Below are 57,330 nucleotides of genomic sequence, written 5' to 3' on the forward strand. Positions count from 1 at the left end.
GTCCACCAGATGCTCGGCCAGGAACCAGGTCTGCAATTCCCCGGTCCTGATCACCTGTGAGACCAGGAGATCGTTGGTGCCGTCGTCACCCAACTCGCCGGTCCGGGTCGCGGCGTCGTGGGCCTCGACGAGAATGGTCTCGTGGGCTTCCAGCAGCCGTGACAGCATCGCCGGAACTTCCTCCACGCCGTTCGGAGGCCGCCGGATCGATGTGATCTCCGCGACGTGCCTGGGGTCGCCCACCGCGACGCCGCCCAGGGACTGGACGCGTTCGGCGATGGTATCGACGATCTCCAGCTGCTCCCCCGCGTGCTTGTCGAGGACGAGGTGCAGTTGGTAGAAGGTCGCACCGCGCATCAGCCAATGATGCTTCTTGTAGAGGCCGTAAAGGATCTGTGTGTCCGCCAGGACCTTGTTCAGCCGCTGGCAGGAGTACATCCGCGCCTCGTAGGACAGGCCGATCGGGAATTGCTTGACGGTGCCGAACTCCTGGATCACCTCGCCCCTCTGGTGCAGCCACGGCTGGCTGCTGGCTATGGGCTTGGCATTAGTGGTCATGGTTCGCCTCCGGTGGTGCCGTGCGGTGCTTACCCGATTGACACTAGGCAGCCCGACGCAGGGCGAATTGCCGGGGAGCGCATGCGGTGGTGTCCGCCAGCGCACAGTGCGCGGTGCCTCGTTCCAAGCGTTCGCCCTCGGGCAAGGACCCGTGCGCTGGCAGGCACGGGCCTTCGGCAGGCCGATCTAGCCTCAGCAGGCCGGCGCACGTCCGTGGAGCCCGGGGAACGAGGAGAAGCAGGCATGAGCGCGAACGAGCAGGCGGATGTGGTGGTCGTCGGGCTGGGGCCGGGTGGTGAGTACGTCGCGGGCACGCTGGCCGAAGCTGGGCTGGACGTGGTGGGGGTCGAGGCGGAACTCGTCGGGGGCGAGTGTCCGTACTGGGGGTGCGTGCCCAGCAAGATGATGATCCGGGCCGGGAATCTGCTCGCCGAGGCGGGCCGGGTGCCGGCCCTCGCCGGTGAAGCGGTCGTGACTCCGGATTGGGGCAGCGTCGCCGGGCGCATTCGCGGCGAGGCGACTGACGACTGGAACGATGCGGCCGCCGCCGACCGCCTCGCGGCCAAGGGCGGCCGGCTCGTCCGGGGCGTGGGCCGTCTCTCCGGCCCACGCCGGGTGACGGTCGGCGACCGCACGTTCGAAGCCCGGCGCGGCGTCGTGCTGGCTACCGGCTCGCGGCCCCGGATCCCCCCGGTGCCGGGCCTCGAAGGAACGCCGTACTGGACCAACAGGGATGCCATGGTGGCCAAGGAGCTGCCGGAGTCGCTGGTCGTGCTCGGCGGGGGCGCCATCGGTGTCGAACTCGCCCAGGTCTTCGCCCGCTTCACGTGCGTGGTCACAGTGATCGAAGGACAGGACCGGCTGCTGTCGCAGGAGGAACCGGAAGCCGGGGAGCTGGCCGCCGAGGCGCTGCGGGCGGACGGAGTCACCGTACTCACGGGAGCTCGGGCACGGCAGGTCAGCCATGACGGCACCGAGTTCACCGTCCGACTTGAGGGTGACGGGGAACCGCTGCGAGCCGAACGGCTGCTGGTCGCCACCGGGCGTCGCACCGAGCTGGCCGCGCTGGCGGTCGACACGGTGGGGCTGGATCCCACGGCCAGAGCCGTGAACACGGACGGGCAGATGCGGGCTGGGGAAGGGGCTGTGGGCGGTCGGCGACATCACCGGCCGCGGCGCCTTCACTCATGTGTCGATGTACCAGGCACAGATCGCCGTCCGAGACATCCTCGGGCAGCCCGGTCCCGACGCCGACTACCGGGCGCTGCCCCGCGTCACATTCACCGATCCGGAGATCGGCGCCGTCGGGTTGACGGAACGGCAGGCACGTGAGCGAGGGCTACGGGTACGCACCAGTGTGCTGCCTATCGCCTCCTCCACGCGAGGCTGGATCCACGGACCGGGCAACGAGGGACTCATCAAGCTCGTCGAGGACGCGGACCGGGGTGTGCTGATCGGCGCGACGTCGGCGGGGCCGGCGGGAGGCGAGGTGCTCTACGGACTGAACGTGGCCGTCCACGCCGAGATACCCATCGACCGGCTCAAGCACATGATTTACACGTACCCCACCTTCCACCGGACGGTTGAGACCGCGCTCGGAGCCCTCCGCTGAGCCGCTCCCGGATCGCCCACGCGGCCCCGGCGCCCAGGCGATGGCGCACCATGCCGGGCCGTGACCCCAGTGAGCCACACAGGGCCGCCACCTCGCTGGAGCTCCTCTTCGACCTGTGCTTCGTCATCGCGGTCGCGCAGGCGTCCAGGAGCCTGCACGAGGCGCTGACCGACGGGGAGTACGCCACCGGTGTCCTGCGCTTCGCGCTGGTCTTCTTCACCATCTGGTGGGCGTGGATGAACTTCACCTGGTTCGCCTCCGCCTACGACCCGGACGATATCCCGTACCGGTTGACGGTGTTGGTCCAGATCACAGGGTCGCTCGTGCTCGCCGCAGGCGTTCCCCGGGCGTTCGAGGAGGGTGACCTGCGGGTCATCACCATCGGATACGTCGTGTTGCGCACGGCGCTGGCCGCCCTGTGGCTGCGCGCCGCGTGGTCCGACCCCGCTCGGCGGACGACCACCCTGCGCTTCGCCGTTGGAGTGACGGCATGTCAGATTGGGTGGGTCGGGCTGCTCGGTCTCCCGGCATCGGCGAGCCTGCCGGGCATCGTGGTGCTGATCATCGCCGAGGTCTCCGTCCCGGTGTGGGCGCAGTCCGCCGGGATGACCCCATGGCATCCGCGTCACATTGCCGAGCGCTACGAACTTTTCACCCTCATCGTCCTCGGAGAGTCCGTCGCGGCGGCCACCGTCGCCGTGCGGAGCGCCTTCGACCGGCATCACGGCACCGGCTCGCTGTACGCGGTGGCGGCCGGTGGCCTGTTCGTGGCCTACGCCATGTGGTGGCTGTACTTCTCCAGATCCGCGCACACCCTGCTGGCCACGACGCACCGAGCCCACCGCAGGAGATTCACCTGGGCCTACGGCCACTACCTGATCTTCGCTTCGGCGACCGCCGAGGGAGCCGGCCTGGCCGCTTACGCGGATCACGTCACGCGTGGTACGGACGCCTCGGCGTTGGCTGCGGGCGCGGCGGTCACCGTCCCCGCGGCCGTCTTCCTGATCACCGTCTGGGCCGTACACCTCCGGCCCCATCAAAGAAGCGTTGCCGACGGGATTCCGTATCCCGTCGCGGCGGTCGGCCTCCTGCTGGCCGCCTTCTTCCCGGCACCCGCCCTCGCCGCTGGAGCGCTGCTGGCGGTCCTGGCTGTGGTGGTCACGGTGGAGCGCCGGTGACGAAGCTGCCAACGAGATCTCACCCTGGGCCGGGACCGGAGGCCGCGGCGGCGGCACTAACCGTGCCGTAAGGGGGCGTCGCTCGTGGTGATGGTCGCGGCTGCCTGCCGACTCCCGGCCTCCGACCACAGGTGCGAACTCGGCGCCGACCCCGCGGGAGGGGGCGGTGCCCTCGTCAGTGAGCCGCAGGGCCACAGATGCTGCATTCCAGCCGACGAGCCCCCCGCGACCGTTCTCCCCGCCCTCAACGGCCGCACCCGCACGGCACTCGGGACACCGCCGGAAGCATCGTGTTCCAGCCCATACCTAGGAACCCACGTGAATACCACGCTGTCACCGAAAGACTCCCCAGTGTCCGATTCGCCCTGGGCTCCGCTCGCGGCGCGTGTCTTCCGGGCGCTATGGATCGCACAACTGGTTTCCAACATCGGCAGTTGGATGCAGACCGTGGGCGCCCAGTGGTTGCTCATCGGCCACGACGCCGCCCTGGTGACGCTCGTACAGACCGCGTCCAGTCTTCCCGTCGTGCTGTTGGCTCTGCCTTCTGGCGTGCTGGCCGACCGTTTCAACCGTCGCACGGTGCTGCTGACCGCTCAGTTCGCCATGCTCGCCGCCTCCGCCACGCTGTCGGTTCTGGCGTTCGCGGACGCGCTCACTCCGGCGCGGCTGCTCGGTCTCACCTTCCTGCTGGGATGCGGCACCGCTCTGATGGGCCCGGCCTGGCAGGCCATACAGCCGGAACTTGTGGAACGCCGCCAGTTGGGGCAGGCGGTCGCGCTCGGCGCCGTGAACATGAACCTCGCTCGCGCCCTCGGGCCGGCACTCGGGGGAGTAGTGGTCGCGACAGCAGGCGCGGGTTGGGTCTTCGCCTTCAACGCCGCCTCCTACCTCGGCACCGCGGCCGTCCTCGCACGATGGAAGCGGCACGGGGCGGAACAGCCGACTACGCAGGGCGGGACGCTCCTGACGGCTCTGCGCACCGGCCGCCGCTACGTGTGGAACGCGCCCGGTGTCCGCCGAGTGCTGCTGCGCACCATGTTGTTCATCCCCGGCGGGGCCGCGCTGTGGTCGCTGCTGCCACTGGTCGCGAGCCGCTCCCTCGGCCTGGGCTCGGGCGGGTACGGGGTGCTGCTCGGTGCGGTCGGAGCCGGCGCTGTGAGCGGGGCCTTCGCGCTGCCCGCCATCCGCCGCACTCTGGGCGCTAACGGCACTCTGGCCGCAGGGGCCTTCGTCTTCGCCGGAGTCCTGGCGGTACTGGCCACAGTCCGGGTCCCATGGCTCGCGGCGGTCGTGCTGCTGCCCGCCGGACTGGCCTGGATCGGCGTGCTGTCCACCCTCAACGCGGCTGTCCAGGCCCGGCTGCCCGGCTGGGTCAGGGCTCGGGGACTCGCCGTCTATCTCTTGGTCTTCCAGGGCGGGCAGGCGCTCGCGGCACCCCTGTGGGGTGCGCTGGCCGACAGGCTGGGGCTGACCGTCTCCCTTCTTACCGGCAGCGGCCTGCTGCTGCTCGGCGCGGCGTGTGCGCGACGCCTGCCGCTGCACGGCATGGACGGCATTGACCCGTCCCCCTCCGACCACTGGCCCGTTCCGCCCCTGGTGTTCGATCCCGGACCGGCCGACGGTCCCGTACTGGTCTCCGTCGTGTACCGGATCGCAGCCGCGAACAGGTCCGACTTCATCGACTGCATGGACCGTGTGGCCCGTTCTCGTCGGCGCACGGGGGCCCTCACCTGGGGCCTTTACCAGGACGGTAGCGATCCCGGCCGCTTCGTCGAGAACTACCTGGTCGCGTCCTGGTCGGAGCACCTCGCCCAGCACCACGACCGGCTCACGGCCACCGATCGCCGTCACGAGGAGAGGGCTCGCCGGCTGCTCGTCGAGGGCACCGAGCCGGAGGTGACCCATGCCTTCGACGCCGCCTCGGGACCCGTGGTTCCCGAGGCGGCGAAACAAGGACTGTTCTACGGTGTGTCACGTTGAGGCAGGGGCGTCCGTCAGGGTGCGGCTGGGAGCTCGGAGGACTTCGCCGATGCGTAGGTCCTCGAAGGTTCTGGCCGGGACGACGAGGAGCCTGTCGGGGTCGAATGCGTGCGATGTGGCGTCTGTAGCCGGCCGCCTGCCCTGCTGATGCGCCAACGCTGTCCTCTCGGCCGGTGTTGGGTGCTGCTGCATGCATCGCCCGTACCGCCGCATCGGGCACATGCGGCGGTACGGGCACGGGGTCAGTTCATCGGCCGGGGTTGATCCGTGCGGCCAGGAGGTTGGGGTCGGTGTTGGTGAAGTAGGCGCCACTGGCGATGTAGGCCTTGTTGCCGCGTACGGCGAGCGAGGTCGGATTCTCCAGCCCGTCGGTGCCGGTCAGCACGACTGTGTGGCTGCCGTCCGGCCTGACCACGGCCACCTCGTTGTCCGCGTTGATCGCGGCCAGGAGGGTGTCGCCGCGGCCGATGAAGGCGAAGTCGTCGATGTCGACCAGGCCGGTGGCCCGGGTCTCGACGGGGCCGGCGGTGCCGTGCCGGGTGACCGGGATGCGCAGCACGGTGCCCTTGTCCAGGTTGGACACCCAGACCGCGCCGTTGTGGATCTTGATTCCGTTGGCTCCGAGGAATCCGGCTGCTGCCAGTGCGGGGGCGGTGGCCCACTCCGTAGGCGTGCCACCGGCGAGGGGCACCCGCCAGACCGTGCCGAGGACCGAGTCGGCGATGTACAGCCAGCGTTCGTGCCGGTCGAGGGCCAGGCCGTTGGGCAGGCCGTCGGCCGGGAGCACGGCGATACGCTGCGGGGTGCCGCCGGGGCGCAGACGCCACAGGCCGGTCAGGTCGCTGCTGCCGGTGGCGTACAGGAAGTACAGGGCCCCGTCGTGAGCACGGACGATTCCGCCGAGGAAGGGCGAGGAGAGAGCTGGGGTATTGGCGTCGACCGGAGGCTGGGGCAGGGTGGCGAGGATGTGAACCCGGCCGTCGGGAGAGATTCGGGCTACTTGACGGCTGTAGGCGAAGGTGACGACGGCGCTACCGCCGGGCTCCAGGGTGATGTTCTCCGGTCGCTGCCCGTCGGTGATGTCCAGGTGCGCCATGAAACGCACGTTCGGTTTCGGGGTGGCATTGGCCGTCGTCATGGGGGCTGCTGCCGTCGCGGCGAGGGCCACCGCGACGACCGAGGCCAGGATGCCGGTGCGCGCTCCTGTCAGGAATCTGGGCATGTGGGTTCTCTTCTCTCTTACTCTGATTGCAGGGTATGGGGGCAGCGGATCTCGGCCGGTGCCCCGGGCGCGTGGGGGCAACCGGGCGTGCTTTGCGGACCTTGTAGCAGGTCCGGCGACGCATCGTTGTCGCGGTTCGCCGAAGCCCTGGACGGAGCTGACGAACGGGTCGTCGACGGCCGGCCGGCGCTGAGGTGTGCGTTCGACAGCGAAGAGTTGGCGAGGGGCCGGCGCGGGAGCACTGAGGTCCGCCGGGTCGAAGGGGGCCGGTCGCCGAGGTCGGCGCCGGCGGCCCAGGCGCTGAATTCGTCCCGCCGGGAACAGACCGTCCAGGTATTCGGTCGGCAGCACGTGCGGTGCTTCGCTGGGTTGGGCCGGTCATGAGGAGGTGGGGGACCGCGACCGGACGGCCACGGTCCCGGCGCCATGTCCTCTTGTGGGATGTCGCTGATGCGGGCGAGGAACGCGTCTGGTCAGTGGTCCGAGCGGACCGAACGGACCGCCCGCAGGATCAGGCCGGTGACCGGGCCGGGATCGCTTACGGCGGCTGCGTGCGGGGCACGGACAATGACCGTGCGGGCGCGGGCGCGCTCGGCCATCCAGTGCTCGGCGGCCGGCGGGATGTTGCGGTCCTCGGTGGCCACGAGGTACCAGCTGGGGATCCACTTCCACGCGGCCGCGGTAGCGGGCTCCAGGAGCGCCGCCAGGGTGATCGGACGCTGTCCTGCGGCCATGACCTGGGCGGTCGGTCGAGGGACTCCGGCCGCGAACTGCTTGTGGAACAGATCCTTCTTGATGACCAGTTCCTCCCCCTGCCCGCCGTTGGGCAGCGGGTAGTACTGGCTGGTGGTGGCCTGTCCCAGGGTGCTGCCGGGGAACTTGTCGGTGAGCTGGAGCGCGCTCTCCCCGATGTCGGGAACGAAGGCGGCTACGTAGACCAGTGCCTTGACCTGCGGGGTGTCGGCCGCGGCCTGGCTGATGACCGCTCCGCCGTAGGAGTGCCCCACCAGCACGACCGGTCCGGTGACGCTGTTCAGAACGCCGCGAATGTAGGAGGAGTCGCTTGCCAGCCCACGCAGTGGCAGGGCCGGTGCGAGTACACGGTGGCCCTGTCGCTGCAGGCGTTCGACGACCGAGCTCCAACTGGAGGCGTCGGCGAACGCGCCGTGGATCAGGACGATGGTGGGTGCGGCACGGTGCCCGTGCCGTACGGCCGCCGCCGTCTGCGCGGCCTGCGCGGCGCGGCCGGTCCCCAGGGCAGCTGCGCCGGCCAGGAGGGACACGGCGACGGTGCGGCGTGAGATCGGTGAGTTCATCGTTCGCTCTCTGGGAAGGGCGGGAGGCAGACGTGGTTCGGCGGCCGGCGGCCGGCGTGAGGAGGTGCGCGTGGGTCAGTCGGAGGTGGCCTGTACGGCTTCCTCGATCAGATCGACGACGCGCCCGGGGTGGGCGAGCATCACCAGGTGAGAGGAGTCGACCTCGACGGTGGTCATGCCGGCTCGCTGGTAGCCGTAGCGCTCCACGTCGGGGTTGATGGTGTGGTCGGACGAGGCGACCAGGCCCCATGAGGGCTTGGTCTTCCAGGCTGCGGCCGGGGCCGCTTCCGCGAAGGCCTGAGCGGCCAGCGGGCGCTGGGATACGGCGAGTACGGCGGCGAGCTGCGGGTCGACGTCGGCGGCGAAGATGGCCGGGAACTTGTCTGTCTGGACCGACACATCGGTGCCGGGCGCGGCCGAGCCCTCGATCGGGAAGGGGGTATAGACGAGTGCGGCGGCGAGGTCGCTGTCCGGGAAGCGGCCCTGCAGTTCGCCGAGGCTCTCGCCCTTCTCCAAGGCGTAACCGGCCAGATATACCAGCGCCTTGACGTTGTCCTCGGTGCCGGCGACGGTGATGACCGCGCCACCGTAGGAGTGGCCCACCAGGACGACCGGGCCGGGTATTTGCCGGACAATGGCGGCGACGTAGGCGGCGTCCCCTATCAGGCTGCGGTTGGGCACGGCCGGTGCGACCACGTCCAGGCCGCGGGCGACCAGCCGGGGGATGACCTGGGCGTAGCTGGAGGCGTCAGCGAAGGCGCCGTGCACGAGGACGACGGTCGGCTTGTCGGAACTGGGCATGGTGAAACTCCCTCATCAGTGGAATGGTTGCTGTCGCATGGTCTGTGTCGGAGGCATCGGGGCTGCCGTGGTGGCCCCTTTGCCGTGAGATGCCGCAGGCCGGCCTCGGGGTCGGTTGGTGTGCGTGTGCACTAACGGGACGGCCGTGGACTCGGCCGAAGGGCTCCCGAAGGACGCCACATTGGGAGCCTTGCCGAGCGGGAAATCACCGACACGTGAGCAACCTATGGGGCCGTCGAGCGGCATGTTTGTCTGTCCGCGTCCCGGTGATGGCCTGTGCGCGCCCACATTGTCGGGTGGTGCCGGCGGGCCGGCGTTGCCCTGGCACGCAAGTGGGCCGGGGGCCCGCGATCGGGCCGGTGCGGGGTGAGGTGGTCCCCGCCGAGGGTCTGTTCGGGTATGCGGAGACCGAGGCGGCATAACGGAACGGCTGAGTTCGGCGAGGAGCTTGGTGCGGTCGGCCGACCTGAAAGTGGTGGAAGAAAGCCGTCGCTGTGGTGCCCGGCCTACTCGGCGATCTCCGGAGGGACCGTGCCAGACGAACGGTGGTACGCCATCCATCGGGCAAGACCTGCAGCGAACTCCTGAAGTGCGTCTGATACTTGTCTCGTCTTTTGCTTCACCCAGCGCAGGACGTCAACTGGTTGCGCGGACGGCGTCGCGGATCAGGTCCGCCACCGCCGACGGCCGGGAGACGGTGACCGCGTGGGAGGCGCCTTCCAGTTCGATGGTCGTCGCACCGGCCCGTCTGGCACCGAAGCGCTCCACATCGGGGTTGATCGCCTGATCCGCGTCGGCCACGAGGGCCCAGCAAGGCTTTGTCCGCCAGGCCGCTGCAGAGGCCTCCTCGGTGAACGCCGCCGAAGCCAGCGGACGTTGGGAAGCTGCAAGCACCCTGACGAGGGACGGGGAGACGTCGGCAGCGAAGACTGAGGGGAATGCCTCCGGAGCAATGCTGACCTCGGTGGCCATCTTCCCTCCGTCAGCCGGGTAGGTCCACTGCTTCAGACTGCGAGCGAGCCGAGGAGCGGGAAAGCGGTCCTGCAACTGACTGAGGCTCTCGCCTTCTTCGAGTGCGTAGGCGGCGATGTAGACGAGTCCGACCACGTTGTCCGCAGTGCCCGCCACAGTGATTAGTGCACCGCCGTAGGAGTGGCCGACCAGGACGACCGGACCGTCGATCTGGGAGACCACGGAAGCCAGGTAGGCGGCGTCGCAGGTCAGGCCGCGCAGTGGATTGGCCACTGCGAGAACCGCGACGTCGTCGCGCTGGAGTTCATCGATGACGCCGAGCCAGCCCGCCGCGTCGGTGAAGGCACCGTGCACGAGGACGACTGTGGGAGGAGTAGGGGACATGTGGGGACTCTTTCTTCTCACACCGCGACCGGTGCGGTGTGCAGGGCGGTGAGGGGTCTGGCCGATGGCCGCTCGGGCGGCATGGGTCTCGCATCCAGCATCACGACATCGTGGATGATTCCTTGGAAGCGGACGGCAACCGCGCGCGACGGCGCTTCTCACGGCCCCGGGTGCCACGTTACGACGCCGTGGCTCCCACAGATGATGTGCGCGCGCCGATGCTGGCGCTCGTAGCGCACTTAAGTGGCCCGTCGGCGGTGCCGGCCGCACGTGTCAGACATTTCGCGCCTGTCCAGAAGCCGAGATCTGCCATTCGCTCGGCGACTCGCCATAGGCCTGGCGGAAGAGACGGCTGAAGTGGGAGGGGCTGGGGAAGCCCCAGCTCTGCGCGACCGCAGCCACGGAGCGCCTGCGGTTCGGCAGCCGGCCGAGGTCGAGGCGACAGGCGGCGAGCCTGCGCTGCCGTACATGCGTACTCACCGTCGTACCGTCACCCTGGAACAGCTTGTGCAGGTAGCGGACGGATATGTGGTGGGCGCGCGCAATCGACTCCGGCGACAGGTCCGGGTCCATCAGGTTCTCTTCGATGTACGACCGTATGCGGGCCAACATCTCGCTGCCGCTTTCGGTGGACTTGGACCGGTAGGGAGCGAGGAGTTCGGCAACGAGCAGAGCGATGAGGTCCACGGCGTTGAGGGCGAGCCGTTTGCCGTTCATCGAGTTCCACAGCCCGTCCTCGTCGATCAGCACGGTCAGGACCTTCGACACCAGTGCCGCGACGCCGTCGGCTCCGCTGACCCGGAGGCCCGTCAGGTGCAGCACCTCGTCCTGCGTGATCCCCAGATAGGAGCAGGGGACGCGGAAGAACACGAATTCATCGCCGCATGCGAGGTGCTCGGGGCGCAGGGCGTCGAGGAGGACGAGGTCACCGGCCGCCGATGAGGGCTGGGCTCTCCGACTCGGAAGCGTCTCCGGTGAGGGACGTTCGAGTCCCAGGTACAAGGATGCGTCATCTCCCTTCCGCGAGGCCCAGGGAAGTGTTCTGCAGTGTCCGAAATTAGCCTTCTGGGATATCTGGGAAGTATATTCTGCGTTTTTTGGCATGCGTGAAATGACCGACCTGGTCACCATGAGCTCCAGTCGTGCCGTCGTTCGTCAAAGGGATGTGAAGTGCCCGCGTATCGTCCGGGATTTACGCGTCCGCGGCGGAAGGGGCCGCGTCCGCCACTTCGGAGAGGAAGGTCTCGACTACCGCGTTGAAGGCAGGCGGGTTTTCGAGGAAGGGGAAGTGGGAGTTCGCCACGTTGGACGGGAAGACGTGGAGCCGCGCGCCTGGGATCCGGCCGGCGATGAACTGCTGCGAGGCTGGGCTCACATGGCTTCCCTCGCAGCCGATCACCAAGGTCGGCACGTCCACTCGGGGAAGGACGTCGCGCCAGTCCTGCGCGCAGTGGTCGTAGAGCAGGGGCACCCCGGCGTGGGGCGGGGTCGACTTGATCTGTTCGGCGACGAACGCGATGAGATCGCGGTCGGGGGCACCGGAGAACATGCCGCGGACGAAGTCCTCACGCACTTGCTCGCCGTCCGGGCCCGCCAGCGCGGCGCCGAGTTCCAGCAGCCCGGCCACGTCGAAGATGGCTCCGGAGTCCCGCTGCTCCTCGGTGGTCAGCCAGGGAACGGCCGCCACGGCCGCAGGCTGGTCCACGGCGACGAACCGGCGGATCCGGCTGGTGCCGTACTGGTCGATGAAGCTCCACCACACCGAGGCGCCCATCGACCAGCCGAGTGCGTCGAAACGATCGAGATTCAGGTGATCGACGAGGTCGAGGACGTCACGGGACAACCGTGCGATGCGATAGCCGTGCCGCGGTTTCTCTGAGAGCCCGTGACCCCTGAGGTCCAGTGTGATGACGCGGCGGGCAGGAGCGAGACCATCCATCTGATGGCGGAACATCTCCTGGGTCTGCCCCCAGCCGTGCAGCATGACCAGGGGAACGCCATCGCCCCCGCTGTCCCGGTAGGTCAGCCGCACGCGGTCGTTCGTCTTCAGCTCGCCCATGGCCCTGCCTCATTCTCCTGCCAAGCCTTCACGGCGTACCTTGCTCCGCTGTGTCGGCAATCCACGTGATGGCCGGCCGACGTCGTGACGGCCGCGCCTGTACTCATTGTCGTTCGATCAGACTTGTCGCCACCACCGCGTTCCGTAGGGATTGGTCGACGAGAACCACGTCACTTCGTAGCGACGGAGCCGAAGGGCTCGTCAGGAGGACGGCGGTCGGCCCGTTCAGACGGTGGTGGTCGACCCGTCCAGTTGCAGCAGATCCCGGATACGCAGGCCGAGGTGCAGGACCAACCGGTCCGCGCCGCTGTCCAGGTCCAGCGCGGTGATCTCCTGGATCTGCCGCAACCGGTAGTACAAAGAGGTGCGATGGATCTGCAGCGCTTCCGCGGTCTTCGGGACCGAGCCGGCGTGTTCCAGGAAGGACCGAAGGGTCTCCTCCAGGCGGGGCCCTTGCCCCCCTGCGGCCGAGAGGAGGGCGCGCAGCGGCTTGGGCAGCAGGGATGCGTTCAGGGCGTGATCCGGAAGCTGGAGAAGGACCGCGAACTCCCGCAGTTCTTCCCACTCGCCGACGCGCTCGAAGTGGGGCATCCGTCGGGCCGCGCGGGCAGCCACGAGTGCCTGTTCGTAGGAGACCCACGCGTCAGCCACACCGGTCTGACACCCTCCGATGCCGAGCACGGGGGCGGCGGTGGAGTCCAGGAACGTGTCGAGGGCTTCGATGATCCGGCGGGACTGTTCCTTCAGTTCTTGCGGCGTCGGCGACTGCTCGCTCAGCTGGAGCAGGACTGCACGGTCGGTGGTGAACGCGACTGCGCCGTGCGCCGACCGAGTGCGGCAGAACCTCTCCAGCGCGGCACGCAGCGCGGTCTCGATCTGCCCGGGCGGCTCGTGGGAACGAATCACCTGCACGACGCTGACCACGGCGTGCCGTGCGTCCGGAAGCACGCCGGTGTCCAGGATCTGCTGCTGGGCGACACGGCGCGCGGTGGGGCTCGCGTCGAGAAGGGCCCAGGGAAGATCAGGGACGCCGCCCCCCTCGGCATGGTCGGCCATATGTTCCGCGTACATCTGAGCGGCGATGGCCTGGGCCGATTGGGCGATGGCGGCCGTCTCGTGCGCTGTCAGGTCCTTGCCGGTGGAGACGACCATGAGCAGGCCCAGAAGGCGCCCGCGCTCTCGCAGCGGCACACAGTAGCGCGGAAGCAGCCCCAGGTCGTCTCGGCCTTCTATATATCCCGGCTTGGCCCACTGGGCAACGCCCTGGTCGAGTACGTACCGAATGGCCTCGCTGTCCGCGAGGCCCTGCAGCAGGCTGCGGATGCGTACCGGATCCGCGTCGTCGAAGTGCCTGCTTGCGTGGATGAGCCTGACGAGGGGGTCATCAAGGACTACGGAACGCTGCAGCCTCTCGGCCAGCTCTTCTACGAGTTGACGCAGCGCGTGGCTGCCCGCCCGAGCCCGTTGCAGCTGTTCAGTCATTCTGATCCTTCCCTAGAACCACTTTCTACATTCCGTGAATCCGGGACTCCAAATTTTCGACAGTGTGAGGTTCGGCACCGAAGCTCGTCCTGTGGTGTCCGTTTTGTGACAGGAGCGGTCATAGAGGGCTGGCGCGGTGCGGCCGTGCGGAGTTCTGGCCGGGGTGCCCTTATGCGTTGGTCGAGGTCGAGCTCGGCTTCTGTGAATCGTGTCTGAGCTTCGTCTGACTCGTACCGTTCACGGCAGGCGATCCAGTGAGGCGAATCGTCTGTCCGCATCTTTGATGCACTCGCGCACAGCCCCAACATCAATTGTTCCTTTGAGTGATTGAGCTGCTACATTCCGTTCGTGTTCGCTGCGGACAGGCCAACCGCCGAGATCCTGCGGGTCGAGGTCACTGACACGCTGGCCTACTGGACGGTTCTTGCCGGGCCCACCTTGACGGTCGTCGAGGATGTGGACAGCTTCCTCTGCCATCTGCGCTTCGGTCGGGCTCGCGCGGAATCGATCACGAAGACTTACGCAGGTCACCTCAAGCGCTTCCACACCTGGTGCGGCGAGCACGACCTGTCGTGGGAACGCGCGGCCGCCGAACTCTCGCACTGCTTGATGAAGTTAAGGACCACGCCCCGGCTGACGAGCGGCCGCGGCCAGGGGTGGCTCCCACAGGACTCCACGCTCGCACCCGCCCTGGCGGCAATCCACGGCTTCTACCTGCACCTGGCTGACCTTCGCAAGATCAGCGCGAAGGCGGTCGACGCTCTGTTCGTCACCGCTCCGCACCCGGCGACAGGAAAGCTCGTCCTGGAGCCCCGCATCCGCGTTGATTCGCGGCCGAGTCACTCTTCCGGCAGGGCACCGGCTGCCAGCCACGAGGAGTTCGCCGCACTCCTGCTCGCTACGAAGGCCGCCCGCGACCGCTGCATGGTCGCCCTGCTTGGCGCGTGCGCGCTGCGCGTCGGCCAGGTCGTCGGCCTGCTTCGCGAGGACATTCATCCCGTCCCGGTCGGCAGTACCGTCCTGGGCTGTCCCTACAGCCTGGGCCCCCACCTGCACCTGGAGAAACGTGACGGTCACCCGCGCGGAGCGGCGAACAAAAACCGCGGCACCGTGATCGTTCCTGTGCCCGGACCCGTGGTGATGCTTTACGCGGACTGGATGCGCGAACGTCTCACCATCTCCGGGGCGGCCAACGCCGTTTGGGGCTTCGTGTCGTTCCCGGGTCCCACGGGAGAGCCGGGCGGGCAGGTCCTCGGCACGCGACGGGTTCAGGACCTCGTGTCGGATCTCGCCCCGGGACGCCGGTATTCGACACATTCATCCGCACATGCTGCGGCATACCTTCGGCGAGACCGCAGCCGACCTCGACGTCGCGTGCGACGTCCTCCAGCGCCTGGTCGGCCACCGGGACGTGGCCAGCCAGAACGTGTACCGCAACCCTTCCGACGCCCGGGTCGCGCACGTTGCCCAGGCCGTGAACGACAAGATCTTCGGACCAGCATGACGACTTATGCACCTGTGCCCGCTCCGGCCCCCGCGGCCGGGTGCGAACCGGACTGGGACTACCTGGCCCGGCACGGCCTCGACCGCTCCCCGCTCCAGCTGTGCTTCCCCCTGGGCGCCGACTGGCACTCGTTGCGCCGTTGCCGGCACACCGGGCGGCCACGAGCTGGCCGTGGCTGTGCCACCGTTGCGCGTCCGACTGGCGGGAGGCCGGAGGCTCCGGCGACATCGACAGGTGGTGCGCGAGCACGCCCGTCCCGCTCGCCCGCCGCACCTACGCCGAGAACCGGTGCCGGGTGGGCTGCGACCGTGCCGCGGAGGTCAGCGGCCTGTGTAAGAGCTGCGCCTCTGAGCGCCGTGTGCTCCGGCTGACCGTCGAGGAGTACCTCGCCCGGGGCCGCGCCCCTCGACCGGGCTTCGGGAAGTGCCTGGTCCGCGTCTGCCCGCGCATGGCCGTGGTGCGGCGGAGCCGACTGTGCCTGCCACACCAGCGGCAGTGGTCCAACGCGGCGAAACCCGACCGCGGGGCGTGGGCGCTGGCAGCAGCCGCCATCTACACGTCCGTAGACATGGTCCCGCTCGCCGATCTTGAGCCGACAGTCGTGGTGCAGGTGCTGCGCGGGTACAAGGCCCAGCTCCGTCAGGGCGGCCGGATCAACCCCGCACAGGTCAAGTCGGCAGTGCGCTGGCTGTGCGACCACACGGTCGAAGACCTGGCCGCCGTGGAACTGCCACCCAAGGGCGCGAAGACGACGTATCTGCGGCTCTGGCAGCACACCCTGCCGCTCCTGGAGGCCGACCCGGCCACGGAGCACACCCGGGCCCTGGTCAGGCTGCCTATCCTCAACCCTCGCTACAAGGGCGGGAGCGTCGATCTGCGGGACGTTCACGCCCCCTGGGTCACGCACCTCGCCCAGCAGTACCTACTACGCCTCGCCGCCGGCGGCGCCTCCTCGGCACGGTTGATGACCGTCGGCTACACGACCCGGTGGTTCGCGATGTTCCTTCGCACCCTGCCCGGCGAGGGCCGAAGGCCGGGCGACGTCGGCCGGGACGGCATGCTCGCCTACCTACGCTGGCTGACGCACCGAGCCCGCGACACCAGCGACTACCAGCTTCTCAACGATGACGACCCGGTACGGCAGATCGTCGCCGAGCGCCTTCTGCCGTCCCGTCGAGGCGCCGGGCCTCTACTGGTCACGCCTGTACGCCACTACGAGCGGGTGAAGATGCTGCGTGAGATCCTCGAACACGGCCGGGCATGGCTCGCGGACAACCATGCTGCGGACGTCCATCTGCTGGAGATGGACGTGCCGCCGTACCCGGAACGGGACGACACGGCGAGCGAGCTGGAGGGCCGCTCTCAGGACGCCTTGCCCGAACAGGTCTTCCTGCAGCTCATGGACGAACGCAATCTCACCCTGCTGCCGCCCGGAAATTGCCGCAACTGCGTCGAACTGGCCATGCGCGTGGGCCGGTGGCCCTGGGAGCTCCGCCACTTGGAGTTCGACTGTCTGGAGTGGCACGACATCGACATGGAGGACCCGGACGGGACGGTGCGCCGCCGGTCCTACCCCGTCCTCGCGTACTGGATGCAGAAGGTCCGCCGGCGGCACAAACTCCCGCTCCATCCCAGCGACGCCGAGGTCATCACCCGCCAGCAGGAGCACTTGCGGCGTGAATCCCCGCACCTGTTCCACGAAGACGGCCGGCCCCGCTCCACCCGCATGGTGCTGTTCCCCACCCCTCGCCGCTCGCGTGCCAACGCGCTCGGCGAGCGGCCGTACGACAGCAGCACGATCGGATACTGGCTTCGGACCTGGCTCGACCAGTTCGCTGTGGCCGACGAGCACGGGAAGCCCTTCGACCCGGCACGGGTGTTCCCCTACGCCTTCCGGCACACCTACGCCCAGCTCCGCGCTGACGCCGGCGTCCCGCTCGACATCCTGCAAGTCCTCATGGCCCTACCAGGACCCCTCCACCACGCAGGTCTACTACCGGCCCTCGCACCCCCGGCGGGTGGAAGCGGTGCGTGCCATCGCCGCCAGGTACCAGTTCGACCTCACCGGCGGCCGGGGTCCGCGCCCGCACCCCCCACGACGAACTTGCCGACCGGATCCGCGCGGGCGTCGGCTCGGTGCCCGTCCCCGCAGGACGCTGCCACGAAATGAACAACGTCCGCGCCGACGGGCACGGCTGCCCGGTGTACAACCGCTGCTTCTCCTGCACCTTCTACACCACCGACTTCACCCACCTGCCCGAGGTGCGCCAACTACGCGCCGGAAGGGCGGACAGCTCGCTGCGCTGGAGAGCGCCTACGGCAGCGTGCTCACCGCAGGCCCCTTGAGCACGGCGAATCTGGAGCTGCTCCGCCAGGAGATCCAGCAGATCGACGAACTCGTCGGCAAATGCGAAGCCGACATCGGCACCCTCACCTCCGAGGAACGAACCACGGTGGAATCCTGGCTCTACACCAGGGACCGGTTCCTTACGGTCATCCCCGTAGCGGCGGTTCTGGCCGGACGGCAGCGTCTGGACCAGCCCACCGGCGATCCGATCCTGACCGAATCGACGACGGGATGACGCCCCCGGCCGCCCCGCGCTCGCAGCCAGGCCAGGCGCCGATCCCCGTCCGTCGGGCCGAAGCCCTCGACGGCGGCAGGGCGGCCGCCATTCGACGGCGCCGTGCCGATAGCGAACAGTGCCGACAGCGGGTCCTCGAAGTCGAGAACCGCATGCTCCTGGAACAGAACGCCGCCCTGCAACGAACCCTTCACGAAGTTCAGAACGAGCTGCGTACGCTACGCGCCCACAACCTGGGCGCCCGCCTCCGCGACGGCTTGGACGCCCGCTCCTTGCGCGACACGGAGATGGAGGAACTGCGCGAGCAACGAGACGCAGCACTGGCAGCCGGCCGCCAGGTAGAGGCCGCCATGCAGGCACTCCGCAACGTCAACCAGCGGCTGATGGTCGAGAACAGCCGGCTGATCGCCGCAGATGCTCCGGAACCACCCGCAGGGTAGCCCGTGTACGCAGAAGCCGGGGCGCCCCGGCAGGGTGAGGCCGTCAGACCGTCGCGACTTGGAGGCCGTACCTGGGGACGGTCAGGTACGGGATCTTCCCAGCAGGGGTGCGCACGCGTCATCGGCGTTCGCGCTGGTCCGGTGCCTCTCAGACGAAGTCCATGGGTGCCGATGTGACACGGGAGCACGCTGTGTCAGGGGGTGGGTTACGGCCTCTTCAAGGTGCGTGCTTCGGCTTCCGCGCTGTCGGTGCCGTCACCGACAGCGCGGAAGCCGGGCCGGAACAGCCGGGCTGTGCTGGTCCTGCTCGCCGGCACCACGCGTGCGTTATTGCCTGCGCAATTCGATGACTGTGATGTCGGGTGGTGCTCCGACTCTGATGGGTGGCAGGGATGCTCCGACTCCGCGAGAGACGTAGAGCTGTGTGTGGTCGATGGTGGCCAGTCCCGCTGTGAGGGGTTGGGTCAGTGGCACGAGCAGGTTGCCGGGGAAGAAGGCTCCGCCGTGTGTGTGCCCGGACAATTGGAGATCGACTTTGTGCCGGGCGGCTTCATGCACCTGCACGGGTTGGTGGGCGAGCAGGACGACGGGGTGGGAGGCGTCGCGGTCGCCGAGGGCCCTGTCGTAGTCGGGTGTGTCGTGGTTCTGCTCGCCTGTGACGTCGGTGACGCCTGCGAGGTCGATGGCTCCGCCCCGATGTTTGATCAGTGTTCGAGTGTTGCGCAGGGTGGTAACGCGGAAGTCGGCGAGTGTGGCGATCCAGGCATCGACATCGTGGCGGTAGTCGTGGTTGCCCGTGACGAAGAAGGTGCCGTGGGTCGAGGACAGCCGGGTGAGCGGCGCGGCGTGAGCGGCCAGGTCGCCGGCGGTGCCGTCGGAGAGATCGCCCACGATGGCGACGATGTCGGGCGACGTGTCGTTGATCATCCGGACCATGCGTGCGGTGTGGGCGCGACCGAAGAACGGCCCGAGGTGGAGGTCGCTGGCCATGGTGATGCGCATGCCGTCGAGTGAGGGATGCAGTCGGCGCAGGGCCACCGGCACGACTTTCACATCGGGTGCTCCCAGGCCGCGGTGAAAGCCGTAGCCGGTGGTGGCTACGGCGGTACCGGTGGCGAGCAGCGCGACCGAGCGGGCCAGGACGAGGCGGCGGTCCACCATCCGCGGTGCGTCCTGGGCCGGTCTGGGATTCGGGGCGCCCATGACCGGAGCCGCGACGGAGTGGCTCTGCTGAACGACCGGAGCCCGAGGGACCTGCGCGGGAATCATGGGGCCGGATCCGGTTCGACTCCGCAGTGCACGCGCCGTGAGGCGTGCAGGGATCTCCAGGGCGACGAGCGTCATCAGCAGGTAGGCGGCCAGGGCGACCCACACGAAGGCTGGCCAGGCCAGCCATGCGATGCGTGTGGGGTTCGCGTACTGGGCGGCGAGGACACCGGGGGGGACCAGGACCGTGAGGGCGACCGCCGTGGCCTCGCCCGCGCGGCGCAGCCGGGCGGACGGTGTGACGTCCTTGACGAGCCTTAGGTAGAGGTAGCGGTGTGCGGCGGCTGAGGCGACGATGCTTACTGCGGCGACGGTGGCTTCCTGCGCGAGGGTGCTCACGCCGCTGCCTCAGCCGGTGGAAATGGACTGGAGACGGATCGCCCGTCATGGGTGCTGGCGTCGAGGTGTCGGTGCATGGCGGCGGGGTGCTCCGGGAGAGTTGTCGAACGGTCGAGGTCGGCTGGTCCGGGGGCGGCGGCGGCCGGCCGGAGGGACTGCCGGGTCGGACGGCGGCATCTGGGGTCCATCTGCTTGCTCGCACGGGTTCACTGAGGGCGGGCCAGGCCCACGTCGTAGGCGAAGATGACGGCCTGAACGCGGTCGCGAACATCGATCTTTGCCAGGATGCGGCTGACGTGGGATTTGACCGTCGACTCGGCCAGGTGGAGGTGGGCGGCTATCTCGGTGTTGGACCATCCCGTGGCGACGGCGGCGAGAACTTCACGTTCGCGTTCGGTTAGGGCAGCCAGGTGTCGTCGCTGTCCGGGGCTGAGGACTGGAACGCCGGACGTCCGTTGTGGGTGCGAGGTGGTGAAGGCGTCGATGAGTCTGCGGGTCAGGTTCGGGGAGATGACGCTGTCGCCGGCCGCCACGGCCCGGATGCCGAAGACGAGTTCCTCGGGGCGTGCGTCCTTGAGGAAGAACCCGGCCGCTCCGGCTCGCAGGGCCTCGTAGGCGTACTCGTCGAGGTCGAAGGTGGTTAGGACCAGGACCCGCGAGCGGCCGCCGGACTCGACGATGCGGCGGGTGGCCTCGATGCCGTTGACGCCGGGCATCCGGACGTCCATCAGGACGACGTCGGGACGCAGTTCCGCGGTCAGGCGGACAGCCTCCTGACCCTGGGAGGCTTCGCCGACGACTGAGGTATCCGGCTGTGCTTCAAGGAGCATGCGAAAGCCCAGTCGTTGCAGGGTCTGGTCGTCGACGATGAGGACGGTGGTCATACGCGGTGCTTCTCCGTGGCGGCGCTGGGCAGGGTGTGGGAGGTGCTCAGGACGGTGTGGACGCGCCAGCCGCCGGCGAGGGTCGGGCCTGCGCTGATGCGGCCCTGGTAGAGGGCGGCGCGGTGGCGCATGCCGACCAGGCCTTGCCCGCTGTGCCTGCCGTGCCGTTCGCTGTCCGCCGCACGGGTCGGGCCGGTGTCCTCCACCGTGATGTGCACCAATTCCTCATCTGTGTACAGGTCGACGGACACGGTGGTGTCGGCCGCGGCATGTTTGAGGGTGTTGGTGAGGGCTTCCTGCACGATGCGGTAAACGGTGAGCTGAAGGCCGGGACTGAGCGGTGTCAGGTCCCCGTTGGTGTGCAGGTCGGCGGTGGGGCCGGCGGCGCGGACGCGGTGGAGCAGCGCGGGCAGGTCCTCAAGGTTCGGCTGCGGTGCGAGCGGGGTGGTGTCCCGCGGTGTCGCGGGGTTGTCGACCACGATGAGCAGGCGGCGTAGTTCCGCGAGGGCCTCGCGGCTGCTGTCGCCGATGAGGTCGAGGGTGCCGGCGGATTTCTCCGAGCGGGACCTGGCCAGGGCGGCAGCTCCGTTGGCGAGCCCGATGATGACGGCGAGGGTGTGGCCGAGGATGTCGTGCATCTCGTGGGAGACGCGAGTGCGTTCCGAGGCTGCGGCCAGGCGGGTCTGCTGGTCCCTCTCGGTCTCCAATGCCACGATGTATGCCTTCGCCAGGCGTCCGGTGAGGGCCAGTCCGGCGCAGGCGGTCACGGCGAGCATAGCCAGCAGTGTGACGATTTCCGGGCGCTTGGCGTGTTGCAGTTGGCCGCTTCCCCAGAATGCCGCGATCCAGAGAACGAGCTGGGCGGCGGTGACCGTGCAGGCGATGACCAGCTGGCGGTGGCTACCGTAGCGGCCGACGTTGTAGAGCGCGACGATCCGGGCCGCGTCGGCGCCGTTGAGGACGTTCAGCGGCAGCGCGAGGACGGAGGCGGCCGTGGTGATCGCGAACACCAGGCCGGGCCGTCGTTCCCGCCACAGCAGCGGAACCGTGTAGGCGAGGGTGAGGACGATCTCGCTGGGCAGGTGGGCGCGGTTGGCCGGGTTGAGTAGGGAGGGCAGTGCGAGGACGGCGCAGAAGACGGGCACGGCCCACAACCGCAGCCGGGGGTGGTCGCGGTCGAGCATCCGCCAGGCGGCCAGCCCGCTGATGATCGACACCGTGACGCGGTGGTCGGGGTCGCTGGTCAGTGACTGCGGAAGCCGGGAAGCATGGGGCGAGGTGCCGCGTACGGGTTCTCGGGTGGTCGGCTCGCTCATGGATGGGCGCCTTTTCGCTGTCCGGGCAGGCCGTCCGCCGCTCCTCGGGGAGCGTGAGCCGGCGGGCGGGGGCCAAGGGGCCCGGACAGCCGCTGTGCGGTGCACGGTGTGCTGTCCGGGCCCCGGGGACCGCCTGCCGACCCTCGGGGGATGGGGGCCGGCAGGCGGGGTCGGGGTGTGCCGGGGCTGTGCCTACCCGAGGGGCGCGGGCGCCGTCGGCTCCTGGCCGTTCTGCGCGGGGATGCGGGTCTGGTGGTCGCGTTCGGCCAGGACTTGGCGGAGCTTCTCGCCTTCCACGTCGACGTTGGGCAGGAGGTGGTCGAGCCAGCGGGGTAGTGCCCAGGCCCGTGCGCCGAGCAGGGTCATCACCGCGGGGACGAGGGTCATGCGGATGACGAAAGCGTCGAAGAGGACTGCGGTGGCAAGTCCCATGCCGATGGATTTCACCAGGGCGATGTCGTCGAGGAGGAACCCGGCGAATACCGAGATCATGATGATGGCGGCGGCGGTGACCACGCGGGCGCCGTGGCGGAACCCGGTGACGATCGCTTCGGTGGGGCCGGCGCCGTGGACGTATGCCTCGCGCATCCCGGAGACGAGGAACACCTCGTAGTCCATGGCCAGGCCGAAGACCACGCCGATCAGCAGGATGGGAAGCAGGCTGACGATGGGTGCGGTCTCGTCGATGCCGAAGATGTCCTTGAGCCAGCCCCATTGGAACACGGCTACCAGCACGCCGAGGGTGGCGACGACGCTGAGGAGGAAGCCGGCCGCGGCCTTGATCGGGATCAGGACCGAGCGGAATACGAGAAGCAGCAGGACCAGCGCGAGGCCGACAACGATGGCCAGGTAGGGCACCATCGCCTCGCCGAGCTTGGCGGAGACGTCGATGTTGAGCGCGGTCGTGCCGGTCACCATCACCTGCGTGCCGCTGTCCTTCTTCACCGCGTCGCTGCGGTCGCGGATGTCGCCGACCAGGTCGACGGTCTCCTGGCTGGTGGGCGGGCTGCTCGGCACCGCGGTGATCAGGGCGACGTCACCGGCCTCGTTGAAGACCGGGGGCCGTACGGTGGCGACGTCGTCGAGGCCCTCCAGCATGGCGGAGGTGTCCGTGGCCGCGGTCTTGGCGTTGTCGCTGTCCCGAGCGTCGACGACGATGGTCAGCGGGCCGCTGAAGCCCGGCCCGAAGCCCTTGCTGAGGGTGTCGTAGGCCACGCGCTGGGTGCTGCCGGGAGCGGCCATGCTGTCGTCGGGCAGGGTAAGCCGCAGCGAAAGTGCCGGGATGGCCAGTACACCCAGGCCGATAACCGACGCCAGTAGCATCTTCCAGGGGTGGCGGGTGACGAAGCGACCCCAGCGAACGCCCATCGTGACGCGCCGGCCGTGCTGCTCGGCCCGCACGCGGCGTGTGGTGAGGCGGCCGTGGGCCACGCGGGTGCCGGTGAAGCCCAGCGTGGCAGGCAGGAGGGTGAGCGCGACCAGCACGGCGACGGTGATGGCGAAGGCCGCGGCCAGGCCCATGGTGGTGAGCATCGCGATGCCGATGACGCTCAGACCGGCGAGCGCGATGACGACGGTCAGACCGGCGAAGACCACCGCCGAGCCAGCGGTGCCCAGGGCACGCCCGGCGGCTTCCTCGGGCGTGTGCCCCTCACGCAGCTCTGTGCGGTAGCGGGAGACGATGAACAGGGCGTAGTCGATGGCCACCGCCAGACCCAGCATGAGCGCCAGGGTCTGCGCGTTGGAGGCCATGTCGACGAACGACGAGGCGACGGTGATGGCGCACAGGGCGATGCCGACGCCGACGATCGCGGACACCAGGGGCAGTCCGGCCGCGACCAGTGAACCGAAGGTGATGACCAGGACGAAGGCGGCGACCAGCAGGCCGATCAGTTCGGCCGCGTTGCTCTGCTCCTCCTCCAGCACCGCGTTGCCGCCGAGGCTGATCTTCAGGTATGCCTTCTCGCCCTTCTCCGCCACCTGGTGCAGGGCGTCCGACGCGGCGGGAGTGATGTCGGCCTGCGGGACGGAGTAGGTCACCTGGGCGTAGGCGATGCTTGCCGAGGAGCTGACCAGGCCGGCGGTGAAGGGGTCGGTGACGTTCGCCACCTGCGGTGCCTCGCGCAGGTCGGCGACCAGGGACTCCACCTCCTGCTTGTGCGCGGCGGACGTCAGCTTCTGCCCGTCCGGAGCCTCGATGGCCACACGGGCCGTAGCGCCGCCGGCCGAAGCCTGCGGGAACTCCTTCTCCAGCAGGTCAATGGCCTGCTGCGACTGGGTTCCGGGAAGCGTGAAGTCGTCCGTCGTACTGCCCGACACGCTGCTGACGCCGATGACCGCGGCGACGAGCACCGCGATCCACGCCAGCAGCACCAGCCGGCGCCGCCGGAAGGCGAGCCGGCCGAGCCGGTAGAGAAAGGTGGCCACGAAAATTACTCCCACCAGGAGGGAAAACGGATGTGTGAGGGCGAGCCCGACAGGCTCCGCCCATGAACGTAGAAGTCGCGTGCGGCCGAAATGAGCTACGCGAGGACGAATCTGCGGCCGGGACGGTACCCCCGTACCGGGCGGTGTCCTCCTTGAGGCGGACGTCCCGGGTCTCAGCCGGCCGGGTGGGCGGCGAGAAGCGCCGCGGTCGCGTCCCACAGCTCCCGCTGCACGCGCGGCTCCCGGCCGGGCTCGGGGCACTGCAGGGGACGGGCGTCGCGGGCGGAGAAGTATCCGCCGGTGGTGCCCGCGAGCGCCGGGTCGGTGGCGAGCCGCACGATGATGCCGGCGCCCTTGCGAGGATCACCGATCCTCAGCGTGTTCAGCACCCGCTGCAGGACGGCGGAGCCGGGCAGGTCCCGGCCCAGGCCGGTGGCGTTGAAACCGGGATCGCAGCAGTTCACGGTCACCTTGTCCGCATTCAGGCGGCGGGCGAGTTCCTGCATCCACATGATGGTCATCAACTTGGTGCGCCCGTACAGGGCCATCGACTCCCGGCGGGTGTAAGCCTCGGTGCGCCGCAGATCGTCGGCCGGGTCGATCGTTTTCGCCTGCTGAGCCGCTTCGGAGGCGACGTTGACGATCCGGGCCGGCGCCGAGGCACCGAGCTTCACCGTCAGCGCCTCGGTCAGGACGAACGGGCCGAGGTAGTTCACCGCCGTCATCTCCGCGAGGTCCTCGGTGGTGACACGCTGCGCGAAAGCGTGCAGGCCAGCGTTGTTGACGAGGACGTCCAGACGCGGGTAGTGCGCGGCGATCTCCTCGCCCGCGCGGCGGACGTCGGAGAGCAGACCCAGGTCGGCGTGGAAGACGTCGACGGGCTCGTCGGTCACCGCCTTCAGGTCGGTGACGAGGGCTTGCGCCTTGCTGCGGGAGCGGGCCACGGTGCCGATGCGGTAGCCCTGACGGGCCAGCTCAAAGGCGGCGATGCGGCCCAGTCCGGAGGTAGCTCCGGTGATCACGGCGACGGGACGATCCATCCCACAACCCTTTCGTGAGGTACCTCATGATTATGTTGTGCGAGGATACCCGAACCATGGAGCAGCACGAATCAACAACGGCGGGCAGCGCCCCTGAGCAGGTGGGACTGTCCTTCCTGGCCCTCGCGTACAGCCTGCGCGAACAGGTCGACCAGCACATGCTGGCGACCGCCGGCCTGTCCCTGTCCCGCACCAAGGTCCTTCAGGCACTGACCGGCTGCGGCGCCCTCCACCAAGCGCAGCTGGCCTCCTCCCTCGGCCAAGCACCGCGCTCCGTCACCCAGATCGTGGAGGGCCTGGAGCGCCTCGGCATGGTCGCCCGAACCGGCGACCCCGAGGACCGCCGCCGCAAGACCGTCTCCATCACCGACACCGGCCGCACGGCACTAAGGGCCGCGGAAGAAGCAGGCACGCACGTACTTCGCCAGCGCTTCGGCCGTCTCGAACCACAACAACTGGCCACACTCGACACGCTGCTCGCGCACCTGGACATCGCCCTCACTGGCGGCAAGACCGGCTGACACGGACGGAAGAGCCCCGCCCCAGTGGGTCAACCCATAGACCTGTAGGAAAACTGGGCCTTGTGCTGGGCTGATGGCTGTTTCTGGTGCGCAGAAGGCGCCTCACACCGAGTGCGCTGAGCTGTGGTCTGGCCGTAGTCGAGGTACGCGCGATCTTCCGTTTCCGTGCCGGAAGGAGATCGATCCGGTGCCGATCCGGTCGAGGCAGGCGGCGACGACGGGGCGAGGGCGCGCGAGGCGTGACAAGGAACGGTCGGTGGCCCGGACGCTGAGCGGCAGTGCGCTGTCGTGCCAACTCCTGGGCGCAGAGAGGAAAGTCGGCCGGTCGGGCCGGTCATAGCTTTGGGGTGTGCCGAGCCGCGGGAATGCGGCAGGCGCGATACCGACTGTTTCGAAAGGACCCCTGATGTTCGACATCAACAAGGTGCAGGCTGCCCCGAGCTCGGATCTGCTCACGCCCGACAACGCGGTCATGCTTTTCGTGGACCACCAGCCGCAGATGTTCTTCGGTACCGGGAGCGGCGACCGCGCTGCGATCATCAACAGCACCGTGGGTCTCGCCAAGGCGGCTCAGGCGTTCGATGTGCCGGCAGTCCTGACCACGGTCGCCGCCGAGTCGTTCTCCGGCCCCCTGCTGCCGCAGCTTGCCGAGGTGTTTCCTGACCACGAGGTCATCGACCGCACGACGATGAACGCATGGGAGGACGAGGCGCTCGTGGCGGCGGTCAAGGCCACCGGGCGCAAGAAGATCATCCTGGCGGGCCTGTGGACCGAGGTCTGCTTGGTGCTGCCCGCGCTGTCCGCGCTGGAGCAGGGTTACGAGGTGTACGTGGTCTCCGACGCCTCCGGCGGCGTCAGCCCGGCCGCCCACGAGCACGCGCTGCAGCGGATGATCGCTGCCGGCGCGGTGCCGGTGACATGGGTGCAGGTGCTGCTGGAGCTGCAGCGTGACTGGGCGCGCCAGGAGTCGTACGGCGCGGTGATGGAGATCGTCAAGGCCCACGCGGGCGCGTACGGCCTGGGTGTCGTGTACGCGCAGAGCATCATCGGCGCACACGCGGCCGGCTGACCTCCTTGGACACCGGCATTCTGATCCTGCGTCTGCTGGTGGGCCTGCTCGTCGCCGGCCACGGCGTGCAGAAAATCAGCTCACACCTGGGCGGCAGGGGACTTGAGGGCGGCACGGAGGAGTTCCGTGCTGACGGTTTCCGCGGTGGACGCCTCACCGCCCTGGCGGCGGGCGGTGGCCAGATCGGATCGGGTCTGCTGCTCGCCGCCGGTCTTCTGACTCCGCTCGCGGCCGCCGGGGTGATCGGAGTCATGACAGTCGCTCTCACCGTGAAATGGCACAACGGCCTCTGGGTGCAGAACGACGGGTACGAATACCCGCTCGTCCTCATCGGCACCGCCGCCGCTCTCGCTGCCACCGGACCGGGCGCCTGGTCGCTCGATGCGCCCCTCGGCCTCACGCCGTACCCGTTGTGGGGGGCGGTCCTCGCTCTCGTGGTGGGTCTCGGCAGCGGGCTGCTCACCCGGCTTGTACTGCATCGGCCGACCCCAGGGGCGCCGCAGGCCGCCAGGCGCTGAGCAGGAGCCGCGCAGACCGGGCCCGGCTGCCCCACGTCCCCCGCCCGGGCGGCCGGGCCCTCTCACTCGTCCCACCAAGAGCACCTGAAGGAAACCGCGTTCATCGCATCCGCCACCGCTCCTGGCGTGGTGGCGGCCAGCCGCTGCCGCGCCAGAAGCGTGCCTGAACGAGGCGTTCGGCACGCTCAAGCAGCTGCCGGTCTGTCTCGGCCACGAAATCCGTGTGCATGCCTCCCAGCGGCTGAGCCGCGTACGCGCGCCGACACGCGGAGCCGGTACTCCCTCGACCTCGACAGAAAGCACCACCGGACCTTCCTCACGTCGCGCGTGGCACCCGCGGGACACCCGCCCGATTCCTCACACCTTCCGAAGGAGAACCCCTCATGCCGAACCTGCCGACCCTCGAACCCGCCGCTCAGGCGTTCGCCGAGGCCACCGCCCAGCCGCCATTCCTCTTCCAGGTTCCGGTGGCGGACGGCCGCACGGCCGTGGACGACGTCCAGAGCGGTGAAGACATCCTGCTGCCCGCCGTCGACGAGGAATGGATCACTGTCCACGGCGGTCCGACCGGCGACGTCCGTGCCCGGATCGTGCGCCCGCGCGGGGCCACCGGCCCCCTCCCCGTCATCCTGTACATCCACGGTGCGGGTTGGGTGTTCGGCAATGCCCACACCCACGACCGGCTGGTACGCGAACTGGCCGTCGGCGCGAACGCCGCTGTGGTCTTCCCTGAGTACGACCTCTCTCCCGAGGCCCGCTATCCGGTCGCCATCGAGCAGAACTACAGCGTCGCCCAGTGGATCGCCCGCGAGGGACACCACAAGGAGCTCGACGGCACCCGGATCGCCGTCGCCGGCGACTCGGTCGGCGGCAACATGACCGCTGCCCTCACCCTCATGGCCAAGCAGCGTGGCGACGTCCGCCTCGTCCACCAGGTCCTCTTCTACCCGGTCACCGACGCGAGCTTCGACACCGACTCGTACCAGCAGTTCGCGGAGGGCTACTTCCTGCGCCGCGACGGCATGCAGTGGTTCTGGGACCAGTACACAACCGACGAGGCCGACCGCGCCCAGATCACCGCCTCGCCGCTGCGTGCGACCACCGAGCAATTGACCGGCCTGCCGGCCGCCCTCGTCATAACCGCCGAAGCCGACGTCCTGCGCGACGAGGGCGAGGCGTACGCGGCGAAGCTTCGCGCCGCCGGAGTCTCCGTCACCGCCCTGCGCGTACAGGGGACCATCCACGACTTCGTCATGCTGAACGCGCTGCGCGAGACACAGGCCGCTGAACTCGCCATCGGCGTCGCGATCGACACACTGCGCAAGGCCCTGGCGTGATGGGGCCGTCGATGAGTATGCCGACGACGAGCATGCCCGTGGCGGGCCTCGGGCCCGGTCCGCAGCAGGAACATCCGCAGGCCGACCTTCTCGTCCGCAACGCGAAGGTGTTCACCGGCGACGCCGACCGACCTGAGGCCCGCGCCGTCGCGATCCGCGACGGCCGGGTCGCGGCCCTCGGCGACGACCACGACCTCGCCCACCTCGTCGGGCCGAGGACCAGGGTCGTCGACGCGCTCGGCCGCAGGGTCATCCCCGGCCTGAACGACTCACACCTGCACGTCATCAGGGGCGGCCTCAACTACGTGATGGAGTTGCGCTGGGACGGGGTACGCAGTCTCCGCCACGCCCTCGGCATGCTGCGCGAGCAGGCCGGCCGCACTCCCAAGGGGCAGTGGATCCGGATCGTCGGCGGCTGGACCGCCGAACAGTTCGCCGAGCGCAGGATGCCGACCGTCGCCGAGCTGAACGCCGCCGCTCCCGACACCCCGGTCTTCGTCCTGCATCTGTACCAGTCGGCGTTGATGAACCGGGCCGCGGTGCGGGCCGCCGGTTTCACCCGGGAGACCCCCGACCCTCGCGGCGGTCAGATCGTCCGGGCCCGGGACGGGGAACCCAACGGGGTCCTCCTCGCGGCGCCGAGCGCGCTCATCCTGTACTCGACCCTGGCCAAGGCGCCGGCCCTCGACGAGACCGACAAGCGGACGTCCACGCGACACTTCCTGCGCGAGTTGAACCGCTTTGGCCTGACGTCGGCGGTCGACGCCGCCGGAGGGTTCCAGAACTTCCCCGACAACTACGCCACGGTCGCCGACCTCGCCAGGTCGGGGGAGCTGACCCTCCGGATCGCCTACCACCTCTTCCCGCAGACGGCCGGACAGGAGCTCGCCGACCTGAAGCGATGGACCGAGATGGTCAAGCCCGGAGACGGGGACGAGTGGCTGCGGCTGAACGGCGCGGGGGAGAACCTGACCTGGGCCGCCGCGGACTTCGAGAACTTCTCCGAGCCCCGTCCCGCGCTCGCCGAGGGATACGAGGCCGAATTCGAGCAGGCGGTCCGGCTGCTGCTCGAGAACGGCTGGGGATTCCGGCTCCACGCCACGTACGACGAGACCATCCGCCGCGACCTGGCCGTCTTCGAGAAACTCGCGGCCGAAGGACTGTTCCCCGGCGGCAACCGCTGGCTCTTCGACCACGCGGAGACCGTCTCGACCGACAGTCTGGACCGGATCGCGGCCCTCGGCGGCGCCCTGTCCATCCAGAACCGCATGTCCTTCCAGGGCTCCGCGTTCCTCGACCGCTACGGCGCCGAGGCGGCCGCCCACACCCCGCCGGTCCGGGCCATGCTCGAGCGCGGCCTGACCGTCGCCGCCGGAACCGACGCCACCCGCGTCTCGTCGTACAACCCCTGGGTCGCCCTCCACTGGTTGGTCACCGGCCGCACCGTCGGCGGCACGACCCTCTACCCGGCCGGGAACCTGATCGACAGGGAGACCGCCCTCGACCTCTACACCCGCGGGGGAGCCCAGCTCACCGGTGAGCAGGACGTCAAGGGAACTCTGCGAGAGGGCTGCTACGGCGACCTCGCGATCCTCTCCGACGACTTCCTCACTGTGCCCGAGGAGGCCATTCCCGACATCGAGTCCGTACTCACCGTCGTCGGCGGCCGCATCGTCTACGCGACCGCGGAGTACGCGGGGCTCGACGAGGCGGTCCCGCCGGTGAGCCCCGAATGGAGCCCCGTGGCCCATTTCGGCGGCTACCAGTCGGGCCAGGAAGGCGCCCGCCAGGCGTCGGTCTTGGCCGAGGCCGTCGCCGAGTCCGAGCAGCACCGCCGCTGGCGGGTCGCGCGTGGCGTCGTACCCGAAACCACGCCGTCCTTCGTCGATCCCTGCTTCGAGCACTGAAAGAGAGATCCCCCCGATGACCGCAGCCTCTCCCACCGCTGCCGACAGCGGCGACGCCCACGCCACCCCGCCGGAAGGTCCCCAGGGTCGCCGTTTCGAACCGGACCTCCGGTCGATGACACGGATCAACCTGCGCCCCATCGCCTCGCCCATGCCGCTGGGCTTCTTCACGATAGCCATCGCTTCCGTGATGACGGGCTGCCTCCAGCTCGGCCTCTTCGACGAGACAGCCCGCGCCGCCGTCGCCTTCACCGTGCTGCCGGCCTTCGTCCTCCAACTCCTGGTGAGTGTCCTGGCCTTCGGCGCCCGTGACGTGATCGCGGCGACGCTGATGGCGGTGTTCGCCGGCAGCTGGCTGCCCTACTCACTCATCATGCTCAGCGACGCGGCCGACGGCCTCCAGGTCCTCGGCGTGTTCAACCTGGCGCTCCTCTGCTTCGGCGCGCTGATGGCCGCCGTGACGCGGCCCAAGCGCGCGCTGTGGCTCGTGATCGTGGTCTCCCTGCCCCGCTGGGCGGCCACCGGCCTCGCGGGTATCACCGGCGCCGAATGGCTGACGCACACGTCCGGTGCGCTCGGCCTCGTGGTGGCGCTCGTCGCGATGTACACAGCGTTCGCTCTGATGCTCGAGGACATGCGCAGCGAGCAGGTCCTGCCCATCGGCCGCAGCGGTCCCGCTCACCTCGCCGTCGAAGGCGACCTGTCCGTCCAGCTTCGCAATCTGGAACGCCAGGCGGGCGTGCGCCGCACGCTCTGACAATATTCACCGATCCCCTTGACGGGACAGCACAGGAGCCCTCATGGAACCGCAGGTGGTGGACCACGTTGAGAAGTCCCGCTACGAGATTTTCACCGGTGACGACGGCACCGAGATCGCGGGCTTCGCCGAGTATCACCTTTCGGAAGGCGAGCTCGCCTTCATCCACACCGAGACCGAACCCCGGTTCGCAGGTCGGGGGCTGGGCGGACTACTCGCCCGGGGCGCCCTCGATGACGCGCGGACACGTGGGCTGCGCGTCCTGCCGTACTGCCCCTTCATCCGGGGGTGGATCGGCAAGCACCCCGAGTACGCCGACCTGGTACCCGACGCGCGCCGCGCACATTTCGGCCTCTGAAGCGCGCCGACCGAAGCAGGCCGCGGCCCTGGACGCGTGCCGAGCCCACGCACAGGGCTTCCAGAAGTAGTCGACAAGCTGTCGACCCAGCTGCTCCAGTCCCTCGGACGCAGTTCATGTTCGACGGTTCGGAACCCGATGCCTGCGACAGCGGGTGCCGGGACGTTATGGAAGGCGCCATCGACCGGATCGGCGCAAAGAGCAACCAGGTGATGGCCGACTCCATCGAACGGTCCTGTGCGGTGGCGAGGGCCCGCCGTCCTGCTGCTGGTCCCCGCGCTGCTGGCGCTGAGGGCCGGTCTCCTCCTTCCCGGCCTGTGCGCGCCCTGCTGCAGTCCTTCATAGCCGGGGAGGGGGACGCAGTGGGGTGGGCTCGACAACTACGCGTGGCCGCTCTACGGTTCCGAGGCGCTTGTCGCGCTGCGCACGCCCCGGCCCCCGCCGGGACGCCCGGATCGCCACCGGTAGCGGCACCGACTGAGGGTTGTCACCGACCTGTCCGGGCGTCAACAGGATAGACAAGGGACGGCCGTTCCCGTCCACAGCCAGGTCCCTTCGGTGCTCAACCCGCCGCGGGATCGTCCCAGTGCCTCGCCGCCGACCGGCGCAACCGGACGCGTGCCGCGGCCCTCCCTTTTTCCGTGCCCCTGCCGCATGCTGATGGTGCCCGGGCGATGGTGGAGCCGACCGACACCACCCATCGATCGTCCCGCCCGCGTCATCGTGCGCCTGGACCTGCGTGAGGATCCGATCCCAGGTCCCATCCGCCGTCCATCGGCGCAGCCCTCTTATGGCAGGTCTTCCACGGCTCCTACCGCTCCGGCAGGTCCCGCCACGGCGCACTCGTGCGTACCTTTCACAAGAGCCCGTCGATGACCTGGCGATGAACCCGCCACCGGCCACGACGCCCGTTGGAGCGTGCAATAGCGGCATGATAAATCCCGACCTACCCGGTGTCCTCGAAGGACGTTCGGGCCCAGCCAGGGTCAGCGACGCCGCCTGTCCGATACCGCCGTCCGATCATTTCCAGGGGGCTCGGCTGATGTCCAGCCGTTCGGATGACGGCTCGTATCCCGCTGACCTGTAGGCGGCGGCAGCGTTCGAGGTCGGGGTGGTGACGAGTGCGCTTGATGCACCCGGTTCACGCAGCGCCGCCGCAGCGGCGACGCTGATCGCCGTCCCGTAGCCGCGACCGTGATGGTCGGCGTGCACACCCACCGGCTCCAGCAGGCCGGGCTTGCCTGGCCCGGCCGACCGGACCGTTGCCGCGGCCACCGCGTTGTCCTGGTCGTCGTGGCCCGATCAGGCAGCGGGCGTCGGCATAGACCGGCCAGGCCGCGACGGCGTGCCACATCTCCTCGGTGAACGCCGGACTGCCGAACGCCGAGCGGTGCACTGCGGTCCGCGCCCCCGCCGTCTCCGGACCGGCCACCTCGAATCGCAGGCCAGAGTCCTTCACCGGCTCGGCGAGGTCGTGGCGCAACGGCGTCCACGGCTCGTCCAGAATCCAGCCCGCCTCCAAGAGGACCTCGCGGAGCAGGGAACCGTCGGGGATTTCGAGCCGACCTTTCCGGGCGGCAGGACCCCGCGCTCCGGATCATCGAGGTCCGCCAGCAGCCGGCGCGCCAGATGACCGTCCTGGCGCAGGTCCGGCGCGGTCGTCAGGCGCAGCTGATCAGTTTCGTCCAGGTATCCGACGGCAATGATCCGTCCGTCCACGCTCCAGGTGCGGACGGCCGCGGCCAGCCTCTCCGCGCCCAGCGCCCAGGCCCAGCCGAGGTCTCCTGGATGGAGTTGCAGCGGCGTTCGGTCGTCCTGCCGTACGCGGAGGGCATCCACGACCCGGGTCAGCCCATCGACGCCGGGCTCGTTCAGAACGATCGTCATGCCTGGCATCTCACACCATCGCGGCGACCCGCCGCACCAGGGGTTTGCCCAGCCAGGCAGACCGGCAGGACCTGCCCTTGGCCCACTCCAGGTCCAGTCGACCGGCTCGTGACGGTGAAAGCCGACGCCCAGCCGGCCGACGCCGATTGCTTCCAGGCGCAACTCTGCGCCTGGGGGCAAGACGTGGTGCGTCACGCGACAACTGGCGGCGCAGCGCCGACCGTAGCGTGACGGCGTTCCGTGCCGCACAGATGCGCGGACCAGCCGATCCGAATCGAGGAAACACCCATGCCGTACATCACCGTGGGTCAGGAAAACTCCACCGCCATCGACCTCTACTACGAGGACCACGGCACCGGTCAGCCGGTCGTCCTCATCCACGGCTTTCCGCTCGACGGGCACTCCTGGGAGCGGCAGAGCGCTGCGCTGCTCGACGCCGGTTACCGCGTGATCACCTACGATCGGCGCGGATTCGGGCAGTCCGCCCAGCCGACGGCCGGGTACGACTACGACACCTTCGCCGCCGACCTGAACACCGTGATAGAGACCCTCGACCTGCGCAACGCCGTCCTTGTGGGGTTCTCCATGGGCACCGGTGAAGTCGCCCGCTATGTGTCCACGTACGGCTCCGACCGGGTCGCCAAGATCGCCTTCCTGGCCTCGTTGGAGCCGTTCCTGCTCAAGAACGACGACAACCCCGACGGCGTCGCCCCCAAGGAATTCTTCGACGGAGTCGTCGCCGCCGTCGAGGCCGACCGGTACGCCTACTACACGACCTTCTTCAACGACTTCTACAACCTCGACGAGAACCTCGGCACCAGGATCAGCGCCGAAGCGGTGCGCAACAGCTGGAACGTCGCGGCCGGCGGCGGTTCCTTCGCGGCCGCGGCCGCGCCCTCCACCTGGTACACCGACTTTCGCGACGACGTCCCCGCGATCGACGTCCCAGCGCTGATCCTGCACGGCACGGCCGACCGGATTCTCCCGGCCGAGGGAACGGCGCGGCCGTTCCACCAGATGCTCCCGTCCGCCGACTACGTGGAGATCGAGGGGGCCCCGCACGGCCTCCTGTGGACCCATGCGGAGGAGGTCAACACAGCTCTCCTCGCCTTCCTGGCGAAGTGACGCCGCACCCGCCGCTCCCAGTCCACATCCGCAGGATCCAGACAGGTTCAGGAGAACACATGCAATTCGGCATCTTCACCGTCGGAGACGTGACACCCGACCCGACCACCGGCCGCACGCCGTCGGAGCATGAGCGCATCAAGGCGATGATCGCCATCGCGCTCAAGACCGAGGAAGTCGGCCTTGACGTCTTCGCGACGGGCGAGCACCACAATCCGCCGTTCGTACCGTCGTCCCCGACCACGATGCTCGGCTATATCGCCGCCCGCACCGAGAAGCTGATCCTGTCCACCGCCACGACGCTGATCACCACCAACGACCCGGTGAAGATCGCGGAGGACTACGCAACACTCCAGCACCTGGCCGACGGCCGGGTCGACCTCATGCTGGGGCGTGGCAATACAGGCCCTGTGTACCCGTGGTTCGGGCAGGACATCCGCCAGGGCATCAACCTTGCCAAGGAGAACTACGCACTGCTGCGCCGGTTGTGGCGCGAGGACGTCGTGGACTGGGAGGGAACGTTCCGTACGCCCCTGCAGGCCTTTACCTCGACACCCCGGCCGTTGGACGGCACCCCGCCGTTCGTCTGGCACGGATCCATCAGGTCCCCGGAGATCGCGGAGCAGGCCGCGTTCTACGGCGACGGCTTCTTCCACAACAACATCTTCTGGCCCCTGGACCACACCAGGCGCATGGTCCAGCTGTACCGGCGTCGCTACGCTCACCACGGTCACGGCCGTCCGGAGGACGCCATCGTGGGTCTCGGCGGACAGGTCTTCATGCGGAAGAACTCCCAAGACGCCGTGCGAGAGTTCCGCCCGTACTTCGATAATGCTCCCGTGTACGGCCACGGCCCCTCGCTGGAGGAGTTCACCGAGCAGACCCCGCTGACCGTGGGCTCACCCCAGCAGGTCATCGAGCGGACCCTGACCTTCCGGGAGTCGGTCGGCGACTACCAGCGCCAGCTCTTCCTGATGGATCATGCGGGCCTGCCCCTGAAGACCGTCCTGGAACAGCTCGACATTCTCGGCGAAGAGGTCGTGCCCGTGCTGCGCAAGGAGTTCGCGAACGGACGCCCGGCCGACGTGCCGAACGCACCGACGCACACGGAACGGGGCATCGCCGCCGCAACGACGCGGGAAGCGACCGCCGCATGAAGCTGATCGCCGTTTCCGCAGGGCTGAGCTCCCCCTCCTCCACCCGCCTGCTCGCGGACCGGCTCGTCGGGTCCGCCGCCGGCGAACTCGGGGCCCAGGGACATACCGTGCCGACCGAGGTCATCGAGCTGCGCGAACTGGCCCGCGACATCGCCAACCATCTTGTGACCGGCTTTCCACCGCCCCAACTGGCCGCAGCGATCGACGCAGTGAAGGAGGCCGACGGTCTGATCGTCGTGACTCCCGTGTTCACGGCTTCCTACAGCGGGTTGTTCAAGTCCTTCTTCGACCTGTTCGACCCGGACGCCTTCACCGGGAAACCGGTCCTGGTCGCGGCGACGGGTGGTACCGCTCGCCACTCCCTGGTCCTGGAGCACGCCCTGCGCCCGCTCTTCGCCTATCTGCGCGCCGCCATCGTCCCGACGGCGGTGTACGCGGCGTCCGAGGACTGGGGATCAGGGGGAGACGAGTACACCGACGGCCTCCCCTCGCGCATTCGACGGGCGGGCAGCGAGCTGGCAGCGCTCATGGCCGCCCGCCCGGCCCGCGTCGAGCCCGAGGATGACGTCACCGCGCTCGAACGGCAACTCGCCGACTTGCGCCTCGACTGAGGCAGGGACGTCCTCGGGGAGGTCGGTTCGGGCCCCCACGCTTCGTACGGATCCTCCGCTACCGCGCTCGGCATCGTTTCCGTCCGGGGCGGCCCCCGGGCGGCGAATGAGCGTGAACCGATCGACAACCTGGCCTTTCCCGAGGACGTCGGCGGTGTGAGGACGCCCGTCGGCGGCAGGGCGGGGGAACCGGCACATCTATGAGCGGCTCGACTCCCTGGCCGCCGCACAGGTGGGGTCCTCCGGGCAGCTACAACACCACGAACCTCGTGGAGCTGCGGCATTTGCGAAGCCGCGCGGGGTGCGGGCGTACCACGAGGGAGTGGGCCCTGACGACCAGCTTGTGCCGCTCGCCACGCTGCTGGAGGCGTTGATCTCCAGGGAGGTCCGCTGCCCGGCTCGGGACCTTGCCACGGCCCAGCCAACGGTTCTGGCTGCCCCAGGAAGGAGAGGCCCCAACCGCTGGATGAGAAGGGCACCAGCAGAACGCGGTGCATGGGCATCTCCCCTGCTCCACGCTGACGAGAACCCGAAGGAGTGGACGTCCCCATGGACGTCGCTACGGCCGCGGCCTTCACGCGGACGGCCTCGGCGGCGACGGGGTGGAAGAAGGCGTCCTGGGCCCTGCCGGCCAGGCCGACCGCGCGATCAACCCCTGTGGGCATCGCTTCGGCGCTCAGCGCGCTGGGGCAGTCATCGGTGAGGTTCCGGACGTCTGCCACGCCGCCGCCCTACCCGAACCCAAGCCGGTCGCCGACCCCTTGTGGGACGCGGTACGGGCGACGAGCCGACTCTGTTCTTCAAGCTGTGCGCACGAGGTCAAGATCGTGTGCTTGGGGAGACTCGCCGTCATCCGGAGAACCCTTAATTTCGAGTTGTGGCGAAAGGGATTGGCATGAGACTCCCCGTTGAGAAGCAAATCAACGTGACAGTACAGTCGGTGATGGCGGGCGAATGGCATGAACTGCCGCTGGTTATGCGGCACTTGCCGGACGATCCGCTGGCGATTCGGATGGAATTTCGGGTGAGTGAGAACGAGCCCCCGATAGCCACCTGGGTATTCAGTAGGGATCTGCTCGCCACCGGGCTCATCTTTCCGTCGGGCGAGGGTGATGTACGTGTCCGTCCGCACGGTGAGGACGAGACGGACATCGAACTCACTTCCGGATGGGCCTGGTGTGTCGTCAGGATGGCATCGGCCGATGTGCGTGACTTCGTGGTCAGGACGCGGTCCGCCGAGGAGTACTGCGGCGAGGAGATAGACACCGCACTCGATCGGATATTGGCGGAGCTCCTCCCGGCGGGCGTCAAGAATGCGGATTCATAGGGGGGCAGCACAGTTGATGAGGCCGGCGTGGGAGCGCGTCAGAGGAGAAGAACCCTACGGGCACCTTGAGGACGCGCGAGCCGTGGCGCCAGAGGCGGACATCGGAGGGACTCCTTCTCCAGCAGGTGCATGGCCTGCCGCGACCGGTCCCGGGAAGGGCCACGTTGTCCGTTGCGGTGCCGGACGCGCTACTGGCGCCGACACCGACGGCCGCGAGCAACGCGAGACGGGATCGGGGCTCGAACGTCCACCTGCAAGGTGACCTGGCAACACGGGGCCCTCGTCTCCTGCGCCGAGCACCACCAGCCTTTCGGTTCTCATTTTGCGCAGCCTTTGACGGCTGCGTGGGGCCCACTTCCTTCGCCGCTCACACATGCGGCATCGAACACCGGGGCCAGCAGTGGCCCCCGCACCCTTGAGGAGCCCTCATTCTCTTCTCCTCTTACTCCGTTATGCCGCAAAGTGAACGCACCGCCCGCTGCCCCTCACCGACGTTGGCGACCGCACTGGTGGCGGACCTCGGATTCGCAGCTTTCGTCGAACGGAACCGGCCGAGATACATGCGCTATGCCGAAGCGCGTCTGCCTGGTGATTCGGCCTGCGCGGCCGTGAGCACCACACTGGCGTCCGCCCGGAAGCACTGGGCCTGGTTGTTGAGTCAGCCCTGCCCCGCTGCCGAGGTCTGGCGTGAACTGCGCCTTCAGGTAGGACGGCGGGCCGATCGGATCGGACCGCGGGACCCGAGCCTGCTCGTGCTGTACGGACAGCTCCCGGTCGGGTGCGCCGACAGTGTGGTGTTGTGCCGCTGGATCGGCTTCGGCGTCGATGAGGCGGCCGAGCTGATGGGCGCCGAACCGCCCGCGGTCGAGGTGGCACTGGCCGTCGCCCGGCGCACGCTGCCACATTTCGTCGATAGAGACACTTCTGAATCGACCGTAGCTTTCCCCGGGCTATCCGCCATCGGATGATGCCGGACCACCTGGCCGTCAGCTATCACCGGTCCGCGGTGCCTGCCCCACGCCGGCCATCAAGGAGGTGCCTGACGGGCACCGATCTCCAAGGGCTCAGCCGCGCCTTCGGAGCCTCCGCCTGAGCGCGGACCAGATTTTGCAACTTCGTTGCGTCCCCCTGCTACCTGCGTCGCCGGGAAGCCAGAACCGATATGTCTGCGGCTCCTGGTGCCGGCTAGATACGGAGTGTGACTGCGGGTGTGGGGGGAGAGGCGGCAATTGAGTCGGCGCATGCGCTGCGGGTGAGCGCGCGGGTGGCTGCCTTGCAGCAGATGTGCCGGGCGCGGGAGTGCGCTCCGTACCCGTGCGGTACGTACCGCACCGCAGTGCGGCTGCCGGGGACCGAGCCGGACGCAGCGGGATCCAGCAGGATGTGAATGTCCACCTCTGTGGTGTTTCCGCAGGTGAGAGGCGTCACGCTTTTGGGTTCGAGTCCCACCCGCCCCACCAGTTCCACCCTGCGGAAACGTTCTGACCTGCGCTAACGCGGATTTCGCGGCTGTTTTCCGTGCGGTATGCGCTGCGCGCCGTGCGGTACTGAACCGCTGTCGCATTGTGACAGCGTGTCCTGACGGGTGAGAGCCGTGCAGTAGGCGGTGTGCCGGGCTGCCGCCGCCACGATTCCGCGAGCGGCCCCGCGTCGACGGCGTCGAACCCGGTGTACTCAACGAGTGCCATTGCCAGGTCAGGCTCTCGCGCGCTGTCGGTCGCGACGGGGAGCAAGACGCGGTCCGCACCTCCCGCCGGCTTGTTCCTGTGCGCGCACGACTCGGCTCCGATCAGCCCGCAGCTCTCGGCCTGTCCGGCCTCGATCGCCGCGATTCCGTTGTCCCGCTGTGGGAAGTGGAGCGGCGCGTCGAAGACAACCGTGTCAGCCGACACCTTGGCCATAGTGGTGCGACCCGCGGAACGCGGGCGAGGGAATGGAGAGGATCAGGGCGTCGGCGTCCACTACGGCTTCCGCCGCCGGCACCCTGTCCGGTGCTCACGACCAAGGCACCGCCTATCAGCAGATCGTGCATGGCACGACTGCTCGACCCGCCCACCGACGCCTCAGACATGAACGGCTCCGGTCCGCCGTGCGGGAGGGAGCCAGAGCTGTCAGGAGTCGTGCGCGCTCGGCCATGGGGATCATCAACAGGATCCAAGCGGTGTCGGTAGCGTCGAAGGCCGGTCCCGGCGACGCGCCGGCCGTCGGCTGCGAGGTGCACCCGACGGCCGGCAGCGCCACCACCATGGCGCATGCCGATCACAAGGTCAGAATGTGCCGGCGGAGTTGCACTTGGCCTTCTGGGTGATGCAGTCCTTCACGCGGTGCCCGAGACCGGCGTTGTCCCAGGCGTTGAAGAAGTCGCCGTGGATGGACGATGCCATGCCCGAGGCCAGCCGGAAGCCCGCGGTGCTGCCGCTGGTCGGATAGCTGACGACGAAGGAGAGGTTGGGGATGGCGACAGGGTAGGCGCCGCTGCACTTGCCGTCGTAGGTGGTCGCCACGTGCGACTTGTGGTCGGGACTGTCGAGGTTCTTGCCGTCCCAGCAGTCGGGGAAGACGAGCTGGTGGGTGAGATGGGCCTGCGGGGCGCAGCGCGGCCAGTTGCCGTCGGCGCTGCGGCCGATCTCACCGCCCTCGCCGGCGCACCAGTACTGGCCCGGCGAGCCCGCCGGGGTGGGCGTCTGGGTCTTGGCGTTGCCCGCGATCATGCGGAACCCCTGCGGGAAGGGCACGGTCGCCGAGGGGTCGACGAGCCGGGAACCGTAGTACACGATCATGCCCTCGGCCTCGACGGCCTTGTCGCCTTCGTACAGGGTCGGGATCCAGTACGCCGAGAGGTCGTTGGCAGGGGTGCAACTGGTGGGTGTGTTGGTCAGCAGCGACTGGGTCGTGGAGAACGCGTCGGTGCTCTTGTTGCCGAAGAAGCTGTGCATGTGGGACGCACCCGGCAGGCCCGGCAGGACGATGGGGTCGTCCGGCTTGGAGTGGCTGTAGGAGCAGGTGGCGTTGAACTCCGGGACCCGGACGATACCGGCGGGCACGGCGGCGGGCGTCATCGCACGGAACTGCGCCAACTGGGCGTCCCACTTGGCCTGGTCGATGGGGACCCATCCGGCCGCCGGGCTGTCGCCCGCGCCGACGAAGGAGAACCAGTTGATGTTGACGAAGTCACCGGCCGCCGTGCTGCGCAGCACGGCGAACACCGTCTGTGCACCGGTGGGATGGGTGGTGACGTCGGTGGCCTGGGTGGCCCAGGTCTGCCAGCCGCCGGTCGGGGAGACCGGTATGACGGCGAGCAGTGGTCCGGTCAGGCTGCCGGTCCGGAATTCCACCGTGCCCGAGCCGACGGCCGACGCGATCCGGGCCGACACCGTCAGCCGGCCGGCCGCGCCGAGGTCGACGTTGTCGTAGCGCATCCAGTCGCCGTTGGCGAGGAACGCGGCGTTCTGCCCGCCCCCGATGTCCCCGGTCGCCTCCGACGCGACACCCGACTGGGCTGCGTAGGACTCGGCCTGGACGGTGACCGTCGCGGCCTGGGCCTGCTGGGTCGATACGGTCAAGCTCAGGGCGGCGGTCAACACGACCGCCAGAGTGCTCACCAACAGTGTGTACAGATGGACGGGATATCTGCGCATTTCACTTCCTCACGGGCATCAGGGGTGACGGGTCTGCTCGCCGAAGTACAGCGATGGGAGAGCGGGAGGCGGACGGTGGCGCTTGCCCGCAGAACGATTCGGGTGTGTCGGACCGCCGCCCGCAGGGGGCGGGCGGAGCCGCCCGGGACCTTCGCGGTCACCGGGCGGCCAGGGGTTACTGATAGACCCGCACGTGGTCGACGAGCATTTTGGCGGGGAAGGGGGTGCTGGCGTCTGTCGGGCCCGGCCAGTCACCTCCGACCGCCAGGTTGAGGATCAGGTAGTGAGGGTGGTCGAAGATCCACGGTCCGCGAGTCTGCTCCACCTGCTCCTTGTCGAGAGTCAGAACGGTCCGGCCGTCCAGGCTGTAGGTGATGCCCTTGCTGTTCCAGTCGGCGACCCAGGTGTGGAAGTCGTCGGAGAAGTCGGCGTTCCCGGGCAGTGTGTACGGCGCGCCGATTCCACCCCCGCCGTTGTAGGCGGGCGCGTGGACGGTCGAGTAAGCGGTCTTCACGTCCTTGCCGAGGATCTCCATGATGTCGATCTCGCCGTTGTACGGCCACGGCCGGCCCGTCAGGAAGTCACCGCCCATCATCCAGAACGCGGGCCACAGACCGTTGCCCTTGGGCACCTTGATGCGTGCTTCGACGCGCCCGTAGGTGAACTGGAACGTCGCGCCGGTGTTCATCCGCGCCGAGGTGTACTGACACGTGGTGCTGCCGCTCAGCGGGTCACGCGGGCACGACGACCCGGCGGTGACCTCCTTGCGTGCTTCCATCACCAGGTGTCCCGCCCCGTCCAGTGCGGCGTTGCGGTGGTCGGTGTAGTTCTCCAGCTCGTTGTTCGGCCCGGTGCCCGGGTCGGCCCTCCACTTCGACGAGTCGGGTTTGCCGCCTGCGGCGCCGTCGAAATCGTCGCTCCACACCAGCCGCGGCGGGTTCGCGGGGTCACTCGGCAGCGGCGGAGCCTGTATCGGATCGCCGCCGGTGCCGTACACCTGGAACTCCCACAGCGAGTAGCCGTAAGGGGTGGCGCGCTGCGTCCCGTACATGCGCACGTAGCGGCCGGTGCCGGAGACGGTCAGCGTCTGCTTGAAGCCCGTGCCGGACGTCGTCGAATAGATCGGTGTCCAGTCGGCTCCATTCGAGGAGACCTGGATCTGGAAGGACTTGGCGTAGGCGGGATCCCACTGCAGGACGACCTTGTCGATCTGCGCCGTCGCACCGAGATCGACGGAGATCCAGCCTGGATCGGTCCATCCCGTGGTGGAGCTTGTGGACCAGCGAGAGGCCGGATCCCGGTCGAAAGCCCTGGCCGGCGTGCATTCCCAGCAGTTCTGGTCACTCTGGGAAGAGGAAGCCGCGCCCGGCCTGCCGTAGGAGAGCAGCCTGGCGGTGTCACCGCCGGAACCGCCGGTGCCGTACACCTGGAACTCCCACAGCGAGTAGCCGTACGAGGTGGCGCGCTGCGTCCCGTACATGCGCACGTAGCGGCCGGTGCCGGAAACAGCCAGGTTCTGGGTGCCGCCCGTGCCCGCGGCTGTCTGGTGGACGACGGTCCACCTCTCCGCGTCGCTCGATACCTCGATCCTGAACGCGGTGCCGTACGCGGCTTCCCAGTTGAGGACGACCCGGCTGATCCCGGCACTCGCCCCGAGGTCGATCTGAATCCACTGCGGGTCGGCGAAGGCGCTGGACCAGCGCGTCCCGGGGTCGCCGTCGACGGCGCTACGAGCGCTGAAGTTTCCCTCGGTACTTGAGGAGGTCGCGGGCTTTCCCTGAGAGAGCAGCACCTCCGCCGCCTGCGCGGAGGGGGTAGGGAGAGAGATGAAAGCGAGCAGTGCGGCCGCGAGGGCCAAAAATAAGCTGAAGCGACGCAGCGGCGCTTGCATGGGCGACTCCTCAAGTGGGGGAGGTCAGGGAGCGCTCCCTGAAAGGGAGGATGGAGGGACTGGTGAAGGCTGTCAAGACCTCTTTCACCTCAAGAAAACAGCGACGTAACACCCTCGACGTATGTCAGGGAGCGGTCTCTCAGGGCCTACGCGGCGCGTCGGCAGCCACGGGGGTGGCGCTGAGGGAGACGCCTTTCCGGGCCCGCTCACGTCGCCCCGGCCTGCGGATACGCTGCTCGCATCGCCATGACGCAGAGCCGGAGGTCGCCCTGATGAGAAAACCCGCCCCGCGCACGAACCCGGGCGGCGGCACAGGGGACGGACAGGTATGAAACGCCCCACTCTCGATGTGGTAGCCGCCCGAGCGGGCGTGTCCAAATCGAGCGTCTCCCGGGTCATCAACGGCGAGACGACGGTCGCCCCGCAGATCCGAGACGTCGTCATGCGCGCCGTGAACGAATTGGGCTACGTGCCCAACGGTGCGGCACGCAATCTCGTCACCCGCCGCACTGACACCCTCGCCGTGGTGGTATCCGACCCGCCCCAAGGAGTCGTCTCCGACGACCCCCTCTTCTCCGCCGTGGTCCGCGCCGTCAGCAGAGAGCTCGAGACGGCGGGCAAACGGCTCGTGCTCATGCTCGCGGAATCGGACCGGAGCCGGACCAGAGTCGTGCAGTACATCGCCGGCGGGCACGTGGACGGCGTGCTCCTGGTCGCCTTGCACGGGACGGATCCGCTGCCGGCCGCACTGGCCCGGCAGGGGCTGCCTGTCGTGTCCTTCAACCGCACCTCCGCACAGGACGTCCCGTACGTCGCGCTGGACAACGCCGGCGGAGCGGCGCTGGCCGTACGTCATCTCCTGGAGCGCGGTCGGCGCCGGATCGCCACCATCACCGGGCCGCTCGAACTGTACGAGGCGCGTGAGCGCCTCGATGGCTACCGTCAGACGCTGCGTGACACCGGCCGTCGCTCCATCGTGGCACTGGGCGACTTCACCAGAGCCTCCGGCGCCGAAGCCATGCGGCAGCTCCTGGAGGACGATCCCGACCTCGATGCGGTGTTCGCAGCCAACGACCTGATGGCGATCGGAGCCCTGCGCACCCTCCATCGAGCGGGCCGGCGCGTCCCCGAAGACGTGGCGGTCATCGGCTTCGACGACATAGAAGCCGCGTCCTACACCAGTCCCGCGCTCACCTCGGTGCGCAGCCCGATGGCCGACCAGGCGACCGCCGCCGTCCACCTGCTCCTCGGCCTGATCGACGGCGGCCCCACAGGGCCGGTGATCATGCCGAACGAACTCGTCGTGCGCGAGTCGACCTGATCTACCGTCAGCACGCCTTCACCCCCGCGAGCGGAGCGCCGGCGCCGACGGCGCTCCGCTCGCGGTGAGCAGAACGCCGGTTGTGGGGCCAGGCCCGCTCGTGCGGGCAGCGCCACGCAGGCAGGAAAACGGCCGCGAGGATACGGACCGCGGCGTGGTTCACGGTCGGGATCGTTGTGCCACCGCCGCGCTCGGCTCATTGCCGGCCCCGGTGAGGCGTCGGGGTGAGTGATTTCCCTGCGAATCGAGCGCCACGAAAGCCGCACCAAGCAGATATGACCCAGATCACTTCGAGCTGGGATTCGTCTCCACATCACTTGCGTCACACTGGTCCTCGGCACGCACCGGTCGAGGCGAACTCCCGGTGTGCGATGCCGTGAGACGTGGAGGGGCGTCCGATCATCTTGTAGAAGACAAGAGTGTGGGGAACCGCGGCCGCGGTTGCGGCCGGCATCATCGGAGTCACCGTTCTCCAGGGGAACTCCAGCAGTCCCGGAGGCGACAGCACGAGTGACAACGCCGTCGCGGAACCGGTGCAGGCCGATGTCCGCTCAACGGCTCTGGCCGTCAAGGGAGACCGGGCTGAGGTCCCCGAGCGGACCACTGAACCGTTCAGCATGCTCGGTCTGTCCTGGACGAAACCGACAGCCGGTCTGACCGGCACTGTTGAGGCCCGGGCACGCAGCACCGCAGACGGTAGCTGGGGCTCGTGGATCACCCTCGAGTCCGACGGTGACGGCGCAGCCGAAGCGGAGAGCCGTCGCGGTGCCACCGAGCCCGCATGGGTCGGCCCGTCAAACGGCGTGCAGGTACGTGTGGACGGGAAGGGCTCCGCTCTCCCGGCTGGGCTGCGCCTGGACATGGTCGACCCCGGCAAGGGCACGGCAGTCATCGGCGCCAAGAACGCCGCGTACGCCATCGACGACCCCTCCGCCAGTCCGCCGCAGGCCACCGACGACGCCTCTTCCCCGCCGGAGGAGACAGGCGAGCCCGGCACACCGCCCGCCGTCACCCCATCCGCTTCTCCCTCGTCCTCCCCACCTGCGACGCCCACTCCGCCGGCAACATCGCCTGTGCCGTCGCAGCCGACGACCAGCGCACCACCCTCCCCGAGCACCTCATCGCCACAGACACCTCCGCCTGGGCCGGCCTCGACCGCCCCCCGCCCGACAATCGTGACTCGGGCGCAGTGGGGCGCAGATGAGTCGCTCAACGACGAGGCACCGCAATACGGCAAGGAGATCAAGGCCGTCTTCGTCCACCACACGGTCGACAGCAACGGCTACTCCTGCGCCCAGTCCGCCGCCATGATCCGCGCCGTCCGGGCTTACCACATGTCACAAGGCTGGAAGGATGTCGGCTACAACTTCTTCGTCGACAAGTGCGGCACGATATTCGAGGGACGCAAGGGCGGCGTCGACCAACCGGTCATCGGTGCGCAGGCCGTCGGATTCAACACGGACACCACCGGTATCGCAGTGCTCGGAGAGTACTCCTCCATCGACGCCACCACCGCGGCCAAGAACAGCGTGGCGCGAATCGCGGCCTGGAAGCTCGGCCAGTACCGGCACGACCCGGCCGGCAAGGTCACCCTGACGGCCGGTCTGAGCAACGGCAAGTTCACCCTCGGCCAGTCGGCGTCCTTCAACCGCATCTCTGGCCATCGCGACAGCTACGCCACCGAATGCCCCGGAAACCAGCTCTACACCTCGCTGGCCGGCATCCGCACCCTGGCGGCCGGCCCCGTCAGCGGCCTCACTCTCAAGCCCTTCACCGGCGTCGGCATATCAGGTTCCACCGCGTACACCAGAAGCACCGCCACGGTGAACTGGTCCCTCACCACACCGACCGCATTCGTCAGCCGTTTCGAGATCCTCGTCGACGGCAAGATCGCCGCAACCCCCGGCCCGACAGCCACCTCAGCACCGCTCACCCTCACCCCGGGCACCCACACCGTGGCCGTACGAGCCGTCCACATCTCCGGCAAGACGGCGGTGACGCCGAACACCACCGTCGTCGCCGACACCACGACGCCCTCCTTCACCACCAAGCCGTCGCTCGTGCTGCGCACCGGCACCGTCAACACCACGGCCGTCCCCATCACGCTGGGCTGGAAGGCCGCCGACACCGGCGCCTTGAAGGAGGTACGCCTGACCCGCCCCTCCGCGCGGACCTTCGGGCCCACCACCACGACCGCCGCGCTCACCTCGAACTCCGGCACCGCAACGAGCTGGTCGATGACCGCCTACGACCAGGCCGGCAACACCGCCACGGCCTCGGTCCCCGCCACCCCGGTGCTCCTCCAGGAGACCTCCGCCACCCGCGCCGGCACCTGGACCACCAAGACCTCCAGCAGCTACCTCGGCGGCAAGTCCTACAGCAGCAGCAGCAAAAACGCCTCACTCAGCTGGAAGTTCACCGGCCGCTCCGCAGCCTGGGTCGTATCCCGCGCCAGCAGCTCCGGACAGGCATACGTCTATGTCGACGGGGTCAAGGCGGCCACCTTGGATCTGAAGTCCACGACCACCAAGTACCGCGACGTTCAATGGACCAAGTCGTGGTCCACGACCGGCAGTCACACCGTCAAGATCGTGGTCGTCGCGACCTCGGGCCGCCCGACCATCACCACCGACGGCCTTGTCTACGTGAAGTAGGCACCTCCGGTGCGGCCGGGCAGGGGACCGGGACGTCCTGCCCGGCCGTAAGGCGTGCGGTCAGGATTTCCTTGTCGATCGGGCAATGGCGACTGCGCGATCGAGCCTCAGCCTGCGGCTCACCCCCGAGCGAGCAGAGCCGCACTGCCGGAATAGTTCGATCGGCGGCACGCTTCTGTGGCCGTACGGAGCCCGAACGGTACGACCCTCCGGCCCCTCGCCCGCCCCTCCCACTTCCACCGACGTGACAGACAGCCCCGGCCCCGGATCTCGTTCCGGGGGCGGGGCTGTTCCGTGTCGTGCGCGGGTGGGGACTCGGCGGACGCCCGCCCACGCACGGGTCGTCCTGGAGGCGTCAGCGTCTGCGGGAAGGGCGTCCCGCTCCGATCCCCGCGACGTGCAGGGCGAGAAGTGTCAGGCCCAGAAGCATGACGTTGACGGAGGCGAAGACGTCGTTGGTGGTGATGTCTGCGGCGTTGATCAGGAAAGCGATGAAGAACAGGACGGCCGCGGCTATACCGAGCATGGAGTTGCTCCTTCCGAAGGGTGAGTTGAGTGTGCCCTGACATCCCACGGACAGACCCCCGCTTGCGCCTCGGCTTCGGGACGCCGCCCGGGCCGCGCGACCTACTCGCCGGGGTGGGCCCGGCACACGGGGGTAGAGGAGTAGCGAGAGCCGAGTGAGGAGGGGCCGATGACGAAGGACACGTCGCTGCGTGCGGTGGGATGGGCGCAGTCGTTCCCGGTGTCGCACGGGGTGCGGGCGGGCCGTCAGTGGACGAGGGAGCACCTGGAGTCCCTGAAGTGGACGACCGAGTCGCCCGCAACCGTGGACGCGATACTGCTCAGCGTTTCCGAACTGATCACCAATGCGCACGTGCACGCGCACAGCGACGCCCAGCTGGTCCTCACCTGGGACAGCCACTGCCTGCACGTGAGTGTGCACGACTCCGATCCGCTGCCCCCTGCCAAGCAACCCGAGGATCTCAACACGACCGGGGGTCGCGGGCTGGCCATCGTCGACGCGCTCGCCGACGGATGGTCCACGCATCCACAGGCGTCGGGCAAGACCGTCACCGCCTGCTTCGTGCCGCCCGGCTCCCCGAAGCCCTTGCACGGCGACGAGGTCAGCTGATCCGTCGGCGGGAGTGACCGCGGGCGGGCCGACGGCGCTTCGTCGGCGGAGTGACCGTCGGCGAGGTGACCGGGGCGAGGTGACCGGGGGAGGGGCCGACAGCGTCTCGTCAGGACCGGCGTACGCCTCACACCCGTACCCCCTCATGCGTGTGGCCCGGCACGGCCGGGCCACACGCATGAGGGGGAGCGTCTCGCGCCCCGCAGGAGTCCCCCGCAGGGTCTCGCGCCGGAGTCAGTGCTTGAAAGCGTCCTTCGCCTTCTCCTTGGCCTGGCGGGCGTCGCCCTTGGCCTGGTCGGTCCGGCCTTCGGCGGTGAGGCGTTCGTTGCCGGTCGCCCGGCCGGCGGCTTCCTTGACCTTGCCCTTGGCCTGCTCGGTCTTGGCCTGGGTCTTCTCATCAGCAGCCATGTCACTCACACCTTGCTGTGCTCGACGTCAGGAACACTTCTCATGTGACCGCGACCGGCGCGCGCAAACACCGTGCCGGTGACCGGTTCCCGGCGGCCGTTATGATCCCCCGTGACCGAAACAGCCGAACCACGTGTAACCCGCACGCGCATACTCGCCGACCTGACACCCCTGCGGACCTCGCCCGACTACCGGCGTCTGTGGTTCGGGAACACCGTTTCCTGGGTCGGTCAGGGCATGACCGCGCTGGCAGTCTCGCTCCAGGTCTACGACATCACCGGCTCCGCGTTCTCCGTCGGGCTGATCGGCCTGTGCTCACTCGTGCCGCTGGTGCTCCTCGGCCTCCACAGCGGTGCCGTCGCGGACACCGTGGACCGCCGCAAGCTGGGCCTCCTCAGCGCGGCCGGGTCGTTCGTCCTGTCCATAGCCCTGGCCGGCGTGGCCTTCGCCGGCATCGAGCACGTCGGGTTCCTCTACGCGGTCGTCGCTCTCCAGGCCGTGTGCTTCGCTCTCAACTCCCCGGCCCGCAGCTCGATGATCGCCCGCCTGCTGCCGGCCGAGCAGCTGCCGGCCGCCAACGCCCTCAACTCCATGACGTCCACCACGGGCGGACTGGTCGGGCCGATGCTCGGGGGCCTGATCGTCGGCTGGTGGGGCTACCGCGCCGCGTACACCGTCGACGCCGTCACCTTCACCGCATCGCTGTACGCGATGTGGCGGCTGCCCTCGATGCTCCCGGACCGGGTGTACGGGGGCGAGGGCGCCGAGCGGGCGTCCGTCACCGACGGTCTCCGGTTCCTCGGCACCCGGCCCAATCTGCGGATGACCTTCTTCAGCGACCTGTGCGCCATGGTCCTCGCCCAGCCGCGTGCGCTGTTCCCGGTGGTGGCCGTGCTCTGGTTCGGGGGCGACGCGAAGACGACCGGACTGCTGGTCGCCGCCCCGGCGCTGGGAGCCCTGCTCGGCAGTGTGTTCTCGGGATGGCTGGGGCAGATCCGGAGGCACGGGCTCGCGGTGCTGATCGCGGTGGGCTGCTGGGGCGGCGCCATCGCCGTGTTCGGGCTGACCAGACAGCTCTGGCTCGGACTGATCCTGCTGGCGGCCGCAGGATGCGCGGACTCGATATCCATGGTCTTCCGCAACACCATGCTCCAGGCGGCGGCCCCCGACGAGATGCGCGGGCGTCTGCAGGGAGTGTTCATCGTCGTCGTGGCGGGCGGCCCCCGGCTCGGCGACCTCGTGGCCGGCTCCGTCGCCGACCTGGCTTCCCCGGCCGTGGCCGTGACCGGCGGAGGTGTCGCATGCGTCCTGGCGGTCTGTCTGCTGGGGCTGCGTGGGCGAGGGTTCACGCGTTACGACGCGCGGGACCCGCAGCCGTGACGATCGTGCCACCGGCCGCCGGACTCCGGAGCCGAGCGGGCCGCCCGCGGCCCGGCGGGTCAGGGAGCCGCGACCGGCACGGCACGGGGAGCCGGTCAGGAGGACCGGCACGGCAGGGGGAGCCGGTCAGGAGACGGCCGTGACCTTCGGCATCTCGCCCGCGGTCGTCGTGACGTCGATCACCGAGAATACCGCTCCCTGTGGGTCCGTCAGGGAGGCGAACCGGCCGAACGGGATGGTCATCGGGCCGAACCGGAGTTCCGCCCCGAGCGACTTCGCCTTCTCCACCGCCGCGTCGCAGTCCGCGACCGTGAAGTACACGTTCAGATGGGCCGGCACCTCGGGCGGGAACTCCTCGCCCATCTTCATCCGGCCGAGCACCGGGTCCGCGCCCAGGTCGTAGAGCGAGAAGTCGATCGCCTCGTCCTCCAGGCGCTTCACCCCGTATCCGAAGACGGCCGCGAAGAACGCGTCCGCCTTCGCCGGGTCCCGGGTGAACACCTCGGCCCACGTGTACGCGCCGGGCACCGTCCGTGCCTGGAACCCCTCGTGGCTGCCCGCCTGCCACACCCCGAAAGGCGCCCCGGCGGGGTCGGCGGCCAGCACCATCGTCCCGAAGTCGCCGACCCGCATCGGCTCCACCAGCACCTCGCCCCCGTGCTCACGGATCTTCGCCGTGGTGGCGTCGGCGTCCGGGGAGGAGAGGTAGAGGGTCCAGGCGGGCGGTGTCTCCTGGCCGGGCATGGGGGGCGACAGGGCGGCGACGGCCTTGCCGTCCACATGGGCCTGGGTGTAGTTGCCGTACTCGGGCATCGATTCGCCGTACGTCCAGCCCAGGACCTCTCCGTAGAAGCGCTTGGCCCCTTCCAGGTCGCCGAACGTACCGTCGGCCCAGCACGGAGTTCCCTCAGATTCTGCGGCCATGACCGGACCTTTCTTTCACTCGGCTGATGGTCCTTCCTGTCACGCTAGCCAACCGTCGTCCGCACGGCGCGCCGAGCGGTCCCGGTCCTCTCGCCCGGCCGGACCGACCACCGACCGCACGACGCCGAGTTCCAGCAGGTCCTGCGGGCGCAGCCGCAGCTGGTCGGCGGTGGAACGCACCTGGTCCGGGCCTCGCTTCAGGATCGCGGCGGCCTGTTCGGGGGCGATGACCGAGAAGTAGCTGTCCGCCGTGACGTGGGTGTTGTCCGGCGCCGCCAGCGCGAGCGCGCCGCCCGAGCCGCCTTCGCCGATCACCAGCGTCGTCACCGGGACCCGGGCGCCGGCGATCGCCGCGAAGGTCCCGGCGATGGCCGCCCCCGCGCCCGCGCGCTCCGCCTCCGCGTCGTTGGCCGCGCCGGGGGTGTCGACCAGGGTCAGCACGGGGATGCCGAGCCGGTCCGCGAGGGCGATCACCCGGGACGCCGTGCGGTAGCCGGCCGGGAGGGTGGCGGTGCCGCACTGGGCGACGTACGCCACGGGCCGCCCGCCGTGCAGTCCGACACCGCAGAGCAGCCCCGGGTCGCTGCCCCCGCAGCGGTCACCGCTGAGAGGCAGCCGGTCCTCGAAGTACGCGTCCAGGTATGCCGCGGCCCGCGGCCGTGCCGCCGAGCGGGCCTGTTCCACCGCCTCCCAGCCGGTCTCCGGCAACCCCGCCGCCGACAGCGGGCCCGGGACCGGAGCCGGCTGCGCGGGTCCGGACACCGTCAGCGCGGCCAGCCAGCGGCCCAGCGTCCCCGGCAGTTCCTCCGGCGGCACCACCGCGTCGATCTGGCCCGCCGCCCACTGCCCCTCTGCGGTGTACGCGTACGGGTCCGCACCGGCCGGCCGCACCCTGGACCCGGCGAACCCGACCTGCGCCCCGGGCAGGGCCAGCACCACGTCCGAACCCGCCCCCAGCGTGGCCCAGCCGCCCCCGGCCGTGGGGTCCCGCACCACCGCGATCTGCGGCAGGCCCGCCGCCCGCAGCAGCGCGGAGGCGCGCGCCACCCGCTGGAGCTGCGTCAGCGCGATCATGCCCTCCTGCATCCGGCTGCCGCCCGTCGCGACGAGCGAGACGAGCGGCAGCCGCAGCTCGCGGGCCAGCGCGTACGCGGCCTCCAGCCGGTCCCCGGCGTGCCCGCCGAGCGACCCGCCCAGGAAGCCGAACTCGAAGGAGACCAGGACGCAGGAGGAACCACCGATGGCCGCCACCCCGTGGAGGACCGACTCCTCCTCGCCGGTCCGTGCCGCGGCGCGCGCCCGGGACTCCCCGTAACCGGCCCAGCCGAGCGGGCCGTCGCCCGGCGCCGGGCGACGTGGCGGGCGGTGTTCGGTGAAGTTCCCGGCGACGGCGGCGATGATCTCCCGTGCCGACATGCGGCCGTGGCCGGGAGCGTCAGGCACCGAGCGACCTCTTCATGATCTTGCCCAGCTCGTTGCGGGGCAGGGCGTCGAGGTGGCGGACGACGCGCGGGCGCTTGTGCGGGGCCAGCAGGGCCGCCACATGGTCCGCCAGCTCCTGCTCACCGGGCGGCGCCCCGGGATCGGCCGGGACGACCCAGGCCACGATCCGCTCGCCCAGGTCCGGGTCGGGCTCACCGGTGACGGCGGCCTCACGTACCCCTGGGTGGTCCAGCAGCGCGTTCTCGATCTCGCCCGCACCGATCTTGTGGCCGCCGCTCTTGATCAGGTCGGTGGCCTTGCGCCCGACGATCCGTACGTAGCCGTCGGGGTCCATCGTGGCCATGTCGCCCGTACGGAAGAAGCCGTCCTCGGTGAACGCCGCGGCCGTGGCGTCGGGGCGGTTGAGGTAGCCGGTGAAGAGGTTCGGACCGCGCACCTGGATCTCACCGATGGACGCCGTGTCCCCGAGCACGGTGCCGTCCTCCTCGACGAGCCGCAGTTCCACACCGGGCAGCGGCGGGCCGACCGTACCCGCGCGCGGTACGCCGTCGGCCCGCACGCCCGTGTTCATCAGGGTCTCCGTCATCCCGTACCGCTCGATGACCCGCCGGCCGGTGGCCGCGGCGATCCGTTCCTGGTCGTGGACGGGCAGTGCCGCCGAGCCGGAGACCAGCAGCCTGGCACCCGCCAGGGCCTTCGTGAGCATCCCGGAGACGGCCGGGTCGCTCAGCGCGCCGGCCAGCCGGTGGTACATCGTGGGTACGCCGAACAGCATCGTGCCCCCGGAGAGCAGTTCCCGGGCCACCCCCTCGGGGGAGAACCGGCCGAGGTGGCGCACGGAGCCGCCCCGGCGCAGCGGGCCGAGTACGCCCAGGATCAGTCCGTGCACGTGGAACAGCGGCAGGGCGTGGACGAGGACGTCGTCGGCGGTCCACTGCCAGGCGTCCTCCAGCGCGTCCAGCGAGGCGGCGATCGCCCGGCGGGGCAGGACCGCACCCTTGGGCGGGCCCGTCGTGCCCGAGGTGTAGACGATCAGGGCGGGTGCGCCGGGGGCGGGCTCGGCGCCGAGGGCGCCTGTGCCCTCGCCTGTGCCCGCACCCGCCGTACCGACGTCCAGCCGCCGCAGGCCGGTCAGGGCCGGCGGGAGCACGTCGCCCTCCCCGGCGAGCACCACGGAAGGGGCGCTGTCGGCGACGATGTGCGCCAGTTCCCGCTCACCCGTCCTCGGGTTGAGCGGTACGGCGGGCACGCCCGACCGCAGGGCCGCCACCACCGCGATCACCGTCTGCGGGGTGGACGTGGCCCAGACGGCGACACGTCCCGCCCCCGCGATCTCCGCCGCGAGCGCCTCGGACGCCTCGGCCAGCTGGGCGTACGACAGGCTGTGTGCGCCGAACCGGACGGCTGGTGCGGAGTCCGGACGGCCGGACGGCCCGTGCAGTGCGGGCAGGAGAGAGGTCACCCGACGCAGCCTAGGGTCTTTCGTCCGGATGGGGGAGCGGGATGTGCGGGGCCTGCCCGGCGGGCGGTCCGGGGGCCCGCACGCACGGTCATGCCTCGCGCCGGACGTTCCGCATCCGGCCGTACGCGTACACGGACCCGGCCAGCGCCAGGTCGGAGAGCAGCATGAAGCCGATCGAGTACGAGTCCTTGGCGCTGTAGATGGCGCCCATCACCAGCGGAGGCACGAAGCCGCCGAGGCCGCCCGTCGCGCCGACGATGCCCGTCACACTGCCCACCTGGGCCTGCGGCGTCACCTGGGAGACCAAGGCGAAGACACTGCCGCTCGCGGTGCCCAGCCCGGCGGCCATGCAGAGCAGCGCGACCGTGCCGACCGGATCCAGACCCGGGTCGAACGCCTGGACGATCGCCATCAGGGCGGCGAGCAGCAGTGCCACGGCGGTGACCAGAGCCGGGTGCACGCGGTCCGACAGCCAGCCGCCGATCGGCCGGAAGACCACCGTCACCAGCGCGAACCCGGCCGCCTTGGTCCCCGCCTCCGTGGGCGACATCTCGTACCAGGTCTTCAGATAGGTCGGGAGATAGACCCCGAACGCGACGATGCCGCCGAAGCCGATCGCGTACAGCGCGGACAGTTCCCAGGTGACCCGCAGCCGGCCGGCCTGCCCCAGCCGGTGGCCGAGCGAGTCCGTCGGCACCTGCCTGCCCGGGCGGTCACTGATCAGGGCGGCGGCGAGCAGCGCGTACACCACGAGCGCCCCTGCGACGATCAGGAACGGCAGGTTGTCACCGTGCTTAGCGATCCGGGGGGTGAAGTAGCCGGACAACGCGACACCCCCCATGCCCATGCCGAACACCCCCAGAGCGAGGCCTCGTGCGGAGGGCGGGAACCACGAGTTGACCAGCGGGATGCCGATCGCGAACGTCGTACCGCCGAGCCCCAGCAGGAAACCGACCGCGAGCATCGCCCCGTACGAGTCCGCCGCGGGGATCAGGAGCAGCACCGGGAGGACCGTCAGCGCCGACACCGCGGGGAACATGAGCCGGGCGCCGTACTTGTCGGTCAGCGCGCCGACCGGGATGCGGCCCAGCGAACCCACGAGCACGGGGACGGCGACGAGGAGTGACTGCTGGAACGAGTTGAGACCGAGCCGCTCCTTGTAATCGCCCGACATCGGGGCGATCAGGTTCCACGCCCAGAAGGTGAGGGTGAAACCGGCCGTCGCCATGACCAGGTTCCGGTAGGCGGCGGCTCGTTCCCGTTCCGGGGCGCGGGCCTTCTCGACGGCTGTGTCCACACGGCAAGTCAAGGGCGTGCCGAACCGAGAGGCCTGTCGGGTTGCGCCATCCGGGTAAGGGCCCCGCACGGCAGACGCCCCTTGGGTCGACGGGTCTCCCAGCCCTCCGGGGAAAGCCGCTCGCCCGCCGCTCACGGCCCCCGACTGCGACAATCAGGGGCATGGACCGGCTGGACAGAGAGATCCTCGGCATTCTCCAGGAGGACGCGCGGATCTCGTACCGCGATCTGGGCGTGCGCGTGGGACTGAGCGCCAACGCGGCGGGCGACCGCGTGCGCCGTATGCGCCGCGACGGGGTGATCCGGGGCTTCACCGTGATCGTCGACCCGGCCGCCGACACCCGCTCGGGCCTCGTCGTCTTCATCGACGTGTCCCTGCGCCTCGACACGACGAACGAGGAGTTCGAACGCGCCGTGCTCGCCCTGCCCGGCATCACCGAGGTGGTGCACGTGACCGGCGGCCACGACTACCTGGTGCGGGCCACGGCCGCCGACTCCGGGTCGCTGGACGCGCTGCTGCGCCGGCTGAAACGCGACGCGGGCGTCGCCCACTCCAACACCCGCATCGCGCTCAGAGCGGCACCTGCCAGATGACCGTCGGCGAGCGGGTGCCGTCCTCGGCGCGCCCGTCGTCGGCGACCGCCAGGCGCACCGCCGGGCGCCCGTCGGGCAGCCGCGCCGTGACGTCCACCTCAACCTCGATGGCCGAGACCCCCGGCCGCCGGTGCGCGGTGGCCAGGGCCCCGCGCAGCACGCCGAGCAGCTGACCGTCCACCGGCTCCGGCACCAGGGCGTCCACCGCCCCGGTGAAGTGCACCGACGGCTGGAAACCGAGGACCGCCGCGGCCCCCGCCGTCTCGCGCAGCACTCGGCCGCGGAAGGTCGCCGGGGCCTCGGCCGGAGGCTGCTGGAGGGCGAAGATGGCGGTCCTGACCTCCTGGATGGTGGAGTCCAGCTCGTCGACGGCCCTCGCGAGCAGCTCGGCGGTCCCGCCGTCCCCGGCCAGGTCCTTGCGGCGGGTCGACTCCAGCATCATCTCCGTGGCGAAGAGCCGCTGGACGACGAGGTCGTGCAGATCGCGGGCGATCCGGTCGCGGTCCTCGTGGACCGCCAGCTGCTCCCGGTAGTGCTGGGCGTCGGCCATCACGAGGGCCAGCGCCGCCTGGGAGGCGAACTGCGAGGCCAGCAGCCGGTCCACCGCCGTGTAGGGGCGGCCGCCGCGCCGCCGGGGGAGGGCGAGGGTGCCGATGAGCCGCCCGCCGCTCTGCAGGGGGAGCATCATGCTGGGGCCGAACCGCTCCCGTACGGGCGTCGTCATCCGCGGATCCGTCGCGGAGTCCTCCAGGAACACCGGCTCACCGCCCAGCAACTGGACGAGGACCGGGGAGCCCGGCTCGATCACCGTGCCGACGAGACCGGCCGGATCGTCGCAGGTCGAGGCGGCGACGATCTCCATGCCGCCCTCCGCGGTCGGCTGGAGGATCACCCCCGCCGACGCGTCGGCGAGCACCCTGGCCCGCTCCGCGACGGTCGTCAGCGCGTCCGTCGTGCCGGTGCCGGCCAGCAGGGCCCGGGTGACGGCGGCGGCCCCCTCGATCCAGTGCTCCCGCTGTCGCGCCGCTTCGTACAGATGGGCGCCGTCGACCGCTGTGGCCGCCTGGGAGGCGAGCAGCCGCAGCAGGGCCAGGTCCGTGTCCGTGAACCGCCCCGGATCCTCACCCGTGAGGCAGAGACAGCCCAGCACCTCGGTGTGCACCCGGATCGGGGCACCCAGGAAGGAGCGCTCCGCCGGGTGCCCGGGAACCAGGCCGGCCCAGCGTTCGTCGGTGGCCACGTCGTCGA

48 protein-coding genes and 2 pseudogenes (2 of these 50 running past the window's edge) are annotated in these 57,330 nt (G+C 69.5%); 26 read left to right on the forward strand and 24 right to left on the reverse strand.

The window, feature by feature from the left end; all coding sequences use genetic code 11:
• Positions 1–558, reverse strand: partial view of a Dps family protein gene (locus tag QFZ58_RS25095; protein ID WP_210992647.1) — the 5' portion only. Its footprint begins 21 nt before the window's first position; the window shows 558 of its 579 coding nt (coding positions 1–558); its start codon is at positions 556–558; its stop codon lies beyond the left edge, outside the window.
• A 243-nt stretch (positions 559–801) separates the two neighbouring features.
• Between QFZ58_RS25095 and QFZ58_RS25100 the strand changes: the two genes are divergently transcribed.
• The 4 genes from QFZ58_RS25100 to QFZ58_RS25115 all read left to right on the forward strand — a co-directional run bounded on the left by QFZ58_RS25100 (position 802) and on the right by QFZ58_RS25115 (position 5,328).
• Positions 802–1,890, forward strand: coding sequence for an FAD-dependent oxidoreductase (locus QFZ58_RS25100; protein ID WP_307127147.1), 1,089 nt, complete (start codon positions 802–804; stop codon positions 1,888–1,890).
• Positions 1,868–2,170 (forward strand): hypothetical protein, encoded by a 303-nt coding sequence (locus tag QFZ58_RS25105; protein ID WP_307127148.1) that lies wholly within the window; start codon positions 1,868–1,870, stop codon positions 2,168–2,170. The genes QFZ58_RS25100 and QFZ58_RS25105 overlap by 23 nt, the downstream gene beginning before the upstream one ends.
• Positions 2,171–2,220: 50 nt before the next feature.
• Positions 2,221–3,348, forward strand: coding sequence for a low temperature requirement protein A (locus tag QFZ58_RS25110; RefSeq protein ID WP_307127149.1), 1,128 nt, complete (start codon positions 2,221–2,223; stop codon positions 3,346–3,348).
• Positions 3,349–3,699: 351 nt separating this feature from the next.
• Positions 3,700–5,328: an MFS transporter gene (locus QFZ58_RS25115; protein ID WP_307127150.1), complete on the forward strand. Its 1,629-nt coding sequence runs from the start codon at positions 3,700–3,702 to the stop codon at positions 5,326–5,328.
• A gap of 247 nt (positions 5,329–5,575) precedes the next feature.
• Here the strand turns inward: QFZ58_RS25115 and QFZ58_RS25120 are convergent, their stop codons facing one another.
• The 8 genes from QFZ58_RS25120 to QFZ58_RS25155 all read right to left on the reverse strand — a co-directional run bounded on the left by QFZ58_RS25120 (position 5,576) and on the right by QFZ58_RS25155 (position 14,167).
• Positions 5,576–6,550, reverse strand: a complete 975-nt coding sequence (locus QFZ58_RS25120; protein WP_307127151.1) for an SMP-30/gluconolactonase/LRE family protein — start codon at positions 6,548–6,550, stop codon at positions 5,576–5,578.
• Positions 6,551–7,023: 473 nt separating this feature from the next.
• Complete coding sequence (locus QFZ58_RS25125) at positions 7,024–7,866, reverse strand: alpha/beta fold hydrolase (protein WP_307127152.1); 843 nt, start codon at positions 7,864–7,866, stop codon at positions 7,024–7,026.
• Positions 7,867–7,941: 75 nt separating this feature from the next.
• Positions 7,942–8,667, reverse strand: a complete 726-nt coding sequence (locus tag QFZ58_RS25130; protein ID WP_307127153.1) for an alpha/beta fold hydrolase — start codon at positions 8,665–8,667, stop codon at positions 7,942–7,944.
• Between the two features lie 636 nt (positions 8,668–9,303).
• Positions 9,304–10,023 carry an alpha/beta fold hydrolase gene (locus QFZ58_RS25135; RefSeq protein WP_307127154.1) on the reverse strand — a complete coding sequence of 240 codons (720 nt, stop codon included), beginning with the start codon at positions 10,021–10,023 and terminating at the stop codon, positions 9,304–9,306.
• Between the two features lie 273 nt (positions 10,024–10,296).
• A complete protein-coding gene (locus QFZ58_RS25140; RefSeq protein ID WP_307127155.1) occupies positions 10,297–11,025 on the reverse strand; it encodes a helix-turn-helix domain-containing protein in 729 nt (242 codons plus the stop codon).
• 190 nt (positions 11,026–11,215) lie between these two features.
• Positions 11,216–12,082, reverse strand: a complete 867-nt coding sequence (locus QFZ58_RS25145) for an alpha/beta fold hydrolase (RefSeq protein ID WP_307127156.1) — start codon at positions 12,080–12,082, stop codon at positions 11,216–11,218.
• Between the two features lie 225 nt (positions 12,083–12,307).
• Complete coding sequence (locus QFZ58_RS25150; RefSeq protein WP_307127157.1) at positions 12,308–13,564, reverse strand: CdaR family transcriptional regulator; 1,257 nt, start codon at positions 13,562–13,564, stop codon at positions 12,308–12,310.
• Between the two features lie 237 nt (positions 13,565–13,801).
• Complete coding sequence (locus QFZ58_RS25155) at positions 13,802–14,167, reverse strand: hypothetical protein (protein ID WP_307127158.1); 366 nt, start codon at positions 14,165–14,167, stop codon at positions 13,802–13,804.
• Positions 14,168–14,831: 664 nt separating this feature from the next.
• Between QFZ58_RS25155 and QFZ58_RS25160 the strand changes: the two are divergent.
• The 5 genes and pseudogenes from QFZ58_RS25160 to QFZ58_RS25180 form a co-directional block, all read left to right on the forward strand.
• Positions 14,832–15,068 (forward strand): annotated as a pseudogene (locus QFZ58_RS25160) (tyrosine-type recombinase/integrase); the annotation flags it as partial.
• 358 nt (positions 15,069–15,426) lie between these two features.
• A complete protein-coding gene (locus QFZ58_RS25165) occupies positions 15,427–17,238 on the forward strand; it encodes a hypothetical protein (RefSeq protein ID WP_307127160.1) in 1,812 nt (603 codons plus the stop codon).
• Complete coding sequence (locus QFZ58_RS25170) at positions 17,235–17,414, forward strand: hypothetical protein (RefSeq protein WP_307127161.1); 180 nt, start codon at positions 17,235–17,237, stop codon at positions 17,412–17,414. Before QFZ58_RS25165 ends, QFZ58_RS25170 begins: the two co-directional genes overlap by 4 nt.
• The gene (locus tag QFZ58_RS25175) at positions 17,411–17,650 is read left to right on the forward strand and encodes a hypothetical protein (protein WP_307127162.1); all 240 of its coding nucleotides are present in this window, start codon (positions 17,411–17,413) and stop codon (positions 17,648–17,650) included. Before QFZ58_RS25170 ends, QFZ58_RS25175 begins: the two co-directional genes overlap by 4 nt.
• Positions 17,647–18,090 carry a hypothetical protein gene (locus QFZ58_RS25180; protein WP_307127163.1) on the forward strand — a complete coding sequence of 148 codons (444 nt, stop codon included), beginning with the start codon at positions 17,647–17,649 and terminating at the stop codon, positions 18,088–18,090. Before QFZ58_RS25175 ends, QFZ58_RS25180 begins: the two co-directional genes overlap by 4 nt.
• A gap of 327 nt (positions 18,091–18,417) precedes the next feature.
• Here QFZ58_RS25180 and QFZ58_RS25185 read toward each other — a convergent pair whose 3' ends face one another.
• The 5 genes from QFZ58_RS25185 to QFZ58_RS25205 all read right to left on the reverse strand — a co-directional run bounded on the left by QFZ58_RS25185 (position 18,418) and on the right by QFZ58_RS25205 (position 25,362).
• On the reverse strand, positions 18,418–19,695 hold the full coding sequence (locus QFZ58_RS25185) for a metallophosphoesterase (RefSeq protein WP_307127164.1): 1,278 nt from the start codon (positions 19,693–19,695) through the stop codon (positions 18,418–18,420).
• 206 nt (positions 19,696–19,901) lie between these two features.
• Positions 19,902–20,579: a response regulator transcription factor gene (locus tag QFZ58_RS25190; RefSeq protein ID WP_307127165.1), complete on the reverse strand. Its 678-nt coding sequence runs from the start codon at positions 20,577–20,579 to the stop codon at positions 19,902–19,904.
• Entirely contained in the window at positions 20,576–21,895 is a 1,320-nt protein-coding gene (locus QFZ58_RS25195) for a sensor histidine kinase (protein WP_307127166.1), read from the reverse strand. The genes QFZ58_RS25190 and QFZ58_RS25195 overlap by 4 nt, the downstream gene beginning before the upstream one ends.
• A 192-nt stretch (positions 21,896–22,087) precedes the next feature.
• On the reverse strand, positions 22,088–24,322 hold the full coding sequence (locus QFZ58_RS25200) for an MMPL family transporter (protein WP_307127167.1): 2,235 nt from the start codon (positions 24,320–24,322) through the stop codon (positions 22,088–22,090).
• A gap of 173 nt (positions 24,323–24,495) precedes the next feature.
• A complete protein-coding gene (locus tag QFZ58_RS25205) occupies positions 24,496–25,362 on the reverse strand; it encodes an SDR family NAD(P)-dependent oxidoreductase (RefSeq protein ID WP_307127168.1) in 867 nt (288 codons plus the stop codon).
• A 56-nt stretch (positions 25,363–25,418) separates the two neighbouring features.
• On the opposite strand from QFZ58_RS25205, the gene QFZ58_RS25210 reads away from it, so the two are divergent.
• The 7 genes from QFZ58_RS25210 (at position 25,419) to QFZ58_RS25240 (ending at position 31,829) form a co-directional block, all read left to right on the forward strand.
• Positions 25,419–25,883 (forward strand): MarR family winged helix-turn-helix transcriptional regulator, encoded by a 465-nt coding sequence (locus tag QFZ58_RS25210; protein ID WP_307127169.1) that lies wholly within the window; start codon positions 25,419–25,421, stop codon positions 25,881–25,883.
• 406 nt (positions 25,884–26,289) lie between these two features.
• Entirely contained in the window at positions 26,290–26,952 is a 663-nt protein-coding gene (locus tag QFZ58_RS25215) for a hydrolase (RefSeq protein ID WP_307127170.1), read from the forward strand.
• A gap of 5 nt (positions 26,953–26,957) precedes the next feature.
• Positions 26,958–27,470: a DoxX family membrane protein gene (locus tag QFZ58_RS25220; RefSeq protein WP_307127171.1), complete on the forward strand. Its 513-nt coding sequence runs from the start codon at positions 26,958–26,960 to the stop codon at positions 27,468–27,470.
• 383 nt (positions 27,471–27,853) lie between these two features.
• On the forward strand, positions 27,854–28,807 hold the full coding sequence (locus QFZ58_RS25225; protein WP_307127172.1) for an alpha/beta hydrolase: 954 nt from the start codon (positions 27,854–27,856) through the stop codon (positions 28,805–28,807).
• Positions 28,808–28,818: 11 nt separating this feature from the next.
• Positions 28,819–30,714 (forward strand): amidohydrolase, encoded by a 1,896-nt coding sequence (locus QFZ58_RS25230; RefSeq protein WP_373428587.1) that lies wholly within the window; start codon positions 28,819–28,821, stop codon positions 30,712–30,714.
• Positions 30,715–30,730: 16 nt separating this feature from the next.
• Positions 30,731–31,471 carry a GPR1/FUN34/YaaH family transporter gene (locus QFZ58_RS25235; protein ID WP_307127173.1) on the forward strand — a complete coding sequence of 247 codons (741 nt, stop codon included), beginning with the start codon at positions 30,731–30,733 and terminating at the stop codon, positions 31,469–31,471.
• Between the two features lie 43 nt (positions 31,472–31,514).
• Complete coding sequence (locus tag QFZ58_RS25240) at positions 31,515–31,829, forward strand: GNAT family N-acetyltransferase (RefSeq protein ID WP_307127174.1); 315 nt, start codon at positions 31,515–31,517, stop codon at positions 31,827–31,829.
• A gap of 1,020 nt (positions 31,830–32,849) precedes the next feature.
• Here the strand turns inward: QFZ58_RS25240 and QFZ58_RS25245 are convergent.
• Positions 32,850–33,716, reverse strand: a pseudogene (locus tag QFZ58_RS25245) (GNAT family N-acetyltransferase).
• Between the two features lie 288 nt (positions 33,717–34,004).
• Between QFZ58_RS25245 and QFZ58_RS25250 the strand changes: the two are divergent.
• The 5 genes from QFZ58_RS25250 (at position 34,005) to QFZ58_RS25270 (ending at position 38,904) form a co-directional block, all read left to right on the forward strand.
• On the forward strand, positions 34,005–34,841 hold the full coding sequence (locus tag QFZ58_RS25250; protein ID WP_307127175.1) for an alpha/beta fold hydrolase: 837 nt from the start codon (positions 34,005–34,007) through the stop codon (positions 34,839–34,841).
• Positions 34,842–34,900: 59 nt separating this feature from the next.
• The gene (locus tag QFZ58_RS25255; protein ID WP_307127176.1) at positions 34,901–35,998 is read left to right on the forward strand and encodes an LLM class flavin-dependent oxidoreductase; all 1,098 of its coding nucleotides are present in this window, start codon (positions 34,901–34,903) and stop codon (positions 35,996–35,998) included.
• A complete protein-coding gene (locus QFZ58_RS25260) occupies positions 35,995–36,609 on the forward strand; it encodes an FMN reductase (RefSeq protein WP_307127177.1) in 615 nt (204 codons plus the stop codon). The genes QFZ58_RS25255 and QFZ58_RS25260 overlap by 4 nt, the downstream gene beginning before the upstream one ends.
• An 895-nt stretch (positions 36,610–37,504) precedes the next feature.
• Positions 37,505–37,936: an SsgA family sporulation/cell division regulator gene (locus QFZ58_RS25265; RefSeq protein WP_307127178.1), complete on the forward strand. Its 432-nt coding sequence runs from the start codon at positions 37,505–37,507 to the stop codon at positions 37,934–37,936.
• A 560-nt stretch (positions 37,937–38,496) separates the two neighbouring features.
• Positions 38,497–38,904: a hypothetical protein gene (locus QFZ58_RS25270; RefSeq protein ID WP_307127179.1), complete on the forward strand. Its 408-nt coding sequence runs from the start codon at positions 38,497–38,499 to the stop codon at positions 38,902–38,904.
• Between the two features lie 1,299 nt (positions 38,905–40,203).
• Here QFZ58_RS25270 and QFZ58_RS25275 read toward each other — a convergent pair.
• On the reverse strand, positions 40,204–41,538 hold the full coding sequence (locus QFZ58_RS25275) for a DUF1996 domain-containing protein (RefSeq protein ID WP_307127180.1): 1,335 nt from the start codon (positions 41,536–41,538) through the stop codon (positions 40,204–40,206).
• 211 nt (positions 41,539–41,749) lie between these two features.
• Positions 41,750–43,465 (reverse strand): discoidin domain-containing protein, encoded by a 1,716-nt coding sequence (locus tag QFZ58_RS25280; protein WP_307127181.1) that lies wholly within the window; start codon positions 43,463–43,465, stop codon positions 41,750–41,752.
• Between the two features lie 328 nt (positions 43,466–43,793).
• Between QFZ58_RS25280 and QFZ58_RS25285 the strand changes: the two genes are divergently transcribed.
• On the forward strand, positions 43,794–44,786 hold the full coding sequence (locus tag QFZ58_RS25285; protein WP_307127182.1) for a LacI family DNA-binding transcriptional regulator: 993 nt from the start codon (positions 43,794–43,796) through the stop codon (positions 44,784–44,786).
• A gap of 1,175 nt (positions 44,787–45,961) precedes the next feature.
• The gene (locus QFZ58_RS25290; protein ID WP_307127183.1) at positions 45,962–47,440 is read left to right on the forward strand and encodes an N-acetylmuramoyl-L-alanine amidase; all 1,479 of its coding nucleotides are present in this window, start codon (positions 45,962–45,964) and stop codon (positions 47,438–47,440) included.
• A gap of 355 nt (positions 47,441–47,795) precedes the next feature.
• Here the strand turns inward: QFZ58_RS25290 and QFZ58_RS25295 are convergent, their stop codons facing one another.
• Entirely contained in the window at positions 47,796–47,966 is a 171-nt protein-coding gene (locus QFZ58_RS25295; RefSeq protein WP_307127184.1) for a hypothetical protein, read from the reverse strand.
• Positions 47,967–48,134: 168 nt separating this feature from the next.
• On the opposite strand from QFZ58_RS25295, the gene QFZ58_RS25300 reads away from it, so the two are divergent.
• Positions 48,135–48,575 carry an ATP-binding protein gene (locus tag QFZ58_RS25300; protein ID WP_307127185.1) on the forward strand — a complete coding sequence of 147 codons (441 nt, stop codon included), beginning with the start codon at positions 48,135–48,137 and terminating at the stop codon, positions 48,573–48,575.
• A 234-nt stretch (positions 48,576–48,809) separates the two neighbouring features.
• Here QFZ58_RS25300 and QFZ58_RS25305 read toward each other — a convergent pair whose 3' ends face one another.
• Positions 48,810–48,983 carry a CsbD family protein gene (locus QFZ58_RS25305; protein ID WP_307127186.1) on the reverse strand — a complete coding sequence of 58 codons (174 nt, stop codon included), beginning with the start codon at positions 48,981–48,983 and terminating at the stop codon, positions 48,810–48,812.
• Between the two features lie 111 nt (positions 48,984–49,094).
• On the opposite strand from QFZ58_RS25305, the gene QFZ58_RS25310 reads away from it, so the two are divergent.
• Complete coding sequence (locus QFZ58_RS25310) at positions 49,095–50,363, forward strand: MFS transporter (RefSeq protein ID WP_307127187.1); 1,269 nt, start codon at positions 49,095–49,097, stop codon at positions 50,361–50,363.
• Between the two features lie 126 nt (positions 50,364–50,489).
• On the opposite strand, the gene QFZ58_RS25315 is transcribed toward QFZ58_RS25310, so the two are convergent.
• The 4 genes from QFZ58_RS25315 to QFZ58_RS25330 form a co-directional block, all read right to left on the reverse strand.
• Positions 50,490–51,287 carry a VOC family protein gene (locus QFZ58_RS25315; protein WP_307127188.1) on the reverse strand — a complete coding sequence of 266 codons (798 nt, stop codon included), beginning with the start codon at positions 51,285–51,287 and terminating at the stop codon, positions 50,490–50,492.
• 39 nt (positions 51,288–51,326) lie between these two features.
• Positions 51,327–52,703 carry a carboxyl transferase domain-containing protein gene (locus QFZ58_RS25320; RefSeq protein WP_307128986.1) on the reverse strand — a complete coding sequence of 459 codons (1,377 nt, stop codon included), beginning with the start codon at positions 52,701–52,703 and terminating at the stop codon, positions 51,327–51,329.
• Between the two features lie 19 nt (positions 52,704–52,722).
• Positions 52,723–54,192, reverse strand: a complete 1,470-nt coding sequence (locus QFZ58_RS25325; protein ID WP_307127189.1) for an acyl-CoA synthetase — start codon at positions 54,190–54,192, stop codon at positions 52,723–52,725.
• Positions 54,193–54,280: 88 nt separating this feature from the next.
• Positions 54,281–55,420, reverse strand: coding sequence for an MFS transporter (locus tag QFZ58_RS25330; RefSeq protein ID WP_307128987.1), 1,140 nt, complete (start codon positions 55,418–55,420; stop codon positions 54,281–54,283).
• Positions 55,421–55,650: 230 nt separating this feature from the next.
• Here QFZ58_RS25330 and QFZ58_RS25335 point away from each other — a divergent pair, with 230 nt between their 5' ends.
• Complete coding sequence (locus QFZ58_RS25335; RefSeq protein WP_307127190.1) at positions 55,651–56,082, forward strand: Lrp/AsnC family transcriptional regulator; 432 nt, start codon at positions 55,651–55,653, stop codon at positions 56,080–56,082.
• On the opposite strand, the gene QFZ58_RS25340 is transcribed toward QFZ58_RS25335, so the two are convergent.
• Positions 56,060–57,330 carry the 3' portion of a GAF domain-containing protein gene (locus QFZ58_RS25340; protein ID WP_307127191.1) on the reverse strand. It continues 235 nt past the right edge of the window, so 1,271 of the gene's 1,506 nt are visible here — the last part of the coding sequence; its start codon lies beyond the right edge, outside the window; it ends in the stop codon at positions 56,060–56,062. The genes QFZ58_RS25335 and QFZ58_RS25340 overlap by 23 nt on opposite strands.

Origin of the sequence: Streptomyces sp. B1I3, assembly GCF_030816615.1 — a bacterium.
Classification (GTDB): domain Bacteria; phylum Actinomycetota; class Actinomycetes; order Streptomycetales; family Streptomycetaceae; genus Streptomyces.

What these genes read in the sequence shown, in the direction of transcription:
- QFZ58_RS25150 (WP_307127157.1), bottom strand. Translation starts at nt 13,564, where the DNA reads ATGACTGAACAGCTGCAACGGGCTCGGGCGGGCAGCCACGCGCTGCGT.
- QFZ58_RS25125 (WP_307127152.1), bottom strand. Translation starts at nt 7,866, where the DNA reads ATGAACTCACCGATCTCACGCCGCACCGTCGCCGTGTCCCTCCTGGCC.
- QFZ58_RS25170 (WP_307127161.1), top strand. Translation starts at nt 17,235, where the DNA reads ATGAACAACGTCCGCGCCGACGGGCACGGCTGCCCGGTGTACAACCGC.
- QFZ58_RS25255 (WP_307127176.1), top strand. Translation starts at nt 34,901, where the DNA reads ATGCAATTCGGCATCTTCACCGTCGGAGACGTGACACCCGACCCGACC.
- QFZ58_RS25320 (WP_307128986.1), bottom strand. Translation starts at nt 52,703, where the DNA reads ATGTCGGCACGGGAGATCATCGCCGCCGTCGCCGGGAACTTCACCGAA.
- QFZ58_RS25210 (WP_307127169.1), top strand. Translation starts at nt 25,419, where the DNA reads ATGGAGCAGCACGAATCAACAACGGCGGGCAGCGCCCCTGAGCAGGTG.
- QFZ58_RS25305 (WP_307127186.1), bottom strand. Translation starts at nt 48,983, where the DNA reads ATGGCTGCTGATGAGAAGACCCAGGCCAAGACCGAGCAGGCCAAGGGC.
- QFZ58_RS25215 (WP_307127170.1), top strand. Translation starts at nt 26,290, where the DNA reads ATGTTCGACATCAACAAGGTGCAGGCTGCCCCGAGCTCGGATCTGCTC.
- QFZ58_RS25110 (WP_307127149.1), top strand. Translation starts at nt 2,221, where the DNA reads ATGCCGGGCCGTGACCCCAGTGAGCCACACAGGGCCGCCACCTCGCTG.
- QFZ58_RS25100 (WP_307127147.1), top strand. Translation starts at nt 802, where the DNA reads ATGAGCGCGAACGAGCAGGCGGATGTGGTGGTCGTCGGGCTGGGGCCG.
- QFZ58_RS25190 (WP_307127165.1), bottom strand. Translation starts at nt 20,579, where the DNA reads ATGACCACCGTCCTCATCGTCGACGACCAGACCCTGCAACGACTGGGC.
- QFZ58_RS25335 (WP_307127190.1), top strand. Translation starts at nt 55,651, where the DNA reads ATGGACCGGCTGGACAGAGAGATCCTCGGCATTCTCCAGGAGGACGCG.
- QFZ58_RS25235 (WP_307127173.1), top strand. Translation starts at nt 30,731, where the DNA reads ATGACCGCAGCCTCTCCCACCGCTGCCGACAGCGGCGACGCCCACGCC.
- QFZ58_RS25315 (WP_307127188.1), bottom strand. Translation starts at nt 51,287, where the DNA reads ATGGCCGCAGAATCTGAGGGAACTCCGTGCTGGGCCGACGGTACGTTC.
- QFZ58_RS25300 (WP_307127185.1), top strand. Translation starts at nt 48,135, where the DNA reads ATGACGAAGGACACGTCGCTGCGTGCGGTGGGATGGGCGCAGTCGTTC.
- QFZ58_RS25145 (WP_307127156.1), bottom strand. Translation starts at nt 12,082, where the DNA reads ATGGGCGAGCTGAAGACGAACGACCGCGTGCGGCTGACCTACCGGGAC.
- QFZ58_RS25225 (WP_307127172.1), top strand. Translation starts at nt 27,854, where the DNA reads ATGCCGAACCTGCCGACCCTCGAACCCGCCGCTCAGGCGTTCGCCGAG.
- QFZ58_RS25260 (WP_307127177.1), top strand. Translation starts at nt 35,995, where the DNA reads ATGAAGCTGATCGCCGTTTCCGCAGGGCTGAGCTCCCCCTCCTCCACC.
- QFZ58_RS25230 (WP_373428587.1), top strand. Translation starts at nt 28,819, where the DNA reads ATGAGTATGCCGACGACGAGCATGCCCGTGGCGGGCCTCGGGCCCGGT.
- QFZ58_RS25135 (WP_307127154.1), bottom strand. Translation starts at nt 10,023, where the DNA reads ATGTCCCCTACTCCTCCCACAGTCGTCCTCGTGCACGGTGCCTTCACC.
- QFZ58_RS25330 (WP_307128987.1), bottom strand. Translation starts at nt 55,420, where the DNA reads ATGGCGACGGCCGGTTTCACCCTCACCTTCTGGGCGTGGAACCTGATC.
- QFZ58_RS25295 (WP_307127184.1), bottom strand. Translation starts at nt 47,966, where the DNA reads ATGCTCGGTATAGCCGCGGCCGTCCTGTTCTTCATCGCTTTCCTGATC.
- QFZ58_RS25285 (WP_307127182.1), top strand. Translation starts at nt 43,794, where the DNA reads ATGAAACGCCCCACTCTCGATGTGGTAGCCGCCCGAGCGGGCGTGTCC.
- QFZ58_RS25130 (WP_307127153.1), bottom strand. Translation starts at nt 8,667, where the DNA reads ATGCCCAGTTCCGACAAGCCGACCGTCGTCCTCGTGCACGGCGCCTTC.
- QFZ58_RS25120 (WP_307127151.1), bottom strand. Translation starts at nt 6,550, where the DNA reads ATGCCCAGATTCCTGACAGGAGCGCGCACCGGCATCCTGGCCTCGGTC.
- QFZ58_RS25250 (WP_307127175.1), top strand. Translation starts at nt 34,005, where the DNA reads ATGCCGTACATCACCGTGGGTCAGGAAAACTCCACCGCCATCGACCTC.
- QFZ58_RS25265 (WP_307127178.1), top strand. Translation starts at nt 37,505, where the DNA reads ATGAGACTCCCCGTTGAGAAGCAAATCAACGTGACAGTACAGTCGGTG.
- QFZ58_RS25195 (WP_307127166.1), bottom strand. Translation starts at nt 21,895, where the DNA reads ATGAGCGAGCCGACCACCCGAGAACCCGTACGCGGCACCTCGCCCCAT.
- QFZ58_RS25205 (WP_307127168.1), bottom strand. Translation starts at nt 25,362, where the DNA reads ATGGATCGTCCCGTCGCCGTGATCACCGGAGCTACCTCCGGACTGGGC.
- QFZ58_RS25270 (WP_307127179.1), top strand. Translation starts at nt 38,497, where the DNA reads ATGCGCTATGCCGAAGCGCGTCTGCCTGGTGATTCGGCCTGCGCGGCC.
- QFZ58_RS25280 (WP_307127181.1), bottom strand. Translation starts at nt 43,465, where the DNA reads ATGCAAGCGCCGCTGCGTCGCTTCAGCTTATTTTTGGCCCTCGCGGCC.
- QFZ58_RS25180 (WP_307127163.1), top strand. Translation starts at nt 17,647, where the DNA reads ATGACGCCCCCGGCCGCCCCGCGCTCGCAGCCAGGCCAGGCGCCGATC.
- QFZ58_RS25240 (WP_307127174.1), top strand. Translation starts at nt 31,515, where the DNA reads ATGGAACCGCAGGTGGTGGACCACGTTGAGAAGTCCCGCTACGAGATT.